This window comes from Sphingobium sp. MP9-4 (genome assembly GCF_005281675.1).
In the GTDB taxonomy this organism is placed as follows: domain Bacteria; phylum Pseudomonadota; class Alphaproteobacteria; order Sphingomonadales; family Sphingomonadaceae; genus Sphingobium; species Sphingobium yanoikuyae.
Genome location: NZ_LUFI01000051.1, coordinates 1 through 40,385, shown reverse-complemented (window position 1 = coordinate 40,385; position 40,385 = coordinate 1). Strand labels below are relative to the sequence as shown.

Here is a 40,385-nt window from a genome sequence, read left to right as displayed (position 1 = left end):
CGGCCTTGGCCGGCGCGGCAGCGGCGCCGTCCAGATCGGCCTTGACGATGCGGCCGTTCGGGCCCGAACCGGCGACAGCGGCCAGATCGACGCCCTTGGCTTCCGCCAGGCGACGGGCCAGCGGGCTCGCCTTCACGCGGCCTTCCGCCGGAGCGGCGGCGGGAGCAGCCGCCTTCGCCGGCACCGGATCAGCCTTGGCGGCGGGGGCGGCGGCTTCGGCCTTGGCGGGGACCGCATCGGCCTTGGGGGCGGGCGCAGCGCCACCGCTGGCGGCGGCTTCGGCGACATCCTCGCCCTCTTCGGCGATGATCGCGATGACGGTGCCGACCTTCACGCCCTCGGCACCTTCCGACACCAGGATCTTGGCGACGGTGCCTTCATCGACGGCCTCGAATTCCATGGTCGCCTTGTCGGTTTCGATCTCGGCGAGAAGGTCGCCGGACGATACCTTGTCCCCTTCCTTGACCAGCCACTTGGCCAGCGTGCCCTCCTCCATGGTGGGGGACAGGGCAGGCATCTGGATCGTCTTGCTCATGCGTTCGGGGCCTCTTCTTGATTATCTGGCACGCGCCGTTTCGGAGCCCGTTTTCACCCTTTGGCCGGAACGGTCAAGGCCACGCCTTGCGCAAGGGCCCATAATGCCCCACATTTCACCTCGTTGGTTCGTCGGGGCTGTTTTGACGGGCCGGCAAGGCGGATTTTTGTTTCTCGGGGATATCGAGCAATGCGGACATATCTGGTGGTCGTGGACGAATCGCCCGAAGCGGAAACCGCGCTGCGCTTCGCCGCCCGCCGCGCCGCCAAGACGGCCGGGACGATCCGCATCCTGGCCCTCATCCCACCGTCCGAATTCGTCCAGTGGGGCGGCGTCCAGGCGACGATGGAGGATGAAGCGCTGCAACGGGCCGAAGCGCTGGTGACCAGCGCCGCCGGCACGCTGACCGACGAATCCGGCATCCGCCCCAGCATCACCGTGCGCCAGGGCGATCCCGTCGCTGTGGTGCGCAAGACGCTGGAGGAAATGGACGATGTCGCCGCCTTGGTCCTGGGCGCCGCCGCCAGCGGCCCGCCCGGCGCCCTGGTATCCTACTTCACCGGATCGGACGCGGGCAAGATGCCCTGCCCGATCATGATCATCCCCGGCGGCCTCGACAGCGACGCGATCGACCGGCTGAGTTGAACCAGAGCCTCAAGGCTTCTCCACGGCGAAATGCGTCGTGCCGGCGCGTGCGTCCCCGGCGCCCCATCAAGCGCAGACCTCTCGCCGCTGCCGGCAATATCATGATGCCGCACGGTTGCCGCCAGCGCGGCATCCGACAATCGCGCAAGGGGAGAATGGCGCGCATCTAAGACCAGGCACGATCGAAACACCGCATTACGATCTTCTTCATCGCATCAACGCGGAAACAGATCAGAAATCATTGCCGCAACCATTTTTCATCCAAAATTATATTTCCGCATCACCATTTCAACTCAGCCCAAACAGAAACTGAACTTCTTATGGCCTGAAAATATACTGGAATACGCGCATCGTGTTTAACGCGATCTTCAACCTTGCATGACAAGTTTGCGGCAATTGATCTCGTCATAGCGGAAGAACTTCCTCCATGAGCTTTGTTGCGCCGTCCAGTCTCGGTCCTTTCGCCAGCGCCTATCCGCTGTCACCGACCATGCTGCAGCATAGCCTGACGGACCATCCGCTGCTCTCGTTCGAAGCCCTGGCAAAAGCCAGCATCGACCTGCCACCGCAATTTGTCGAACGCCGGATCGGCAACGCCCCCAATGGCGGCGAATTCGCGATGGACCGCTCCGACGACGCCGATGTCGCCACCGTCATTCGCTCGATCCAGACCAGCGGCAACTGGATCATGCTCCGCTTCGTCGAGCAACTGCCCGCCTATCGCGAGTTGCTGGCCAGGCTGATGGACCAGATCGGCCCCGCAATTTCTCCAGCGACCGGTCCGGGGCTGACGGTGCGGGGGTTCATCTTCATTTCCGCGCCGGGAACGCTCACCCCGTTTCACTTCGATTGCGAATATAATATCCTCTTCCAGATCGCGGGCGACAAACAGTTCGCGACCTATCGCCCGATGGCACCATGGCTGCCGATCGACCGGCACGAAGCCTATTATGGTGGTGGCGACAATATGCTGCCCTGGAACGACGCCTATGAGGCGGATGCCGACATCCACCCCATGCAGCCGGGCGACGGCCTGTTCATCCCCTATGCCTCGCCCCATTGGGTCAGGGCGGGCTCGGAGCCGTCCATTTCGCTGTCGATCACTTGGCAGAGCCAGTGGAGCCAGACGCTGGGCGACGCCATGCAGATCAATCCGCTGCTGCGGCGATGGGGCCTGCCCACCGGCGACGTGCCGATATGGCCCAAGGCCGCCAAATGGCGCTCGATCGGGTGCCGCGTGGCGCGCAAGGCCGGGCTGTTATGAGCCACCTTCCCGCCTCCGGCAGCTTCCAACCGGACGCCAGCCATGCCTGGCCGCTGTCGGATGCCGACCAACCCGCCGTCCGCATCCTGCGCCATGCCGATCTGACGGCCGATGATCGCGCGCAGTGGGCGGCCCTGTCGGCACTGGCCGGGGCCGCCAATGTCTTCGCGCAGGACTGGTTCATGGACGCCGCCCTGAGCCACGCGCCTGATGGCGCTGACGTGTTTCTGGCCGTCGTCGCCCCCATCAATGGACCATGGCTGGGCGTCATGCCGCTGATCGCCGTACCACGCTTCGGCCGATGGCCAGTGCGCATCTGGCGCAACTGGGCGGCGACCAACCAATTCCTGGGTACGCCGCTGGTCATCGCGCAGTCCGCTGATCTGTTCTGGAAGAGCCTGTTCGCCTTCCTGGACCAGCGCTCAGGCGGGGAGATCATGCTGCATGTCTCCGGACTGGATGCCGACGATCCGGTCAGTATCGCCCTGTTCGACCGCTGCGAACGGGAAAGGCGAGCATTCCACACCATCCATTGCCATGATCGTCCAGCCTATCGCGCCGGCAAGCAAGGGGAAGGCCGCGGCGACGCGAAAATGCGGAGCCGACTGCGCAGCCTGTCGAAGCGGCTGGAACAGGAACATGGCCCGGTCACGATCGACATTCTGGCGCCGGACGCGCCATGCACAGCCTGGATCGACGCGTTTCTGGACCTTGAGGCATCGGGCTGGAAAGGCCGTAGCGGCAGCGCATTGGCAAGCGACAGCGCGACCCAGGCCCTGTTTTGCGAAGTGATTGAGCGCGGTCATTCGAACGGCAGCGCCCGCCTCGCCACCCTGTCGGTCGGGGGCCGCGCGATCGCCATGTCGAGCTGGTTTGAAGCCGCCATCTGGGGCCATGGCTTCAAGATGGCTTTCGACGAGGATTATCGCGCTTATGCGCCGGGCCAGCTTCTGATGCGCGACATCAGGGATCGCATCGGGGGCCGCCCCGACATGTCCTTCGACAGCTGCGTCCCACGCGGCGCCGGGCACTGCCATCGACTTTGGGGCAGCAACCGGAAGATTGTCGATGGTGCCGTCGCGATCGGCTCGCCCTGGCACCATGTCCAGTTCGACGCCCTGATGAAGGCGAGAGCCGCCTATGCGGCGATCAAGGCCCGTTTTCCCGACCGACCGGCGACCTGACGCCAGGTCGCAGCCATATGCCGCCTAGCTGCGATCCAGTCCTAGCGCCCGGTCATCGGCCGTTGCCGCCGCCATTTCGGCCTGGGCCGCGGCGATGCGCGCCTGCGCCTCGATCAGCTTGACCGCAGCATCGGTGGCCGCCTCCTCGCGACTATTGACCAGGAAGAAGTCGCTCGACCCCAGATCGAAGCGGCGCCGCTCGGCCTGGGCCAGTCGTTCGGCCAGGTCGCGCTGCCGGCGGGTTGTATCGACCAGCACGCGCGCGGCGTCGACCTCGATGCCGATGCCGGCCACTTCGGTGCGGATCTTTTCCGCCAGATAGCGCTGCTTGACGGTAAGTTCGTCGATCTTCGCCTGGCTCTCGGCCACCTTGCCCCTCGCCTTGCGGTTCTGCAGCGGCACCTTGAAGGTGACGCCGACGATCACCTCCAGCGGCGTGCGGCTATAGCCCCCCAGCCCCTGGGCACCGACATCCTTGGCGACCTGCCCCTCGAAATCCAGCTTGGGCCGGGTGTCGTTCTCGGCCAGCGCCAGCTTGACCGAGGCGTTATCGATTTCCTCCAGCAGGATGCCGAAGTCGGGACGATCCTCGATCGCGAACAATGGGTTGATCCGCAGGCCGTCGAACGCGGCGGCGGATGCGGGCAGGCGCGCGGCATCGACGAGGATCGGCAGTCCGTCCGCATCGCGATAATAGAGCGAGAAGCTGTTGGCCGCCGCCATGAACTCCTGCCGCGCCTGCACCACCAGCGCCTCGCGCTTGACCATGTTGGCTTCGTTTTCGGTCAGCAATATCGCGGACTTGGCGCCCAGTTGCACCTGGCGCGCAATGCCCTGGCTACGGCTTTCCGCCAGATCATAGAGCGCCTCATAGACCTTGAGCTTGAGGCCGCTCGCTACCCATTTCTGATAGGCGGCTATGGCGCGCGCCTGCACGCCGATCGCGGTCGCACGCGTCTCAAAGCGCGCGATGTCGATATCGTTGCCGGCGATTTGCGAGGCCGACCGTCGCGCGTCGATCAGGCGATCGCGCATCAGGGCATAGAGCGCGCCGATCTTCAACTCGCCCGCGCGATTGGTATAGGCCTTGTCCTCATAGACCGGGAAATCCCCGCGCGAATTGCGATATTGGCCATAGACATAGCCGCCGTTGCCGGTGAGCGGGCGTTCGACCTTGCTGTCGATCAGCGTGCCGTCATAATAGCCCTCGACCCGGCTGCGGGCATCCACGGAAAACACCGTGTCGAAGGCACCCTGTGCGCTGATCGCGCGCCCTTCGGCCTGACGCGCGCGCGCCAGGGCGGCAATGATATCGGGCGCCGAGCGGGCCGAGGATTGCAGCACCTCGTCCAGCGTCAGCGGCGTCAAGGGCTGTCCTGCGGTCGGCGCGGGCGTCGCATCGACCGACAGGGCCTCACCAGCCGCGCACGGCAGGGTGCCCGCGCCCATGGCCGCGACCAGCATGGGCAGCGACATCGCGCGCCACATCGTCACTTCTTCTTCTCGATCGAACTCTTGTCGTCCTTGGGCGCTTTCGCCTCGCCCTTGCCGGCCACCTGATCCTGGCCAAAGTTGAGCGGGAAATCGTTGAGCTGGCGCCACAATTCATACCAGACCGGCACCGTGTCGCCCTGCACCCAGCCCAGCACCTGGCTGCCCTGACGGACGAAGCGTCGCTCCGGCCAGGCGGTCTTGCCCGGCGCCTGTTCCACCAAGATCCGGAACAACCCGTCGGTGCGCGGCGTGGGATCGACCGACCGCACCTGGCCGTCATAGATGCCAACAGCAAAAGCCGGCCAGCCGCTGAACTGGAAGGCCGGAAAGCCCTCAAATTCGAGCCGCACTTGGCGCCCCGGCTCGACCAGCGGCACGTCTCGCCCGTCGACATACAGTTCGACCGCGCGGGTGATATTCTCGGGCGCGATCGTCGCCAGCACCGTTCCCGACGAGATCAGCGCGCCGCCCGCTGCGGCGTTCAGATCCTGCACCCGGCCTTCGCGCGGTGCCGAGACGATCTGCGCCGAACTTTGCGCGAGCTTGATCTCGATCTGCTTGAGCTTCGCGCGCGCTTCGGCCAGCTTCGCATCGACATCGGCAACCTTGATCTGGGTCTGCTCATAGTCGCGGCGGGCGGCCAGCCCTTCGGCATAGAGCTGGCTGGTGCGATTGACGTCTATCATCGCGGTCGCCCGCGCCTGCTGGACCGCCGCGATCTGTGCCTCGACCTGTGCCTTTTCGCCCGCCAGCCGGGCGAGGAAATCGGGATCGACATCGACCACCCGGACGATCGGATCACCGGCCCTGACATGATCGCCGTCCCTGACGTAGAACTCGGCGACGCGGCCGCTCACCAGCGAGGATACGTCGCGGGCGCGGTCCTGCGCACTCAGCGTCGTGACCTGACCACCGCCCTGCGCCGTCTGCTGCCAGGGCACGAACAGGATCGCCAGCACGAGCAGGACGCCCAGCAGGATGAGCCAGGCGACGGTCGTCACCAGTCGGGGCGGCCGCAACTGGGCGAGCGACGGGAAATGTTCGGCCTGGGCGCGGTCGAGCGTCATGCCTGCGCCTCCCGTGCCGCAACGAAGCGGGCAAATTCATCCTTGTCGGTGAACCGTTGCTGCGTGCGTGCGCCGACCCAATACCAGGCGTCGAGGTCGAGCGCTTCGGGGCGCCCGCTGCTGAGCAGCACGGTCGTGCCCGCTGCCCGCAACTCGGCCAATGTCGCCTTGAGGCTGGCAATCGGCATCATGTCGTAAAGTTGCGACAACAGCAGCACGCGCGGACGGCTGAGCAGAGCATTGGCAAGCTTGAGCTGCATCACTTCGACGATCGACAGCGGCGAGCCGGAGCTGGCGAGTTGGGTATCCAGCCCGTGCGGCAGCCTGGCGAGCCGCGCGCCCAGGCCCACCCGTTCCAGCGCGTTCATGATCCGCGCCCCATCCATGTCGCGACCTTCGGCGAACGAGAGATATTCGCGCAGGGTGACATCGATGATGGTCGGGCGATTGAGCACCATCACCGCCGATCGCAGCAGATACATGTCGAAACTGCCCAGTTCGCTGCCGCCGATCAGGACGATGCCGCTGTCGGGCGCGGCGTGGCGCTTGAGCAGCAGCGCCAGAGCGCTCTCCATGCCCGGTTCGGCCAGGATCACCGCCTGCTCGCCACTCGCAATCTCGAAATTGATCTGGGCCTTGTCGATCTCGACATCGCGGAAGCGCACCGATCCGTCGCGTGGCGCCTCCCCGCGCTGGCCCAGCCGCTCCTGCGGGATGGCCAGGATCTGCGACAATTCCTCGCTGCTCGCGACCAGATCATAGAAGGTGTCGAGATAGGAACCGAGCTGGTAGATGCCGTAGAAGACGCCGGACAGGATCAGTTCCGCCGCGACCAGCTGCCCGATCGAAAGCTGACCGGCGAGGATCAGATTGCCGCCGAGCGCGAGCAAGGCAGCCGCCGCAAAGGCATAGACCAGGAAATAACCGAGCGTCTGCGCGAAACTATAGCGGAAATAGCGGCGATGCGCGGCAATATAGTCGGCAATGACCGTTTCGGAGCGGTCCATCGCGAAATTGAGATGGCGGGCCGACTTGTAGAAGCCGTTAGAACCGCCGACGCTTTCCAGCCAGTGCGCGGCATTATGCTTGGCATGGCTGACACCCACCGCGCCGGTGATCGCGCCATGCCGCCAGGCCAGCCAGATCATCAGGCACACCGTCACCAGCACCAGGTTGAAGGCCAGGAAAAAGGGATGGTAGAAGCTGGTCACCACCAGGCCCACCGCCCCCTGCAGCACGATGGTGAAGGCGCCGATCACCAGGCTGGGCACCGATTTCTGGACGATCACCATGTCGAAATAGCGATTGAACAGGCTGCCCCGGCTTTCATCGACGAAGAAGGGGTTTTGCGCATGCACCGCGCGCACGGTGATTTCCGCGACCACCCGCGCAAAGATGCGGCGTTCGAAGATCGCCAGCAGATAGACGCGCAGCGCGCTCAGCCCCGCCACGACCAGCAGCAGCGCCAGCAGCACGCCGGACAGGATCCACAAGGGCGCGACCAAAGCGGTACGCGCCACCGAGTTGATCAGCAGTTGCACGGAGATGGGGGTAGCCAGCGACAACAGGCTGATCGCCACCGTATAGACGATCCCGACATTCACATAGCTGCGGTCAGGCCCGACGACCTCCGACAGCCACGCGGCCGCCTGCCGCAAGCCGAAACGCTCACTCGCCAACTCGACACCTGTTCCCTGCCAGCCTCATCGAAAGCGCCCCTAACCGCGGCGATTACGGCCCACAATGGCTTATGCTGCACAGCAACATAAACTTATGAAGCGTTCGCAGAATGGTGCAGGCATCGGGGCAAATGCTGCCCTCCCGGCCAGAAGTCCCCCGCTCTGGAGGGGACAGATCGGTCCTTCAGCCAAATTGCGCGAGGAAATCCCGCCCGGTCATTGGCAGCGAGAACATCGGGAAATCCTTGGCGATCGCCACGCGCTGTTCCTCCTCGCCGATGGTGGCGCAGCAGTCGATCAGCGTCGCGACATGATAGCCCCGTTCATAGGCGGAGCGCATGGTGGATTCGACACAGCAATTGGTGAGAAAGCCGGCAATGGCCAGGTGCGTCATGCCATGCTGGCGCAGGATGAAGTCGATATTGGTGCTGGCGAAGCAGTCCAGGCCACGCTTGCCCTCCACCACGATCTCGCCATCGGTCGGCGCCATCGCATCGGCAATCTGCGCGCCCCAGCTACCCCGGCGAAAGGCCCTGGCGGCGATCACGCCGGCAAGGATGCCATAGGGCCGGGGCGACAGTTCGGGATAGCCCTCCGCAAAGCTGATCGGCACATGAAGGATGGTGAGCCCCGCCTGGCGCGCGCCATCCAGCAGCGCGACGCTGTTCGCCAGCATGCTGGTGGCGCGCATCACATCCCGCACCGCCTCATGCTGGGCACCGCCCTCGCTGACGAAATCATTCTGATATTCGATCAGGACGATAGCGGTCTTGTCCGGCTTCATGGTCTTGCTCCGGTTAAGGGTCAGGCGATGTCGGGCATCTGGTCGAGATATTTGTCCAGCGTCAGGGGATAGTCACGCACACGGATGCCGGTGGCGTTGTAGATGGCGTTGGCGATCGCCGATCCGGGACCGCATATGCCCAATTCCCCCACCCCCTTCGCCTTCAACGGCGAAACCACCGGGTCGAGCGTGTCGAGGAAGATGCATTCCTGATGCGGGATGTCGGCGTGGACCGGCACTTCATAGCCGGCAAGATCGTGATTGACGAAGAAGCCGAAGCGGGTGTCGACCGCCAGTTCTTCCATCAGGGCAGAGCCGGCCGACATGACCATGGCACCGATCACCTGGCTGCGCGCCGACAGCGGATTGAGGATGCGGCCGGCATCGCACACGGCCAGCATGCGGCGGATGCGGGTTTCGCCGGTATAGGCGTTTACCGCGACTTCGGCGAAATGGCCGGCATAGGTGCCGACATCATACCCCTTCTTGAAATCGCCGAAGCTGATTTCATCCTCCGCCGTGAGGGCGCCGGCATCGGTCAGCGCCAGGCGGCGACCGCCCGCGTCGATCCGGCCGTCGGCGAAGGTCGCGCTATCGGCGTCGAACCCCAGTTTCTGGCCGATCGCCCGGCGCAGCGCCACGCAGGCGGCATAGACGCCGGCGGTCGAACTGGCCGCGCCCCATTGGCCGCCCGAACCCGATGAAGCGGGGAAATCGGAATCGCCCAGCACCACCTGGATCCGATCGAGCGGCACGCCCATGGTTTCCGCCGCGGTCTGGGCGATGATCGTGTAGCTGCCGGTACCGATGTCGGTCATGTCGGTTTCGATGGTGATCCGGCCATCCGTGCCGAGCCGCGCGCGCGCACCGGATGTCGCCGTCGGCCCGCCGCGATAGCCCGCCGCGACGCCCATGCCGATCAGCCAGGCGCCCTCGCGGCGCTGCCCCGGCCTGGCGCTACGCTGCGCCCAGCCGAACCGCTCCGCCCCTTCGCGCAGGCAGCGGACCAGATTGCGGTCGGAAATGCGCTGGGTCGCGTTGGCAGGCACTGTCCCCTCGGGCTCATTGCGGATGCGCAGTTCGATCGGGTCCATGCCGAGCTTTTCAGCCAGTTCGTCGATCGCCACTTCCAGCGCCAGATGCCCTGGCGCCTCGCCGGGCGCGCGCATCGCATTGCCTTCCGGCAGGTCGAGCATGGCGACATGATTGGCGGTCATGCGATTGGCGCCGGCATAGACTTTGGGCGTCTGGGCCGTGCCATCCTCGCCATCGGTGCCGTTGATGTTGCTCGACCAGTTTTCATGACCGATCGCGGTGATCCGCCCGTCACGCTCCGCGCCGATACGGATGCGCTGGATCGTCGCCTGGCGATGGGTCGCGTTATTGGCCATCAGCGGGCGCTGCACGGCAATCTTGACCGGCCGTCCGGCTGCCTTGGCGCCCAGCGCCGCCAGCACGGCATCCGCCCGCACGAACAGCTTGCCGCCGAAACCGCCGCCAATATAGGGCGAATCCACCCGCACATTGGCAGGGTCGATGCCCAGGATCTTGCTCATGCTCTGCTTGGCCCAGGCGATCATCTGGTTGGACGTCCAGAGCGTCAGCCTGTCGCCGTCCCAGGCGGCGATGGTGGCGAACGGTTCCATCATCGAATGGCTTTCGTTCGCGGTGCTGTAGCGCGCGTCGAGCTTCACCGGCGCCGCGGCGAAGGCGGCGGCGAAATCGCCCTGACTGCTCGTGTCAGGCTTGCCCCCCTGCCCCTTGGCCAGCGGCGCGGCCGGGGCGACGGCAGGAAAATCGAACACGCCCTTGTCCCGCACATAATCAGTGCGGATGAGCGCCGCGGCGGCGCGCGCCTGTTCGAAGCTTTCGGCCACCACACAGGCGATCGCCTGATGATAATGATGGATGTCGCTGCCGCCGAACAGCGGGGCATAATTCATCATGCCCTTGCCGACCGGCTTGGTATCAGGGGCGGTGACGATCGCGATCACGCCCGGCGCGGCGCGGGCCAGGCTTGTGTCCATCGCGGCGATCCGCCCCTTGGCGATGGCCGATCCGACAACGAATCCATAGGCCTGGTTGGCGATGACATCATGGCGTTCGGCGGCATAGGGCGCCTGGCCGGTGGTCTTGAGCGGGCCGTCGATCCGGGGCGTCGACTTGCCGACGATCTTGGCCTGATCGAACAGATTGGCCTTGGCGGGGGCATCGAATTTCATGGGATCAACTCCTCGCCTGGGCCATGAGCGACGCCAGCGTCCGCTCGGCCAGTTTCAGCTTGAACCTGTTGTCCTCGGTCGGACGGGCATCGGCAAAGACCTTCTCCGTCACGGCGCGCGCGCCGCCTGGAAAGGCGGCTTCGGCCGCTTCCACCCGCCAGGGCCGATGGGCGACGCCGCCAAATGCCACGCGTCCGCTACCGTCCTTCTGGATGACGGTCGCGACCGAAACCAAAGCGAAGGCATAGGAGGCCCGATCGCGCACCTTGTAATAAAGCTGGGTGCCGCCGATCGGCTTGGGCAGGGTGATGGCGGTGATCAGTTCGCCAGCCTCCAGCACATTGTCGCGCTGCGGCTCATTGCCGGGCAGGCGATGAAAGTCGGCAAAGTCGATTGCGCGCTTTGCGCCATCGGCCTTCACCGTCTCGACCTTCGCATCGAGAAGGCGCAGCGCCACACCCATGTCGCCGGGATAGGTGGCGATGCACTGGTCCGACGAACCGATGACGGCCAGCTGCCGGGAAAAGCCGCCGATCGCCGCACAGCCAGTGCCGGGCCGACGTTTGTTGCAGGGCATGTTGGTGTCGTAGAAATAGGGGCAGCGGGTTCGCTGCAGCAGGTTCCCCGCTGTCGTCGCCTTGTTGCGCAGCTGGCCGCTGGCGCCGGCGACGATCGCACGGGCAAGGACGCCATAGTCGCGGCGGACTGCCATGTCCGACGCCAGCGCCGTGTTGGTGACGAGCGCGCCGATCCGCAGCCCGCCCTCCGCCGTCTTCTCGATCCGGTCGAGCTTCAGATCCTGGACATCGACCAGATGAGTGGGCGTCTCGATCTCCAGCTTCATCAGGTCGAGCAAATTGGTGCCGCCAGCCAGATATTTGGCGCCTGGCCGGCCGGCCACGGCCGCGGCGGCCTGCTCGGGCGTCTTCGCCCGTTCATAGGTGAAGCTCTTCATGCCTTTGCTCCCGCGACCTGCGCCATGGCCTCGGCAATGTTGGAATAGGCGCCGCAACGGCAGAGATTGCCGCTCATCCGCTCGCGCATCTCGATATTGGAATAGTCCGGGGCGCGGGTGATGTCCGCCTGGACATGGCTTGGCACACCCTGTTCGATTTCCTTGAGCACGGCGACGGCAGAGCAGATCTGCCCCGGCGTGCAATAACCGCACTGATAGCCATCATGGGCGATGAAGGCCGCCTGCATCGGATGGAGGTTGTCGGGCATGCCCAGCCCTTCGATCGTGGTGATCTCGTCGCCCTGATGCTGCAGCGCCAGGCTTAGGCAGCTGTTGATGCGGGTGCCGTTGACCATCACGGTGCAGGCGCCGCACTGGCCATGATCGCAGCCCTTCTTAGTGCCGGTCAGCTTGAGATGTTCGCGCAGCGCGTCGAGCAATGTCGTGCGGGTGTCGAGCTTCAACTGCTGCCGCTTGCCATTCACGATGAAATCGACCGCCATCATCGGCGGCGGCGCAGCGGGAGACGGCTGTGCCTGCACTGGTGCTGAAATGACGGCAACCGTCGCGGAGGCGGCACCGCCCGCCAATATGCCACGTCGCGACACGCCCATATCCGGAAAATCGGCCATGAAAATCTCCCCTGCAGACGCTGGTTGCGCACTCTATCGAAGAAAAACTGGCGGCCGTCTTCCGGCCTGCCATCTACCCAGATGGAGGATAACACAGGAGAGGCCGTTCAGGTTCATGCGATGATCGGCATGATGTCATGATCAGGGATCATGAATGCTATGGCGGCCGACGCTGATCGCCAAATAAATACCGCGGGGCCTTCCACACGAGACCTTCCACGCAAACCAGCATGGCGCTGCAACGACCGTTCCACGCGGCCCGTAGCTGTGCCATGGTGGTCGATCCTGTATAGAGGCCCCATGACCGACATCGACCAATTTATCGCCGGACTGCCCAAGGCAGAGTTGCACCTCCATATCGAAGGGACGCTGGAGCCCGAACTGATGTTCGCGCTGGCCCGGCGCAACGACGTGACCTTGCCTTATGGCTCGATCGACGAGATCCGTCAGGCCTATGATTTCGGCAATCTCCAGGATTTCCTCGACATCTATTATGCCGGCACCAATGTGCTGCGCACGCTGCAGGATTTCCACGATCTCGCCGCCGCCTATTTCGATCGCGCAGCGCAGGACCATATCGTCCATGCCGAAATCATGTTCGATCCGCAGGCGCACACATCACGCGGCGTGCCCTTCGACCATGTGATCGAGGGGCTGCTGTCGGCCATGCGGGACGCGGAAGAACGCCATGGCATCACCAGCGACCTGATCCTCAGCTTCCTGCGCCATCTGAGCGAGGAAGAGGCCTTTGACACACTGCACGCCGCCACCCCCTGGCTGTCGCAGATCAAGGCGGTGGGGCTGGACTCGTCGGAAGTCGGCCACCCGCCCGAGAAATTCGCCCGCGTCTTCGCCGCTGCAGCCGAAGCCGGCCTCAAGCTGTGCGCCCATGCCGGCGAGGAAGGCCCGCCCGCCTATGTCTGGGAAGCGCTCGACCTGCTCAAGGTCGACCGGATCGACCATGGCAATCGCGCGCTGGAGGACGATGCCCTGGTAGAGCGCTTGGTGGACGAGCAGTTGGTGCTGACCGTCTGCCCGCTCTCCAACCTCAAATTATGCGTGATCGACGATATCGCCAGCCATCCGCTCGACCGGATGCTGGACATGGGCCTGCGCGCCACGGTCAATTCCGACGATCCGGCCTATTTCGGCGGCTATCTCAACGACAATTATCGCGCCGTTGCCGCAGCCCGAAACCTGACCCGCGAGCAGATCGCCCTGCTCGCGCGCAACAGCATCACCGGCTCCTTCCTGCCGCAGCAGGCCAAGGACACCCATCTGGCGACCATCGACGCCTATCTCGAACAGGCGCATTGACGCCCTGATTTACCGGCCCCTTCCCCGATGATATAGTCTGTCTCACAGGATGGCGGGCTTTTGGGGAAGGGCCGGACGCATGGCTGACTGGATAAGGGCAGCGACCGCGCTGGGCATCGGCCTGTCGCTCGCTTCCATATCGATCGAACCTGCCTTCTCGCCCGCGACGCTCGCCGCGCTCGATCCCGTTCGCCTTACTCGCAGCCTGTGCAGCGGCCCACAGGTCGGCTCCGCCCTCGCCCGCGAATTGCTGATCGCGGCCGCCGCCGCCCAGCCGATCGCCGACGCGCCGCCGATCCCGCTGTTCGACGATCTCACCCATTCGCGCTTTCCGCTGACCACCAGCAATCCGCAGGCGCGCCGCTATTTCAGCCAGGGCCTGTTCCTCATGTACGGCTTCAACCATGCCGGCGCGGTCCGCTCCTTCCGTGCGGCACAGCGGCTCGATCCGGCCTGCGCGCTCTGCTGGTGGGGCGAGGCGGTGGCGCTCGGCCCCAATATCAACGCACCGATGGATGCCGGCGACCGGGACGCGGCTCTTGCCGCGATGGACCGGGCGATGACGCTGCGCGATCGGGCGTCACCGATGGAGCGCGGCCTGATCGAGGCGGCGGCGCTACGCTATGCCCGTGATCCCGATGCCGACCGCGCCGCGCTCGACGGCGCCTATGCCGATGCAATGCTGGCGCTCGCGGCGCGCTTCCCGGCCGATGACGATGTCGCCCTGCTGGCCGCCGAAGCGGCGATGGACACCAGCCCGTGGAATTATTGGGAGGCCGACCGCAAGACCGCGATCGGGCGCGCCGGCGCTGCCATCCGCCTGGTCGAAACGGTGCAGGCCCGCAATCCCGCCCATGTCCAGGCGGCGCATCTTATGATCCACCTGCTCGAAGCGAGCGATGCAAAACGCGCCGAATCTGCCGCCGACCGCCTCTCCGCCGATGGCATGCCCAGCGCCGCCCATCTCGTCCATATGCCCAGCCACATCTATCAGGTCGTCGGCCGCTATCGCGACTCGATCCGCGTCAACATCGCCGCCGCCCGCGCCGACGAAGCCTTCATCCGCGCCACCGACGACCACAGCCTGGTGCGCTACGGCTATTATCCGCACAATGTCCATTTCATCGTCGCCTCCGCGCAGATGGCGGGCGACATGGATGGCGCGATGCGGGAGGCGCGGCGCCTGCGCACCATCCTCGATCCCGAAACCTCGGCCGCCATCGCCTGGATCCAGGCGATCGACGCCGCCCCCTATCTGGCCATGGCGCAGTTCGCCGCGCCCGCCGACATCCTCGCCCTGCCCGCGCCCGATCCGCGCCTGCCCTATGCCATCGCCATGCGCCATTATGCCCGCGCCGTCGCCCGTGCCCAGCAGCGCGACCAGCGCGGCTTCGATGCGGAGGTCGCGGCAATGAGCGCGCTCGCCCGCTCCGATGCACTGGCCCCGATGATTGCGCAGGGCGTCCCAGCCCCGGACCTGATCGCGCTCGCCACCGCGGTCGCGCGCGGCCGTCTCGCCACCGCCCAGCGCCGCTATGCGCAGGCCGCCGATCATTATCGCGCCGCGATCGCGCTGGAGCGGAAGATCCCCTATCAGGAACCGGCCTACTGGTATTATCCGGTGCATCAGTCGCTCGGCGCCGCCCTCTTCCTCGCCGGCCGCCACGACGAAGCCAGCGCCGCCTTCCGCCAGGCACTGATCCAGGCTCCCAATAATGGCTGGGCGCTGTACGGCCTCGCCCGCGCAGAGGCAGCCCAGGGGCACAAGGCAGAGGCTGCCGCCGCCCGCAAGGCCCTGACCAGCGCCTGGTCCGGCGATCCCGACTGGCTGCGGATGGAGCGGCTCTGAGGAGCGATCCGCTTGTCGATCGGGAAAATGGACAAATAGCCGGAAAATACTGGCCATCATCCATTTTGCTGGTAGGGAGGGCGCGTCCAGCCCACCGGGATCGATTTTTGCGCCATGGCATCCGTGCCGCCCCCTTTCCGCGTCCTGCGTCAATCGCGCCCCGGCGCGCAACGTCCGTCATGAGCCGCCCCGGCCAGCGCTGGAGCCGCCGCCGCGCCCGCGCGCTGCTGCGCCATAGCGGGCCGACATCCCTGCTGTTTCGCCGTCGCCTCGCCCTGATCGGCGGCGCCGTGCTGGTCGGCCTCGCCGCGCTCGCCTTCGCCTGGGCCGCGGACGAAGCGACCGAGGCTTTCCATCGCCTGGCCACCGCCAATCGCTGGCTACCGCTGCTGCTGACCCCGCTCGGCTTTGCCGCCCTCGCCTGGATCACCCGCAGCGTCGCGCCCTTTGCCGGCGGATCGGGCATCCCGCAGGTGATCGCCGCCACCCAATTGCCGGAAAAGGTCGGCCGCTGCCTGGTTGACCTGCGCATGGCCCTGCTGAAGGTCGTGCTGACCATCGCCGGCCTGCTGGTCGGCGCTTCGGTCGGCAGAGAAGGCCCCACCGTCCAGATTTCCGCTGCCATCCTTGCCCGCGTCCACGCTTTGCTGAACGTGCCGCTGCGCGCGTCCGTCATGGTCGCTGGCGGCGCGGCCGGCGTCGCCGCCGCCTTCAACACGCCGCTTGCCGGCATTGCCTTCGCGATCGAGGAACTGGCCTCCGCCTATGAGCAGCGCATGACCCTGCTGGTCATCACCGCAGTCATCATCTCGGGCATGGTCAGCCTCGGCGTCGCTGGCGACTATGTCTATTTCGGCGCGGTCGCGGCCCATCTGCCGCTGCAATCGGCGGTGCCGGTCGCGCTGCTGGCCGGGCTGCTGGGCGGCATGTCCGGCGGCCTGTTCGCGCGGCTGGCGCTCGATGCCGCCACTGCGCGCAATCGCATGACCGACTGGATGCGCGCCCATCCGGTGCTGTTCGCCGGCGGCTGTGGCCTGCTGGTGGCGGCGATCGGCGTGGCCACCGGCCTCACCTGGGGCACCAGCTATGCCCCGGCCCGTACCATGATCGCGGGCGGCGACCAGCCGCTCTGGTTCGCCCCCGCCAAATTCCTCAGCACCCTCGCCACCAGCGTCTCGGGCATTCCCGGCGGCATCTTCGCCCCCTCGCTCGCCACCGGCGCCGGCTTCGGCAATCTGCTGCGCTGGATCTTCCCCGGCGAACCGGCGAGCGCCGTCGTGCTGCTGGGCATGGTCGCCTATTTCACCGGCGTGGTGCGCGCGCCATTGACCGCCGTCATCATCATTTCGGAAACCACCGGCAGCCGCGGCTTCATGCTGCCGCTGCTGGGCGCCGCGCTGGTCGCCGACGCATCGGCGCAGATATTCTGTCGCGAGCGCCTCTATCATGGCCTGTCCCGCAACTTCCTGGAGCGGGCCAAGGCCGCCGAAGCAAGCCGCTGACATGGCGGCGCTCGGCTGCCTGTTGCTGATGATATTGCCGATTATCGGCTTTCTCGCCGGCCAGTTGCTGGCCGGCATGGACGGCGCCTGGATCGGCGCCGCCATCGGCCTCACCGGCGCGATCGGCTTTTCGGCGGTGACCTTCTACGCCCTGATCCAGGCCGGCCGCCGCCGCTAGCTCAGCCCTCGGCGCGCAGCTTGTCCGCCAGTTGCTGGATTTCATCGGGATTGAGCAGCCAGGTCCGGGTCTTCTGCCCCTCGCGATGCACCGGCTGGGTCAACAGCACCCGCGCCTGTTCCTTGGCGAAGGGCTTGAACAGGCCATAATGAATAACGCAATCGCGCACCGTCGCGATCAGCGGCGCCTTGCCATCCAGGTCGATCATGGTGGCAGGCTGGTCCCAGGGGATGGTCGAGATAATCATGGATATCCCATCACCACCCACCGCGCGCGAAATCAAGGGAAAGCTTTCGCCGCCATCCGCGCGGAACCGCCCCGCCCCTTACAGCGCCCGCATCCAGAATTGCATCGGGTGGCTGACCTTTTCGCTGCCGCCAATTTCCTTCCAGCTCATGTCGCACAGCGCGCCCTCGATCGGCGCATAGCCGCGCTTGCGCCAGAAGGGGGCCAGGTCGCGGGCGTCGGCCGGGCGGCGCGGATCGTCCTCGCCGCGCACCACGCCGCAGAAGATCGCATAATCGGCGCCGGCCTCCCGCGCCGCCCCCTCGCGCGCGTCGAAGAAGAGATGGCCGATGCCGCGGCCATGATAGGCCGGCAGCAGCACGGACTCGCCGAAATAGAAGCTGCGCGCGACATCGACGCCAGCCGCCGCCAGCGGCGCGACCAGGCTGTCGGGCTGGCCGGCCAGCGGCGAGGCTGTGGCGATCCCGACCGGCTCCTCGCCGATCCGCGCCCGCACCAAAGTCGCATGCTCGCTCGCCAGGAAATCGCGGAGATATTCCTCCTCATGCGCGGCATCGCCCTCATAGAGATAGGGCCACTCACGGAAGATGCGGATGCGCAGCGTCGCCAGCGCCTCAAGTCCCTGCGCATCGCTGGTCACGCGGTCGACGATGATCGACGGCTCGGTCATTCTGCAATCTCCTGATCTTCGATTTGCGGCGCGGCCGGCGCATCGTCGCGCGCGGCATCGCTGGCCATCTGCGCGATCACGTCCGATCCCGCGCCATTCTGGATGATGTGGAAGGGCACATGCTGTTCGGGCCAGTGTCGGAAGGGCAGCACCGTGCCATCCGCACGCAACTGGTCGACCATGGCCAGGTCGATGTCCGCCACGACCCAGGCCGGGCCGTTCGCCTGCCCCAGCGCGATCACGCCATCGTCGGGCATCGCGCCATCGGGCGGACCAAAGGCGCCGGCGGCGCCGAAATTCTCGTCCATGCAGGGCAGCCAGGGGGCCATGCCGACGCTGGGCGACTGGACGACGAAGCATTGATTTTCCATCGCCCGCGCCTGCGCGCCGATCCGCACCCGCCAATAGCCCTGCATCGTGTCGGTGGCCGATGGCGTCAGGATCAGCTTGGCGCCCGCCTCCGCCTGCGCCCGCGCGATCATCGGAAATTCGACATCATAGCAGATGGATATGCCGACCGGCCCGATCGGCGTGTGGATGAGGTTGATGCTGTCGCCGCCGCTGATGCCCCAGCGCTCGCGCTCGAACCGGGTCATCATGATCTTGTCCTGATGGCCGGTGGTGCCGTCGGGGCAGAAGAGCCGGGCGCGATTGACGATCCGGCCGTCGCTTTCCCGTACCGGCCGGCTGCCCGCCAGGATCATGATGTCCAGCCGCGCCGCAAGCTCGGCATGGAGGCGGTCATAGGCCTCGCCAAACTGCATCACCAGATCGAGCGAGGCGGTCAGGTCGGCCGCCCGCTCGGGATCGATCCCGGCCAGTTCCATCGCCGCATATTCGGGAAAGATCGCCAGCGTCGCGCCCAGCGCAGCGGCTTCCTCCACCCAGCGGGTCAGCTTTTCCTGCCAGGCGGCAAAGCTCTGCACCTGCTCGATCGGATATTGGGCGGCGGCAACGCGGATGTGGGTCAAGGATACCTCAGGATGGAACGGCAACGGGACAGGCGGCGGTTTTTAACGCCCTTCGACCTGCGCGATCCAGTCGGCCAGATTATAATGGTTGGAAATCCGCGTTATCTGCCCCTCGACGATGTCGAAGAAGGCGCCAACCCGCAGATGATAGGTCTGGCCAGCGGCTGGCGGTAGCCCTTCGTCCGTCACCAGATAGCGGCCGTCCAGCATGAACTCGGCCGCCGCCCGCGTCCCTTCCGCATTGGCCAGCACGATCGGATCGATCACCGTCTCGGCATAGCAAATGTTCATATGGGCCAGGAAATCGGCAAAGGCCGCCTTGCCGATGCGGGCCGCGCCTTGGCTCGGCTCGTGCCGCACATCGTCGGCCAGCAGCGCCAGCATCCCCTCGGCATCCTGCCGGTTGAAGGCATCATAATAGGCATGGACCAGAGCCAGGGTCGCTTCGGACACAGATTTCTCCTCGGATTGGGAAAATGGGCGGGATCAGCCGACCAGCCGCATGGCCGATCGGCGATGGCGGGTGCGATAGCCGTCCGACTTCGCCTCCATCCGCGCCAGATTATGGACGGTCAGCCCGGCAATGCCACTGATCGCGTCGACCTGATCGGCGCCCAGCGTGAAGTCGTCGCCCAGGAAGACGCGGGCCGCCTTACCATCGCCGATCGGCGCCCGCACGAACACCTCACACCGCCCGCCCCGGCTGCCGGACAGGATCGCGGCCAGCTTGGCCACGGCCTCGACCATCTCGATGTCCAGCACCAGTTCCATGCGCGACACGTTGGCAATCTCGCGGAACGGCTCCATCCGGCGCACGGTGACGCGCGGCGTTTCCTCGCCCGGCAGGCGATCCAGCTCGACATGCAGCAGCGCGCAATCGCCCTCGCGCGCCAGTTCCTCGATCTGCTTGCAGGCATCCTCGTCGAAACAGCTCGCCTGGAACTGACCGCTCTGGTCGGAGAAGGTGGCGTTGGCATAGCGCGCGCCCCGCCGCGTCTCGCGCCAGCGCACATCCTCGACCATCGCCGCCATGATGCCCATCACCCGGCCTTCGGCATTGGGCATGCCCATCGGCTGCGAACAGATTTCGCCATAGCTTTTCGCGCCGCGCGCATCGGCCAGATGACGGAAACGGTCGACCGGATGGGCCGAGAAATAGAAGCCGAACGCCTCCTTTTCCTGCGCCATCCGGTCCGACACGGTCCAGGCCTGATGCGGCGGGATGCGGACGTCGGCATGGGCCGTCTCGACATCGCCGAACAGGCCGCCCTGCCCGCTCTCGCGCGCCTGCGCCGCGCTTGCCGCGACGCTCAACAGGGTTTCGGCCGCCGCATGCACCCCGGCCCGATCGGCATGGATGGTGTCGAACGCACCGGCCGCCGCCAGGCTTTCGAGCTGGCGCCGGTTGAGCAGGCGCGGCTCGATCCGGTCGGCCAGATCGTCCAGATGCTTGAACGGACCATTGGCTTCGCGCTCGGCAACCAGCTGCTCCATCGCCTTCTCGCCCACGCCCTTGAGGCCGCCCAGCGCATAGCGCACGGCAAAGCCCAGGCGCGGGTCATCCCCCTCGAACGGCACCGCCTCGACGGTGAAGTCGGCCTCGCTCTGGTTGAGGTCTGGCGGCAGGCAGGTCATGCCCATGCGCCGCATGTCGTCGACGAAGACGGTCAGCTTTTCGGTCAGATGGATATCGAAGGCCATCGACCCGGCATAGAATTCCGCCGGATAATGGGCCTTCAGCCAGGCGGTCTGATAGGCAAGCAGCGCGTAGGCGGCGGCGTGCGACTTGTTGAAGCCATAGCCGGCGAACTTGTCGATCAAGTCGAACAGCTCGTTCGCCTTGGCCGGCTTGATGTCGCTCTTGGCGCAGCCCTCGACGAAGCGCAGGCGCTGGGCGTCCATTTCCGCCTTGATCTTCTTGCCCATGGCGCGGCGCAGAAGGTCGGCGTCGCCAAGGCTGTAGCCGGCCAGGATCTGCGCGGCCTGCATCACCTGTTCCTGATAGACGAAGATGCCATAGGTTTCCTCGAGGATCGGTTTCAGCAGGATGTGCGGATATTCAATCTCTTCCTGGCCGTTCTTGCGGCGCCCGAACATCGGGATATTGTCCATCGGGCCGGGACGATAGAGCGACACCAGCGCGATGATGTCGCCGAAATTGGTCGGACGCACGGCGGCCAGCGTCTTGCGCATGCCTTCGGATTCCAGCTGGAACACGCCGACCGTGTCGCCGCGCTGGAGCAGTTCATAGACCTTGGCATCGTCCCAGGCGAGCGTGTCGAGATCGACCGTGACACCGCGTCCCTTGAGCAGCTGCACCGCCTTTTGCAGCACCGACAGCGTCTTGAGGCCGAGAAAGTCGAACTTCACCAGCCCCGCGCCCTCGACGAACTTCATGTCGAACTGGGTCACCGGCATGTCGGATCGCGGATCGCGATAGAGCGGCACCAGCTGGCTCAGCGGCCGGTCGCCGATCACCACGCCAGCCGCGTGGGTGGAGCTGTGGCGCGGGAAGCCCTCCAGCTTCATCGCATAGTCGATCAGGCGCTTGACCTGATTGTCATTGTCATATTCCGCCTTGAACTCGGCGACGCCGTTCAGCGATCGCTCCAGCGTCCAGGGATCGGTCGGATGGTTGGGCACCAGCTTGGCAAGGCGGTCGACCTGGCCATAGCTCATCTGCATCACGCGGCCGGTATCCTTCAGCACGGCGCGCGCCTTGAGCTTACCGAAGGTGATGATCTGGGCGACATGATCGCTGCCATATTTCTGCTGCACATAGCGGATCACCTCGCCGCGCCGCGTTTCGCAGAAGTCGATATCGAAGTCGGGCATGGAGACGCGTTCCGGGTTCAGGAAGCGCTCGAACAGCAGGCCCAGTTGCAACGGATCGAGATCGGTGATGGTCAGCGCCCAGGCGACCAGCGATCCGGCACCCGAACCACGGCCCGGCCCCACCGGAATATCATGATCCTTGGCCCATTTGATGAAGTCGGCCACGATCAGGAAGTAGCCGGGGAAGCCCATCTGGATGATGATGTCCATTTCGAACTTCAGCCGCTCGAAATAGGGTTGGCGCGCCTCGTCCGCGATGATCCCGGCCTTTTCCAGCCGGGCCTCCAGCCCCGCGATCGACTGGTCGCGCAGCATGACGCCCTCGCCCTCGATATCACCGGCAAGGCTTGGCAGGATCGGCTTGCGCTTGGGCGCCATCACCGCGCAGCGCTGCGCCACGACCAGCGTGTTGGCCAGCGCCTCGGGCATATCCTCGAACAGCCGCTTCATCTCCGCCGCCGGCTTCATCCAGGCGTCGGGCGAACTGGTGCGGCGATCGGGCGTCTCGACATAGGCGCCGTCGGCAATGCACAGCATCACGTCATGCGCCGCGTGAAATTCCGGCTCGGCGAAGCAGGTCGGGTTGGTCGCGACCAGCGGCAGATTGCGGTCATAGGCCAGGTCGAGCAGCTGCGGCTCCGCCTTGCCCTCGACCGGGTCCAGCCGTCGGCAGATCTCGACATAGAGCCGGTCGGGGAACAGCGCCTGCAACCGGTCGGCGTAAGCGAGCGCGGCGTCGGGCTGATCCTCGGCGAACAGGCGGGCGATCGCCCCTTCCCCGCCGGCGGTCAGCGCGATCACGCCATCGGTCCGCCCCTCCAGCATGTCGAGCGTGACATGCGGCACTTCCTCGACCGGCCGGTCGAGATGCGCCATCGACACCAGCGCGCAGATATTGTCATAGCCGCCCGCATCCTGCGCATAGAGGGCGATCCAGTCATGCACCGCCGGCGCATTGGACGGCCGGCCCGGCCGGGCCACGCCCAGCATGGCACCGACGATCGGCTGCACGCCCTCGCCCTTGCAACCATCGGAAAAGGCCATCGAACCATAAAGGCCGTTGCGGTCGGTGATCGCCGCCGCCGGAAAACCCAGGGCCTTGGCCTGCTTGGCGATCTTCTTGGGGTCGATCGCCCCTTCGAGCATGGTGAAGGACGAAAAGATGCGCAGCGGTACGAAGGCGGAATGAGACATCGCGGCAATCTAACGACGCCCGCGCCCGCGCGCCAGTCCCGCCCGGCGAAAAGCTGTGGACAAGATCACCACTTGTCGCTTGCCAAGGGCTGCGCTTGCTGATCCTATCGCCCCCAAAGAACAGGGAGAACGGTCATGTCGGACAGCAACCCGGTTTCCACCCCGCCCGGCATCGCCGATCGGGCCAAGGCGATCATCCTGCGCCCCAGGGACGAATGGCCGGTGATCGAGGCCGAACCGGCCAGCATCGGCAGCATCTATACCGGCTATGCCATGATCCTGGCGGCAATCCCGCCGCTCGCGACCCTGATCGGCGGACAGGTCTTTGGCCATGGCCTGTTCGGCATCACCTGGCGCCCGCCGCTGATCGGCGCGATCGGCATGGCGATCGCCCATTATGTCCTGTCGCTGATCGGGCTGGCCGTGCTTGCGATCATCATCAACTTCCTCGCCCCCAGTTTCGGCGGCCAGCGCGACAAGCTGAAGGCGTTCAAGATTTCCGCCTATTCGGCGACCGCCGGCTGGCTGGCCGGCATCTTCTCGCTGCTGCCGGGCCTCGGCATGCTCGGCCTGCTCGGACTTTACAGCCTCTACCTCCTCTATCTCGGCCTGCCGCGCCTGATGAAGGTGCCAGAGCAGAAGGCGCTGCCCTACACCATCGTCACCATGGTCGCGGGCGCGCTGCTTTTCATCCTCGCCAGCCTGCTCGCCATGCCGTTCAGCGGCCTGTCCGGCAGCCATGCCGGGCCGGACGAGATCGGCGGTGAGATCACCGTGCCGGGCATCGGCAAGATCGACGTCGACAAGATGGACGCCGCGACAAAGCAGATGGAACAGGCCGCCAAGCGAATGGAGGAAGCGACCAACAATGGCCGCTCCGCCGCGATCGCGCCGGATGTGCTGCAGGCGCTGCTGCCCGAGAAGATCGGCCGCTTCACCCGCACCGAGATGGAAAGCAGCGGCATGTCCGCCGGTGCCCATGCCTCCGCCCGCTACCGGGCCGGCGACGACGAGATCGAGCTGGAGGTGAACGACATCGCGGTGGCCGGCGCCTTTGCCGGGATCGGCGCGGCGCTCAACGTCCAGTCGAACCGCCAGACCGCCAGCGGCTATGAGCGCACCCAGACGATCGACGGCCGCATCGTGACCGAAGAATGGGACAAGGACAGCCGGCACGGCAAATATGCCACCACGCTGGCCGACCGCTTCATGGTCGAGGCGGAGGGCACCGTCGCCGATATCGGGGAGTTGAAGGCCGCGGTGAACGCGCTCGATCTCGACCGACTGAGCGCACTCGCCGCAAAATAGGCAAAGTCATGAAGTCGCCCGCGTAACGAATTGCCAAGCTATCGGGCCTAGGTTAGGCGCCACCATGCGTTTATCCACGATCACCAACTGGGCCTATGGGGCCACCGTCCTGCTCACCTTGGCGTCGGGCACGACGATGCTGTTCGCGTCCGGCGCGGAACAGCGCGAGCGCGCCGCGGTCGCCCAGCGCGCCAGTTTCGACCAGTTGACCTCCACCCTGGAGGAGGATGTCTATCGCCTGACCGAACAGGCGCGCGGCTATGTGATTTCGGGCGATCCCAGCCATCTGGTCGTCTATCGCCGCGAGAAGGAAGCGCTGCGTTCCGTCGAGGATCGGATCCAGCATCTCAAGGATGCCGGCGCCAACGAAAATGAGCTGAACGCGCTGCGCCAGGCGATCCAGTGGGCCGACGCCCTGTCCGACGAGCAGGATGTCGCGATCAAGGCGGCGCAGGCGGGCGACGACAAGACCGCCCGCACCATCCTCTTCGGCGACGAATATGGCCGCGAACTGGACCGGGTGGCGGCGCAGGTCGGCCGCTTCCAATATATGCTGGATCATCGCACCGACACGGCAGTGCAGGGCGCGACCGATAGCGCGCGCCAGTGGCGGACCATGTCGGAAATCATGCTGGGCGTCACCGCCCTGCTGTTCCTGTGCGTCCTCTATTTCGTGCTGAAGCAGCGCATCCTGCATCCGGTCGTGCGGCTGAGCGATGTCGTCACCCGCCTTGCCGCGCAGGATTTTGCCGCGATCCCGCCCGATTTCCCGCAGGTGGACGAGATTGGCGACATGGCGCAGGCGATCCGTATTTTCCGTGAAAATGGGCTGGAGCGGCAGCGGCTGGAGCAGGAGCGCGATGTCGATCGCACCATGCGCGACCTCTTGTCGCGCATGACCCAGCGCCTGCAGGGCTGCGACAGCACCGCCGATCTGGTCGAGGTGGTGCGCCGCTTCACCCCGGAAATCACGCCCGACTTCCCCGGCCGCCTCTATATCCACGACATTCGCCGCAACATGATGCTGCAGGCCTGCGACTGGCTCGATCCCAAACAGTCGCGCAATGATTTCCCGGCCTCGGCCTGCTGGGCACTGCGGCGCGGCCAGGTCCACAAGCCGCGCGGCGGGATGGTCGACATTGCCTGCGAGCATCTGGAAGGCGAAACCGCCGTCCCGACCATCTGCATCCCGCTGGCGGCGCAGGGCGAAAGCATCGGCCTGCTCTATTTCGAACAAACCCGCGAGATGGATGCCGAACATCTCGACCGGGCGGAAAAGTATCTGGAGATGCTGGCGGAGAATATCGGTCTGGCGCTCGCCAATCTGCGCCTGCGCGACGCGCTGCGTGAAATGGCGATGGCCGATGCGCTGACCGGCCTGCCCAACCGCCGCCATTTCGACGCCATGTTCGAAGCGCTGGTGGACGAGGCGGAACGCAACCATGCCCCGCTCGCCTGCCTGATGGTCGACATCGACCATTTCAAGCGGTTCAACGACAGCTATGGCCATGACGCCGGCGACGCGGTGCTGCGCGCGGTCGGCGCGGTGCTGGGCGACTCGCTGCGCGAACAAGGCTTTGCCTTCCGCCTGGGCGGCGAGGAATTTGTCCTCCTGATGCCCGGCTTCACGCTGGAGCAGGCGCTCACCCGGTCCGCCCAGATCCAGCAGCGCATCCGCGACCTGCGGGTCGAGCATCGCGGTCAGGAACTGGGGCCGATCACCGCCTCCTTTGGCCTCGCCGCCTGGCCCGACCATGGCGCCGCCGTCCGACTGGTCACCACCGCCGACGCCGCGCTGCTGCGTGCCAAGGGCGAGGGCCGCGACCAGATCATGGTCGCGACCGCGCGCGAGGGACTGTTACCGGGCTGACGCCTCTTCCAGCCGCCCTTCGTGCAGGCGGACCACCCGGTCCATCTTTTCCGCCAGCCGCTCATTATGGGTGGCGACCAAAGCCGCCGATCCTTCGCCGCGCACCAGGCGCAGGAATTCGGCCAGCACCACGTCGGCGGTGCGCTCGTCCAGATTGCCGGTCGGCTCGTCCGCCAGCACCAGCGCCGGGCGATTGGCCAGCGCGCGGGCGACCGCGACGCGCTGCTGCTCGCCGCCCGACAACTGGCTCGGCCGATGGTCGAGCCGATGGCCCAGCCCCAGCGCCGTCAGCAGCGATTCCGCGCGGGTCCGCGCCGCGTCCATGGTCGCGTCCTTGATCACCTGCGGCAGCACGACATTCTCGGTCGCGTTGAAATCGGGCAACAGGTGGTGGAACTGATAGACGAAGCCCAGCGCATCGCGGCGCAGGCGGGTACGCCCGTCATTGTCCAGCTTCGCCGCTTCCTCGCCGGCGATGCGGATCGACCCGTCGAACCCGCCTTCCAGCAGGCCGACCGCCTGCAACAGCGTCGACTTGCCCGAGCCCGATGGGCCGAGCAGCGCGACGATCTCGCCCGGCCCAACCGTCAGGTCGACGCCGCGCAGCACGTCGATCGTGACGCCGCCCTGGGTGAAGCTGCGGGACAGGCCGCTGACCTTGAGGACATCATTCATAGCGCAGCACCTGGACAGGATCGGTATTGGCAGCCTTGAAGGCCGGATAGAGGGTGGCGAGGAAGCTGAAGACCAGCGCCATCAGACAGATGATCACGATCTCGACCGGATCGGGCTTGGACGGCAATTCGGTCAGGAAGCGGATCGAGGGATCCCACAGATTCTGCCCTGTCACGAACTGGATCACATTTACCACGCTCTGGCGGAAGAAGAGGAAGGTGAAGCCCAAAATCATGCCGGCAACCATGCCCAGCGTGCCGATGGTCACGCCCACCGTCATGAAGATCTTCACCAGCCCGCTCCGGCTCGCCCCCATGGTGCGCAGGATCGCGATATCGCGAGTCTTGGCGCGCACCAGCATGATCAGCGAGGAGAGGATATTGAACACCGCGACCAGCACGATGATCGACAGCACGACGAACATCGCCACCCGCTCGACCGCCAGCGCCTCGAACAGGCTGGCATTCATCTGGCGCCAGTCCTGCACCACGGCGCGGCCCGCGACCTTGGCCGCCAGCGGTTCCAATATCTGGCCAACCTTGTCGGCATTGACCGTCTCGACCTCGATCATGCTGACGACATCGCCCAGCAGCAGCAGCGTCTGCGCATCCTCGATCGGCATGACCACGAAGGCCTTGTCATAATCATAGACGCCGACCTCGAAGATCGCCGCCACCTGATAGGAAATCTGGCGGGGAACGGTGCCGAACGGCGTCGACCGGCCCGCCGGGTTCATGATGCTGATATGGTCGCCGACCTGGATACCCAGATTTTCGGCCAATCGCACGCCGATGCCGACCTTCTCGCTATTGGCGGTCAGCGCATTGAGATCGCCCGCCACGATCTTGCCCTTGAGCGTCGTGTTGCTGCGAATGTCGGGCACGGTCATGCCGCGCACCAGCACGCCTTCCACCCGACCCTGATAGCTGCCGAGCAGGGGCTGTTCGATCAGCGGGGTCGCGCTGGTGACGCCCGGCGTCGCCTTCGCTTCCTTCAGCACATCGCGCCAGTCGGGCAGGCGCCCGCCATAGCCCTGCACCACGGCATGGCCGTTGAGGCCGACGATCTTGTCGAACAGCTCCGCGCGGAACCCGTTCATGACGCTCATGACGATGATGAGCGCGGCGACTCCGAGCATGACCGCGGCCAGGCTGATGCCGGCGACGAGGAAGATGAAGCCTTCCCCCTTGCCCGGCAGCAAATAGCGCTTGGCGATCATGCGTTCGTAGCGGGATAGAATCATGGTGGCGCGAATGGCCCTTCTGGTAGTGACGCGGCCGGTCTAGCAGGCTGAGCCTTAACGGCAAGGATTGCGGAATTGTTGCACGCGGGACACAGGCCGATACAGAAAATCACAAAGCCCGGATTTTGCCCGTGACAGCAGGCTGCGCCAGTCATAGCAAGGCTCCCGAGGCACAGGCAAAAGGCCGTGGTTCAGGGATACTGCTTCCCACTTCAAGCTTAGGGGGCTGAGAAGTCGGTAGAGGCAGGCCAAGGGGGAGACGAGCAATCGTCCATTAAGTGCCCGGATCGCGAAAGCGGTCCGGGCACTTTTTTGTTCGGAGACTCTTGGGCGCCCTTCCCGCTTAACTTCGTACATGTCCCGCACATCTTGGCATTTTCGGATTCAAGACGGAAATTTTGTTACGCTTCCGTCCATTTACCGCGCCCTCTTCTCGCCAGTCTATCGCCTGCGGGCGCTGTAGGACAGGCGGCACGATGCTTCGCCCCTGCCCCCTCTTGAACAACGCAAAGAGCCAACCATATCAATCCCGTCCGGCCGCCACATGGGGCTGGGCACAAGCATAGGCCGGACGCCGAAGACCGGGTCCGGCAGGATCATTTTGCTCTATTGGAGATTATGAGCATGCGTGGTTTCGACCTTACCCCCTATCGCCGCTCGACCGTCGGCTTCGATCGTCTGTTCGACCTGATCGAGAATAATGCCCGTCTGGCGCAGGGCGACAATTACCCGCCCTTCAACATCGAACGCCTGGCCGAGGACCGCTATCGCGTGACCCTGGCCGTCGCCGGCTTCCGTCCCGAGGAAATCGACATCACCGCCCAGCAGAATCTGCTCCAGGTGATCGGCCGCAAGGACGAGACCAACGCCGACCGTTCCAAGTTCCTGCATGTCGGCATCGCCAATCGCAGCTTCGAACGCCGCTTCGAACTGGCCGATTTCGTCCGCGTCGAAAAGGCGGACCTGGCCGACGGCCTGCTGGTGATCGAACTGGTGCGCGAAGTGCCCGAAGCGATGAAGCCCAAGAAGATCGCCGTGAATGGCGGCCATCTGGTCGACATCAACAAGGATCGCGACGCCGCCTGATCCGGCCACTCGAAACAAGCACAGGGCGCGACCGCAAGGTTGCGCCCTTCTTGCTGCCCGCCGTTCAGCGCGCCTGCTGCGGTGGCGGCATCGGTATCGCGCTGATCGCGACATTGCCGAACATCACCAGCCCCGCGACGATCATCAGCACCCCGCGCTTGCGGTCGCCGCGCTTCACGATCGCGTAAATTCCCCCACCGGTCAGCAGGATACCCGCCAGCATCAATATCGAAAGGATCATACCCGCCATGGGCCAGTCCATAGGCGCCTAGCTGGACTGTGGCAATTGGCGGCCCATGCCCCTATGAGGCGCGCAGAAACGAATCACCCCAAGCCGCAGGGGAACGCACCCATGAAAATCGCCATCGCTTCCGATCATGCCGCCGTCGACCTGAAGGCCGAACTTGCGCAATGGTTGCGCGACGAGGGCCATGAGGTCGCCGACCTCGGCCCGGCCACCGCCGACCGCGTCGATTATCCCGATTTTGGTTACAAGCTCGCGACCGCCGTCGCATCGGGCGCAGCGGAACGCGGCATCGCGCTCTGCGGTTCGGGCATCGGCATCTCGATCGCCGTCAATCGCAACCCGGCCTGCCGCTGCGCCCTGGTCGGCGAACCGCTGTCGGCCGCGCTGTCGCGCGAGCATAATGACGCCAATGTCCTGGCCATGGGTGCGCGCCTGACCGGCGTCGACATGGCCAAGGCCTGCGTCACCGCCTTCCTCACCACCGAGTTCGGCGGTGGCCGCCATGCCGGCCGCGTCGAGAAACTGTCCCAGCCCGCGCTCTGAAAGGACTTGAGATGAGCACCGAAACCCTCACCCAGCCCAACCTGTCCGACATTCGTTCGGAAGGCTATTTCACCGCAGGCCTGGCCGCTGCCGATCCGGCCGTGTTCGCCGGCGTCGCCCAGGAACTGAAGCGCGAGCAGACCCAGATCGAGCTGATCGCGTCGGAAAATATCGTGTCGCAGGCCGTGCTCGAAGCGCAGGGCAGCGTCTTCACGAACAAATATGCCGAAGGCTATCCGGGCAAGCGCTATTATCAGGGCTGCGCCCCGTCGGACGTGGTGGAACAGCTCGCCATCGACCGCGCCAAGCAACTGTTCGGCTGCCAGTTCGCCAACGTCCAGCCCCATTCGGGCGCGCAGGCCAATGGCGGCGTGATGCTGGCGCTGGTCAAGCCCGGCGAAACCATCATGGGCCTGTCGCTCGACGCCGGCGGTCACCTGACCCACGGTTCCAAGCCCAGCATGTCGGGCAAGTGGTTCAACGCCGTGCAATATGGCGTGCGCGAAGACACCCATCTGATCGACTATGACGCGGTCGAGGCCCAGGCGATCGAATGCCAGCCCAAGCTGATCATCGCCGGCGGCAGCGCCTATCCGCGCCAGATCGACTTCGCCCGCTTCCGTAGCATCGCGGACAAGGTCGGCGCACTGTTCATGGTCGACATGGCCCACTTCGCCGGTCTGGTCGCCGGTGGCGCCCATCCCTCACCCTTCGGCCATGCCCATGTCGTGACCACCACCACGCACAAGACGCTGCGTGGCCCGCGTGGCGGCATGATCATGACCGACGACGAAGCGATCGCGAAGAAGATCAATTCGGCGATCTTCCCCGGCCTTCAGGGCGGCCCGCTGATGCATGTCATCGCCGCCAAGGCTGTCGCTTTCGGCGAAGCGCTGCAGCCCGAATTCAAGACCTATGCCCAGGCGATCGTCACCAATGCGAAGGCGCTGGCCGGCAAGCTGGAGCAGCGCGGCCTGGCCGTGGTCTCGGGCGGCACCGACACCCACCTCGCCCTGATCGACCTGCGCCCCTATGGCATTTCGGGCAAGGATGCGGACGAGGCGCTGGAGCGCAGCTTCATCACCTGCAACAAGAATGGCGTGCCGGGCGACCCGCTGCCGCCGACCAAGACCAGCGGCATCCGCGTCGGTTCGCCGGCCGGCACCACCCGCGGCTTCGGCGTCGCCGAGTTCGAGGATATCGGTGACATGATCGCCGACGTTCTGGAAGGGCTGCGCGACAATGGCGAACATGGCGATGCCGCCGTCGAAGCCAGCGTCCGCGAGCGTGTCGCCGCGCTCTGCGCCCGCTTCCCCATCTATCAGGGGTAAGCCCGCTTGCGCTGCCCTTTCTGCGCCCATGAGGACAGCCAGGTGAAGGACAGCCGGCCGACGGAGGATGGCAATGCCATTCGCCGTCGCCGGCAGTGCGAAGCCTGCGGCGCGCGCTTCACCACCTTCGAGCGCATCCAGTTGCGCGACATCTGGGTGGTGAAGAGCGAAGGCCGCAAGGAAGCGTTCGAGCGCGACAAGCTGGCCCGCTCCATCGGCATCGCCTGCCGCAAGCGGCCGATCGACCCGAGCCGGATCGAGAAGCTGATTTCGGGCATCCAGCGCCAGCTGGAAACCAGCGGCGAAAGCGAGATCCCGGCGCGATCGATCGGCGAGATGGTGATGGAGGGGCTCAAACGCCTCGACAGCGTCGCCTATATCCGCTTCGCCAGCGTCTACAAGGACTTCACCGACGCCCGCGACTTCGAGGATTTCGCGAGCACGGTGAAGGAGGTCGGGAGTGAGTAAAATCACTCTCGCCCGCAGGACCAAGGTCCGTTCGGTTCGAGCTTGTCGAGAACCGCGCGCGCAATGAGTTTCTGGGTCTATATCCTGCGCTGCTCCGACGGGAGCTATTATACCGGTCACACCGATGACCTGGAGCGCCGGATAGCCCAGCATCAAAGCGGCGCCATTGCCGGCTACACGCACGACCGACGTCCGGTCGAATTGGTTTTCAGCGAGACATTTCCTGATCGGATTGACGCCCTGGAGCGCGAACATCAGATCAAGGACTGGTCCCGCAAGAAAAAGGAAGCCCTGATAAGGGGAGATTGGAAAGCGGTCTCGGATGCTGCGCGTTCTCGACCACGGGTCTCGGCTTCGCTCGACCCTGGCTCGAACCGAACGGAAGCGGAGGCGGCTCAGCCCCTACTCAGGACGAACGGAAATATGACTGACACCTCCCCCCTCCCCCCTGTCATCGTCCTGGTTCGCCCGCAACTGGGCGAGAATATTGGCAAGACGGCGCGCGCGATGCTGAATTTCGGGCTGACCGAGATGCGGCTTGTTTCCCCGCGCGACGGCTGGCCCAATCCCGATGCCGGTCCGGCGGCCGCTGGCGCGGACTTCATCCTGGACAAGGCGCAGGTCTATGAGACGCTGGCCGATGCGGTCGCCGACTGCGCCCATGTCTATGCCACCACCGTGCGCAAGCGCGGCGTCACCAAGCCGGTGGTCACGCCGGAGGAGGCCGCGCAGGAAATCCATGCCGCACAGGGCCGCTGCGCCTATGTGTTCGGGCCGGAACGGTCAGGGCTGGAGACGGAAGATGTGGCGCTTGCCCGCAAGATCCTGACCGTGCCGATCAATCCGGAATTCGGCTCGCTGAACCTCGCCCAGGCGGTGATCCTGTGCGCCTATGAATGGTCCAAGCAGGCCAATCTGGCCCAGCCGACCGTGACCGAGCTGGGCGAGCCCGCACCGCAGGAGGAACTGGAAGGCATGATCCTGCAGCTCAACACGCTGCTGGAGAAGGTCGGCTATTTCTTCCCGCCCGACCGCGCGCCCGCAACCAAGCTGACGCTGCGCAACCTGCTGACCAAGCCGGGCTGGAACCATCTGGAGGTGCGCACGCTCCGCGGCGTGCTGTCGCACCTCAACCGACCGCGCGAGCGTTAACCCCGCGTGCGGTCATACTCGGCCATTTCATAGGCGATCGAGGCTTCGACCAGCTGCTCCCACAGCTCCGCGATGACGTCGCCGGGCGCACCCAGCCGCTCGGCCTCCGCGCGGGCATTGTCGATCACCTGGCGCTTGCGCGCCTCGTCCCGCACGGCGCCGCGATCCGGCTTGATCCGGGCGGCGGCGCGCATATGGGCGAAACGCTGGTCAAGCAGGGCGACGAGCTGGCGGTCGAGGGCGTCGACACCGGCGCGCACCTCGGTCATGCTGGTATAGTCTTCGGGCTTCATGGCCGCCGGATTAGGCCGCGCTCCGCCGGCTGTCGAGGCCAGACTCTGCGCTTGACATAATATCCGACCTTCTCCATAGGCGCGCCTTCGCGATTGGCCCCGCATCCCGGTGAAGCGGCGGCCCTGTCCCTGAAATATGGAAACAGGCGATGACCGGGAAGCCTTCGTCCTCCGCAATGCGCGGACCTCGGTTCATCGGATCCGGAGGGCGGATAACGTAGTATGCAGTTGTAAGGAATTAGGTATGTCGAAGCGCTCTAGCGCCAAGTACAAGCTCGACCGTCGCATGGGCGAGAACATCTGGGGTCGCCCGAAGAGCCCGGTCAACAAGCGCGAATACGGCCCCGGTCAGCACGGCCAGCGCCGCAAGGGCAAGATGTCGGACTACGGCATCCAGCTGCGCGCCAAGCAGAAGCTGAAGGGCTATTACGGCGACATCACCGAAAAGCAGTTCAAGAAGAACTATTTCGAAGCCAGCCGCATGAAGGGCGACACCGGCCAGAACCTGATCGGTCTGCTGGAGCGCCGCCTGGACGCCGTCGTGTACCGCGCCAAGTTCGCGCCGACCATCTTCTCGGCCCGCCAGATCGTTTCGCACGGCCACATCTATGTGAACGGCGTGAAGTGCAACATCGCCTCGCGTCTGGTGAAGCCGGGCGACGAAATCACTCTGGGCAAAAAGGCGCAGGAAATGGCGCTGGTTCTCGAAGCGCAGAGCCTGCCCGAGCGTGACATCCCCGACTATGTCGCCCCCGACGGCGCCACCAAGGTCACCTATGTCCGCGTTCCGACGCTGGACGAAGTGCCCTACCCGGTGAAGATGGAACCGAATCTGGTCGTCGAATTCTATTCGCGCTAATCGGTCCTTCCGGACAGAAATTGGAGAAGGGCGGCCCCGCAAGGGACCGCCCTTTTCTTTTGGCCTTTTTCCTTGGCCATTTTCCTGCCCCTCGCCTCGCATGGCCACAGGCCAAAAAAAGGGAGGCTCGAAGCCTCCCTTTTCCTCTACCTATTTCCCCGCCTGCAACAGGAAATCTGCACTCTGCTGAAGCATGTCGGCCCGCGCATCGCTGTCGTTCAGCCCGTGGGTCAGGCCGTCATAGACGACCAGCCGGCTGCGCTTGCCCGCACCTTCCAGCTTGGACTGCATCGCACGCGCCTGGCTGATGTCGACATTGCCATCGTCGGTCCCATGGAACATCAATACCGGCGCACGGAATTCAGCGGCATGGTTGATCGGCGATGCGTCCGCTGCATCGCTGCCGGTGCCCATGCGCTGCTGCTGCAACAGATAATCGGCGTTATATTGCGACCGGCGGATACGATCGGCAAAGCCGGTCACCGGCGCGATCGCTACCACCGCCTTGAACAATTGGGGATCGATCGCCTGCGCCTGCAGCGCCGCATAGCCAACATAGGACCAGCCCGCGATGGTCAGCTTCACGGGATCGGCGATCCCCTCCGCCACCAGCCAACGCCCAGCATCGACGATATCGCCGATCGCCGTCCGCCAGGACCGATAGCCATTTTGCATAAGCCATTGCTCGCCGAAACCGGCCGACCCGCGAAACTGCGGCTGGATCACGGCAAAGCCACGCGCGGCATAATATTGCGAGAGCCAGTCGAAGCCCCATTCATCACGCGATTCCGGCCCGCCATGCGGCATCACGATCGCCGGCAGCCCTTTCGCGCTATCCTTGCCCGGCGGCAGGGTCAGATAGGCGGGGATGACCGTGCCGTCCGACGCCTTGTAGGAAATCGACTTCATCTGAGCCAAGGTCTGCCCTGCCAGTTCCGGGCGATCGGGCATCACCGGCGACAATTTCTTGGCGGTGCGATCGAACAGATAATATTGGCCCGGATCAGTATCGCTGCCGGCCCAGACCAGAACGCGCTGCCGATCCTGGCTCATGTCGCCAATATAGACCGCCTTGCCGCCCAGCGCCTTGCCGAGCGACGCCACCAGAGCCTTCACCTGCTCGTCGAAATAGACGACCTCGCCATGATCCTCACTGAACCCCGCCCCAACCACGTGGCGATCGCGGCCGACCTGCACCAGACTGGTAACATCGACGTTCGGATGGGCATATACGACCTTTTTCTCGAGGCCTGGGTTGAGCGCGATACTGACGAGCGCCTGCCGACCATCAACCTGCTCCAGGCCATAGGCAATATCCTTGTCCGCATCGACGGCGAAGGGGACAAAACCGGTGCGATCGCGCATGTCATAAACACTCAGGCTACTCCAATCATTCTTGCCCTTGGAACGATAGAGATAACGGAATGTGCCCTTGGCATAACCCGACCCCTTATTCTCCTGGAGGCCAATGACCCGAACGGCGCCACGACCGTCCGATATATAATCAAAGGCCAACGGCTGAGGCTGTTCGATGCGCTTGGTTCCACCGGTGCGGGTATCGACACGATCGACGCCAAGCCCCTGCAGCTTCTGATCAATCAGGCTGCCAACCTTTGCTTCGGGGACATAGGATCGGGTCATCAGCACCGATCCTTCCTCACCCGCCGTCAGGTCGATGATCTCGCCGCCGCGCAGGTCGAAATCTAAGGCATTTTCACCATGCCGCTTGCTGAGCGGGCGAACATTGCCGCCGGCTGCATCGACCGCGAAGATGCTGCTGAAGCCATAGACATCGTCGCCGACTCGGCTTTCTCCGCCGATGGTGCAGGCCAGCCGATCGTTCGAAGCCCAGTTGCAACGATACAGATATTCCGGCTTCCCGCTCGCGCCGGCGACCACCTTGGGTTCCGCACCTTCCTGCGCATTGAGCACATAGGTGCGGGTCGTTCGCCCTGCGCCAGCCGTGACCAGCGCAATCTTCTGCCCGTCCGGCGACAGGCTGGCCGAAATCACAGTTTCGCGCGCGCCAAAGGCCTTGGCCAGCGCATCCGGCTCGGCATGGGCGATGGCCGACAGCGAACAGAAACCCATCAGCGCGCCCAGGCGCACCGTGCTTGCAACATAATTCATTCTGGAAAAACGCTCCCCCAAAATTCCCCGGCCCGATTGCTAACCAAGTGCGACAAATGTGACAATCGGCATTTCTTGCCCTCGGCCCATCGCAGTGGCATCAGGCGCATTCCATAAAGACAAGGGTTCCTTCCATGCGCAGCTCCGTCGCGGCGATCGCCGCCGTTCTCGCCCTTTCCGCTCCCGCCCTGACGCCCGCCGTCGCGCTGGCCGCCCCGGCCGCCAAGAGCGACGCCGCCCCCTCGATCGACATGATGAAGCGGCTGGTGAAGGAGCTTTCGTCCGACGCTTACGAGGGCCGCGCGCCCGGCACCGTGGGCGAGGAGAAGACGCTGGCGCTGCTGACCGCCGAGTTCGAGAAGCTGGGCCTCAAGCCCGGTAACAAGGGCAGCTGGTTCCAGGACGTGCCGCTGGTCGAGATCACCGCCAAGAACGTCTCCGCCTTGAGCTTCACCGGTGGCAAGGCCCCGATCACCGCCGCCTATGGTCCCGAGATGGTGATCGGCACCTATCGCACCACCCAGCCCCGGATCGAGGTAAAGGACAGCCCGGTCGTGTTCGTGGGCTATGGCATCAACGCCCCGGAAAAGGGGTGGAACGACTATGCCGGCCTGGACGTGAAGGGCAAGACGGTGCTGATCCTGGTCAATGACCCGGATTATCAGACGCCGGGCCTGACCGGTCCGTTCAATGGCCGCGCCATGACCTATTATGGCCGCTGGACCTATAAGTTCGAGGAAGCCGCGCGCCAGGGCGCCGCCGCCGCGATCATCATCCACGACACCGAACCGGCCGCCTATGGCTGGAACGTCGTCCAGTCGAGCTGGACCGGGTCACAGCATGTCGCCGACAATCCGGGCGGCAATGCCGACCAGTCGGCCGCGATCGGCTGGATCCAGAAGGACAAGGCCGCCGCCCTGTTCGCCGACGCCGGCCTCAACCTCGATCAGCAGATGGCCGCCGCCAAGCAGAAGGGCTTCAAGGCCGTGCCGCTGGGCGCGATCAAGGCCAATGTCTCGTTCGACAATGACCTGCGCAAGCATGCGTCGAAGAATGTCGTCGCCCTGCTGCCGGGCAAGACCAGGCCCGACGAATATGTGCTTTACAGCGCCCATTGGGATCATCTGGGCCATTGCCAGGCCGCGCCCGACGGCGACGATATCTGCAACGGCGCGGTCGACAATGCCACTGGCACCGCCGCGCTGGTCGCGCTGGCCCAGGCCAATGTGAAGGCCGGCCCGTCCGACCGCAGCCAGGTGTTCCTGGCCGTCACCGGTGAGGAATCGGGCCTGCTGGGTTCGGCCTATTATGGCGACAACCCGGTCTTCCCGTTCAGCAAGACCGTCGGCGGCGTCAACATGGATGCCTTGAGCGTCGCGGGCCTCGCCAAGAATGTCGTCGTCATCGGCAAGGGCAAGTCGCAGCTCGACGCCTATCTCGACCGCGCGCTGGGTGCGCAGGGCCGCGTCGCGACGCTCGAACCGACCCCGGAAAAGGGCTATTATTACCGTTCCGACCATTTCAGCTTCGCCAAGCATGGCCTGCCGATGCTCTATTTCGAGGGCGGCGAGGATCTGGTGAAGGGCGGCACCGCCGCCGGCATGGCCGCAGCCGAGGATTATACCGAGCACCGTTATCACGGCCCCAAGGACGAATATGATCCCAACTGGGACTGGACCGGCGTCGCCGCCGACCTGAAGCTCTATTATGATGTCGGCCGCGCGCTCGCCAACACCACCGACTGGCCCAACTGGGTCGATGGCGACGAATTCCGCGCCATCCGCGACAAGGACCGCGCGGGCAAATAAGCATCGTCAAGGCCGGCGACAGCATGGGGACGCTGTCGCCGGCCTTTCATCTTCGGGGCTATAAGGGGGATCATGACCCAGAAATTCGACCGGCGCATGTTGCCGATCACATCGGCCATGGCGGCGGCCCTGCTCGCCACCGGCTGCTCGCGCAGCCCCGACACGGCCGACCGCGACGTGCGTGTGTGCCGCGACGCGCAGGAGCGCCGGGTCGAGGACCGCAATTGCAGCTGGGGCGGCAGCGGTGGCGGTCATGGCTGGTATTATCTGGGCCGGGGCAGCGCAGTCGCGCGCGTGGGCGAACGGGTGAGCGGCGGATCGATCGCGCCTTCCTATGGCCATAGCTACAGCCCGGCATCCTCGGCCAATGTGACGCGCGGCGGCCTTGGCCTGTCGGGGCGCAGCGGCCACAGCTGATGGAACGGATCGCCTGCACGCCGCGCCCGCACTGGCAGGCCCGCGTCGAGCATCTGGGCCTGGTCTGGCATGGCGCCGATGCCCAGCCCTATTGGGATGAAAGCGCCTGCTATCGCTTCAGCCCGGACGAGATCGCGGAGATCGAGCAGGCGACCGCCGAACTCTATCGCCTGTTCCTCGCCGCCGGCCAGCATGTGCTGGATCAGGATCTGCTCGGCAGCTTCGGCATTCCCGATTTCTGTCATCAGGCGATCCGCGAGGCGTGGGACGGCGAGCCGGCCGCGCTCAACTATGGCCGCTTTGACCTCGGCTATGACGGCAGCGGTCCGCCCAAATTGTTCGAGTTTAACTGCGACACGCCGACCAGCCTACTGGAAGCATCGGTGATCCAGTGGGACTGGAAGGAGGCCGTCTTTCCCGCCGCCGACCAGTTTAACAGCCTGCACGAGCGGCTGGTCGACCGCTGGCGCGCCATCGCCCCGCCGCGTGGCACGTCGATGCTGCACCTCACCTATGTCGACGGCAATATGGGCGAGGATGCCGTGACCGTCGCCTATATGGCCGACACGGCGCGCGAAGCGGGCATCGACACCCAGTTGATCCAGACCCCGCAACTGGGATGGGACCATCAGCGCCGCCGCTTCGTCGATCTCGACAATCGGCCGATCGACGCCCTGTTCCACCTCTATCCCTGGGAATGGATCGTCCACGAACCCTTTGGCCGGGAAGTGGTGGAAAGCCTGTCCTCCACCCTGTGGATCGAGCCGATCTGGAAGATGATCTGGAGCAACAAGGCGATCCTGCCGATCCTGTGGGATCTGTTCCCCGGCCACCCCAATTTGCTGGAGGCCAGCCGCGTCGCCATGACGGGCGACCATGTGGTGAAACCGCTGCTGTCGCGCGAGGGCGCCAATATCCGCCTCGTCCAAGATGGCGAAACGGTCGCCCAGAGCGGCGGCGACTATGGCGAGGAAGGCTTCATCTACCAGCGGCTCGATACCCTGCCCGGCGCGGGCGACCGGCGGCCGGTGCTGGGCAGTTGGGTGGTGGATGGCGACCCGGCCGGCATGGGCATTCGCGAGGATGGGCCGATCACCGGCAATGCCGCGCGCTTCGTGCCGCACATCATCGGCTGAAGGTTCAGCGCGGGTTCAGCGCCGGGAACCGACCGTGCCCCGTCCTGTAGGAGCAACGCCATGCGCATCCCCCTTGCCCTGCCCAGCCTGTTTCTGACCGCCCTCGCCCTGCCCGCCGCGCTGCCCGCGCAAATCGCGCCCAAGACAGAGCCGACCGCACCGCCCGGCCCGGTCAATGTCCGGGTCGAGCCTCGCCCCTCGGGCGACTATGAACTGGATCGCGCGCGTCAGGACATACGCGACGGACGCAAGAGCGGCACGCTCAGCAAGAAACAGGCCCGCGCGCTCCGCCGCGAGGCCGACCGCGCCGACGCCCAGGCCGATCGCAGCGCCCGCGATGGCCTCAGCTATTCCGAACAGCGCCAAATCGACATGCAAGGCCGCGCTCTCCAGAGCCTGACCGAAGCCCAGCGCAGCCAGCCGGGCGGAAAACGGCCTTAGAGGATTTTGATGTATGGGTTGGCGACGGCTTGAAGTAGTTAGGCCGTAAACTCATAAAAGCCTTGAGGATTGGCGATTGACGTGATTCAGAGGCCTCGAGAGTTGGAGGGCTTGATGGCACGGCGGCGGTACGAACTGACAGATCGGGAATGGGC

At 65.2% G+C, this 40,385-nt stretch carries 37 protein-coding genes; 19 read left to right on the top strand and 18 right to left on the bottom strand.

Annotated elements, in window-relative coordinates; all coding sequences use genetic code 11:
• On the bottom strand, positions 1 to 535 hold a 535-nt coding region (locus tag A0U87_RS17105; protein WP_137405788.1), incomplete at its 3' end, for a biotin/lipoyl-containing protein.
• A 189-nt stretch (positions 536 to 724) separates the two neighbouring features.
• On the opposite strand from A0U87_RS17105, the gene A0U87_RS17100 reads away from it, so the two are divergent.
• The 3 genes from A0U87_RS17100 to A0U87_RS17090 all read left to right on the top strand — a co-directional run bounded on the left by A0U87_RS17100 (position 725) and on the right by A0U87_RS17090 (position 3,628).
• Entirely contained in the window at positions 725 to 1,180 is a 456-nt protein-coding gene (locus tag A0U87_RS17100; protein WP_048939168.1) for a universal stress protein, read from the top strand.
• Between the two features lie 427 nt (positions 1,181 to 1,607).
• On the top strand, positions 1,608 to 2,444 hold the full coding sequence (locus A0U87_RS17095; protein ID WP_048939169.1) for a transcription factor jumonji, JmjC: 837 nt from the start codon (positions 1,608 to 1,610) through the stop codon (positions 2,442 to 2,444).
• A complete protein-coding gene (locus tag A0U87_RS17090) occupies positions 2,441 to 3,628 on the top strand; it encodes a GNAT family N-acetyltransferase (protein ID WP_048939188.1) in 1,188 nt (395 codons plus the stop codon). Before A0U87_RS17095 ends, A0U87_RS17090 begins: the two co-directional genes overlap by 4 nt.
• A gap of 24 nt (positions 3,629 to 3,652) precedes the next feature.
• Here the strand turns inward: A0U87_RS17090 and A0U87_RS17085 are convergent, their stop codons facing one another.
• The 7 genes from A0U87_RS17085 to paoA form a co-directional block, all read right to left on the bottom strand.
• Entirely contained in the window at positions 3,653 to 5,116 is a 1,464-nt protein-coding gene (locus tag A0U87_RS17085) for a TolC family protein (RefSeq protein WP_053094355.1), read from the bottom strand.
• A gap of 2 nt (positions 5,117 to 5,118) precedes the next feature.
• Positions 5,119 to 6,189 (bottom strand): HlyD family efflux transporter periplasmic adaptor subunit, encoded by a 1,071-nt coding sequence (locus A0U87_RS17080; RefSeq protein ID WP_137405787.1) that lies wholly within the window; start codon positions 6,187 to 6,189, stop codon positions 5,119 to 5,121.
• The gene (locus tag A0U87_RS17075; protein ID WP_010336015.1) at positions 6,186 to 7,868 is read right to left on the bottom strand and encodes an ABC transporter ATP-binding protein; all 1,683 of its coding nucleotides are present in this window, start codon (positions 7,866 to 7,868) and stop codon (positions 6,186 to 6,188) included. The genes A0U87_RS17080 and A0U87_RS17075 overlap by 4 nt, the downstream gene beginning before the upstream one ends.
• Before the next feature lie 184 nt (positions 7,869 to 8,052).
• Positions 8,053 to 8,652, bottom strand: coding sequence for a cysteine hydrolase (locus tag A0U87_RS17070; RefSeq protein ID WP_048939170.1), 600 nt, complete (start codon positions 8,650 to 8,652; stop codon positions 8,053 to 8,055).
• 20 nt (positions 8,653 to 8,672) lie between these two features.
• Positions 8,673 to 10,874, bottom strand: coding sequence for an aldehyde oxidoreductase molybdenum-binding subunit PaoC (gene paoC, locus A0U87_RS17065; RefSeq protein WP_048939171.1), 2,202 nt, complete (start codon positions 10,872 to 10,874; stop codon positions 8,673 to 8,675).
• A 4-nt stretch (positions 10,875 to 10,878) separates the two neighbouring features.
• Positions 10,879 to 11,829 (bottom strand): xanthine dehydrogenase family protein subunit M, encoded by a 951-nt coding sequence (locus tag A0U87_RS17060; protein WP_137405786.1) that lies wholly within the window; start codon positions 11,827 to 11,829, stop codon positions 10,879 to 10,881.
• A complete protein-coding gene (paoA, locus tag A0U87_RS17055; protein WP_048939172.1) occupies positions 11,826 to 12,461 on the bottom strand; it encodes an aldehyde dehydrogenase iron-sulfur subunit PaoA in 636 nt (211 codons plus the stop codon). Before paoA ends, A0U87_RS17060 begins: the two co-directional genes overlap by 4 nt.
• 300 nt (positions 12,462 to 12,761) lie before the next feature.
• Here paoA and A0U87_RS17050 point away from each other — a divergent pair, with 300 nt between their 5' ends.
• The 4 genes from A0U87_RS17050 to A0U87_RS26245 all read left to right on the top strand — a co-directional run bounded on the left by A0U87_RS17050 (position 12,762) and on the right by A0U87_RS26245 (position 17,307).
• Entirely contained in the window at positions 12,762 to 13,778 is a 1,017-nt protein-coding gene (locus A0U87_RS17050; RefSeq protein ID WP_048939173.1) for an adenosine deaminase, read from the top strand.
• 79 nt (positions 13,779 to 13,857) lie between these two features.
• The gene (locus tag A0U87_RS17045; protein WP_107917576.1) at positions 13,858 to 15,627 is read left to right on the top strand and encodes a tetratricopeptide repeat protein; all 1,770 of its coding nucleotides are present in this window, start codon (positions 13,858 to 13,860) and stop codon (positions 15,625 to 15,627) included.
• A 179-nt stretch (positions 15,628 to 15,806) separates the two neighbouring features.
• Complete coding sequence (locus A0U87_RS17040; protein WP_010337357.1) at positions 15,807 to 17,129, top strand: chloride channel protein; 1,323 nt, start codon at positions 15,807 to 15,809, stop codon at positions 17,127 to 17,129.
• A gap of 1 nt (position 17,130) precedes the next feature.
• Positions 17,131 to 17,307, top strand: coding sequence for a hypothetical protein (locus tag A0U87_RS26245; protein ID WP_164488875.1), 177 nt, complete (start codon positions 17,131 to 17,133; stop codon positions 17,305 to 17,307).
• A 1-nt stretch (position 17,308) separates the two neighbouring features.
• On the opposite strand, the gene A0U87_RS17035 is transcribed toward A0U87_RS26245, so the two are convergent.
• The 5 genes from A0U87_RS17035 to dnaE all read right to left on the bottom strand — a co-directional run bounded on the left by A0U87_RS17035 (position 17,309) and on the right by dnaE (position 23,223).
• Complete coding sequence (locus A0U87_RS17035; RefSeq protein ID WP_010337356.1) at positions 17,309 to 17,554, bottom strand: hypothetical protein; 246 nt, start codon at positions 17,552 to 17,554, stop codon at positions 17,309 to 17,311.
• 78 nt (positions 17,555 to 17,632) lie between these two features.
• Entirely contained in the window at positions 17,633 to 18,223 is a 591-nt protein-coding gene (locus tag A0U87_RS17030; RefSeq protein WP_048939175.1) for a GNAT family N-acetyltransferase, read from the bottom strand.
• The gene (locus tag A0U87_RS17025) at positions 18,220 to 19,194 is read right to left on the bottom strand and encodes a carbon-nitrogen hydrolase family protein (protein WP_048939176.1); all 975 of its coding nucleotides are present in this window, start codon (positions 19,192 to 19,194) and stop codon (positions 18,220 to 18,222) included. The genes A0U87_RS17030 and A0U87_RS17025 overlap by 4 nt, the downstream gene beginning before the upstream one ends.
• A gap of 42 nt (positions 19,195 to 19,236) precedes the next feature.
• On the bottom strand, positions 19,237 to 19,647 hold the full coding sequence (locus A0U87_RS17020) for a ketosteroid isomerase-related protein (protein ID WP_048939177.1): 411 nt from the start codon (positions 19,645 to 19,647) through the stop codon (positions 19,237 to 19,239).
• Between the two features lie 33 nt (positions 19,648 to 19,680).
• Positions 19,681 to 23,223, bottom strand: a complete 3,543-nt coding sequence (gene dnaE, locus A0U87_RS17015) for a DNA polymerase III subunit alpha (RefSeq protein WP_137405785.1) — start codon at positions 23,221 to 23,223, stop codon at positions 19,681 to 19,683.
• Positions 23,224 to 23,358: 135 nt separating this feature from the next.
• Between dnaE and A0U87_RS17010 the strand changes: the two genes are divergently transcribed.
• Positions 23,359 to 24,531, top strand: a complete 1,173-nt coding sequence (locus A0U87_RS17010; protein WP_048939179.1) for a Yip1 family protein — start codon at positions 23,359 to 23,361, stop codon at positions 24,529 to 24,531.
• A 64-nt stretch (positions 24,532 to 24,595) separates the two neighbouring features.
• On the top strand, positions 24,596 to 26,401 hold the full coding sequence (locus tag A0U87_RS17005) for a diguanylate cyclase (RefSeq protein WP_048939180.1): 1,806 nt from the start codon (positions 24,596 to 24,598) through the stop codon (positions 26,399 to 26,401).
• Here A0U87_RS17005 and A0U87_RS17000 read toward each other — a convergent pair.
• Together A0U87_RS17000 and A0U87_RS16995 are read right to left on the bottom strand one after the other, a co-directional pair.
• Complete coding sequence (locus A0U87_RS17000) at positions 26,390 to 27,076, bottom strand: ABC transporter ATP-binding protein (RefSeq protein ID WP_004211993.1); 687 nt, start codon at positions 27,074 to 27,076, stop codon at positions 26,390 to 26,392. The two genes, A0U87_RS17005 and A0U87_RS17000, sit on opposite strands and share 12 nt — an antisense overlap.
• A complete protein-coding gene (locus tag A0U87_RS16995; protein WP_048939181.1) occupies positions 27,069 to 28,319 on the bottom strand; it encodes a lipoprotein-releasing ABC transporter permease subunit in 1,251 nt (416 codons plus the stop codon). Before A0U87_RS16995 ends, A0U87_RS17000 begins: the two co-directional genes overlap by 8 nt.
• Positions 28,320 to 28,937: 618 nt before the next feature.
• Between A0U87_RS16995 and A0U87_RS16990 the strand changes: the two genes are divergently transcribed.
• Positions 28,938 to 29,405 carry an Hsp20 family protein gene (locus tag A0U87_RS16990; RefSeq protein ID WP_010337347.1) on the top strand — a complete coding sequence of 156 codons (468 nt, stop codon included), beginning with the start codon at positions 28,938 to 28,940 and terminating at the stop codon, positions 29,403 to 29,405.
• Between the two features lie 64 nt (positions 29,406 to 29,469).
• Here the strand turns inward: A0U87_RS16990 and A0U87_RS16985 are convergent, their stop codons facing one another.
• Positions 29,470 to 29,655: a hypothetical protein gene (locus tag A0U87_RS16985; protein ID WP_026109318.1), complete on the bottom strand. Its 186-nt coding sequence runs from the start codon at positions 29,653 to 29,655 to the stop codon at positions 29,470 to 29,472.
• Between the two features lie 102 nt (positions 29,656 to 29,757).
• Between A0U87_RS16985 and rpiB the strand changes: the two genes are divergently transcribed.
• From rpiB to A0U87_RS16965, 4 genes are all read left to right on the top strand, one after another.
• Positions 29,758 to 30,195: a ribose 5-phosphate isomerase B gene (gene rpiB / locus A0U87_RS16980; RefSeq protein WP_048939182.1), complete on the top strand. Its 438-nt coding sequence runs from the start codon at positions 29,758 to 29,760 to the stop codon at positions 30,193 to 30,195.
• Between the two features lie 11 nt (positions 30,196 to 30,206).
• Entirely contained in the window at positions 30,207 to 31,526 is a 1,320-nt protein-coding gene (gene glyA / locus A0U87_RS16975) for a serine hydroxymethyltransferase (RefSeq protein WP_048939183.1), read from the top strand.
• 6 nt (positions 31,527 to 31,532) lie between these two features.
• A complete protein-coding gene (gene nrdR / locus A0U87_RS16970; protein ID WP_010337343.1) occupies positions 31,533 to 31,994 on the top strand; it encodes a transcriptional regulator NrdR in 462 nt (153 codons plus the stop codon).
• A 63-nt stretch (positions 31,995 to 32,057) separates the two neighbouring features.
• On the top strand, positions 32,058 to 33,146 hold the full coding sequence (locus A0U87_RS16965) for a TrmJ/YjtD family RNA methyltransferase (RefSeq protein WP_122928144.1): 1,089 nt from the start codon (positions 32,058 to 32,060) through the stop codon (positions 33,144 to 33,146).
• Here A0U87_RS16965 and A0U87_RS16960 read toward each other — a convergent pair.
• Positions 33,143 to 33,439, bottom strand: coding sequence for a chorismate mutase (locus A0U87_RS16960; RefSeq protein WP_017501829.1), 297 nt, complete (start codon positions 33,437 to 33,439; stop codon positions 33,143 to 33,145). The genes A0U87_RS16965 and A0U87_RS16960 overlap by 4 nt on opposite strands.
• 244 nt (positions 33,440 to 33,683) lie before the next feature.
• Here A0U87_RS16960 and rpsD point away from each other — a divergent pair, with 244 nt between their 5' ends.
• Entirely contained in the window at positions 33,684 to 34,298 is a 615-nt protein-coding gene (gene rpsD, locus A0U87_RS16955; protein WP_004211980.1) for a 30S ribosomal protein S4, read from the top strand.
• A gap of 150 nt (positions 34,299 to 34,448) precedes the next feature.
• Here rpsD and A0U87_RS16950 read toward each other — a convergent pair whose 3' ends face one another.
• Positions 34,449 to 36,428, bottom strand: a complete 1,980-nt coding sequence (locus A0U87_RS16950) for a prolyl oligopeptidase family serine peptidase (protein ID WP_170978416.1) — start codon at positions 36,426 to 36,428, stop codon at positions 34,449 to 34,451.
• 134 nt (positions 36,429 to 36,562) lie between these two features.
• On the opposite strand from A0U87_RS16950, the gene A0U87_RS16945 reads away from it, so the two are divergent.
• The 4 genes from A0U87_RS16945 (at position 36,563) to A0U87_RS16930 (ending at position 40,230) form a co-directional block, all read left to right on the top strand.
• A complete protein-coding gene (locus A0U87_RS16945; protein ID WP_048939184.1) occupies positions 36,563 to 38,236 on the top strand; it encodes a M28 family metallopeptidase in 1,674 nt (557 codons plus the stop codon).
• A gap of 72 nt (positions 38,237 to 38,308) precedes the next feature.
• Complete coding sequence (locus A0U87_RS16940) at positions 38,309 to 38,653, top strand: hypothetical protein (protein ID WP_048939185.1); 345 nt, start codon at positions 38,309 to 38,311, stop codon at positions 38,651 to 38,653.
• The gene (locus A0U87_RS16935; protein ID WP_137405784.1) at positions 38,653 to 39,789 is read left to right on the top strand and encodes a glutathionylspermidine synthase family protein; all 1,137 of its coding nucleotides are present in this window, start codon (positions 38,653 to 38,655) and stop codon (positions 39,787 to 39,789) included. Before A0U87_RS16940 ends, A0U87_RS16935 begins: the two co-directional genes overlap by 1 nt.
• Before the next feature lie 60 nt (positions 39,790 to 39,849).
• On the top strand, positions 39,850 to 40,230 hold the full coding sequence (locus tag A0U87_RS16930; RefSeq protein WP_048939187.1) for a hypothetical protein: 381 nt from the start codon (positions 39,850 to 39,852) through the stop codon (positions 40,228 to 40,230).
• The last annotated feature ends 155 nt before the right edge of the window (positions 40,231 to 40,385 follow it).

Coding starts and splice junctions, on each gene's coding strand:
- A0U87_RS17090 (WP_048939188.1), top strand. CDS start 2,441: ATGAGCCACCTTCCCGCCTCCGGCAGCTTCCAACCGGACGCCAGCCAT.
- A0U87_RS16985 (WP_026109318.1), bottom strand. CDS start 29,655: ATGGCGGGTATGATCCTTTCGATATTGATGCTGGCGGGTATCCTGCTG.
- A0U87_RS17005 (WP_048939180.1), top strand. CDS start 24,596: ATGCGTTTATCCACGATCACCAACTGGGCCTATGGGGCCACCGTCCTG.
- A0U87_RS17095 (WP_048939169.1), top strand. CDS start 1,608: ATGAGCTTTGTTGCGCCGTCCAGTCTCGGTCCTTTCGCCAGCGCCTAT.
- A0U87_RS17010 (WP_048939179.1), top strand. CDS start 23,359: ATGTCGGACAGCAACCCGGTTTCCACCCCGCCCGGCATCGCCGATCGG.
- glyA (WP_048939183.1), top strand. CDS start 30,207: ATGAGCACCGAAACCCTCACCCAGCCCAACCTGTCCGACATTCGTTCG.
- A0U87_RS17060 (WP_137405786.1), bottom strand. CDS start 11,829: ATGAAGAGCTTCACCTATGAACGGGCGAAGACGCCCGAGCAGGCCGCC.
- A0U87_RS26245 (WP_164488875.1), top strand. CDS start 17,131: ATGGCGGCGCTCGGCTGCCTGTTGCTGATGATATTGCCGATTATCGGC.
- A0U87_RS17030 (WP_048939175.1), bottom strand. CDS start 18,223: ATGACCGAGCCGTCGATCATCGTCGACCGCGTGACCAGCGATGCGCAG.
- A0U87_RS17000 (WP_004211993.1), bottom strand. CDS start 27,076: ATGAATGATGTCCTCAAGGTCAGCGGCCTGTCCCGCAGCTTCACCCAG.
- A0U87_RS17040 (WP_010337357.1), top strand. CDS start 15,807: ATGAGCCGCCCCGGCCAGCGCTGGAGCCGCCGCCGCGCCCGCGCGCTG.
- A0U87_RS16950 (WP_170978416.1), bottom strand. CDS start 36,428: ATGAATTATGTTGCAAGCACGGTGCGCCTGGGCGCGCTGATGGGTTTC.
- dnaE (WP_137405785.1), bottom strand. CDS start 23,223: ATGTCTCATTCCGCCTTCGTACCGCTGCGCATCTTTTCGTCCTTCACC.
- A0U87_RS17085 (WP_053094355.1), bottom strand. CDS start 5,116: ATGTGGCGCGCGATGTCGCTGCCCATGCTGGTCGCGGCCATGGGCGCG.
- paoC (WP_048939171.1), bottom strand. CDS start 10,874: ATGAAATTCGATGCCCCCGCCAAGGCCAATCTGTTCGATCAGGCCAAG.
- A0U87_RS17100 (WP_048939168.1), top strand. CDS start 725: ATGCGGACATATCTGGTGGTCGTGGACGAATCGCCCGAAGCGGAAACC.
- A0U87_RS17050 (WP_048939173.1), top strand. CDS start 12,762: ATGACCGACATCGACCAATTTATCGCCGGACTGCCCAAGGCAGAGTTG.
- A0U87_RS17035 (WP_010337356.1), bottom strand. CDS start 17,554: ATGATTATCTCGACCATCCCCTGGGACCAGCCTGCCACCATGATCGAC.
- A0U87_RS16945 (WP_048939184.1), top strand. CDS start 36,563: ATGCGCAGCTCCGTCGCGGCGATCGCCGCCGTTCTCGCCCTTTCCGCT.
- paoA (WP_048939172.1), bottom strand. CDS start 12,461: ATGGCCGATTTTCCGGATATGGGCGTGTCGCGACGTGGCATATTGGCG.
- A0U87_RS16965 (WP_122928144.1), top strand. CDS start 32,058: ATGAGTTTCTGGGTCTATATCCTGCGCTGCTCCGACGGGAGCTATTAT.
- A0U87_RS17080 (WP_137405787.1), bottom strand. CDS start 6,189: ATGACGCTCGACCGCGCCCAGGCCGAACATTTCCCGTCGCTCGCCCAG.
- rpiB (WP_048939182.1), top strand. CDS start 29,758: ATGAAAATCGCCATCGCTTCCGATCATGCCGCCGTCGACCTGAAGGCC.
- A0U87_RS16930 (WP_048939187.1), top strand. CDS start 39,850: ATGCGCATCCCCCTTGCCCTGCCCAGCCTGTTTCTGACCGCCCTCGCC.
- A0U87_RS16940 (WP_048939185.1), top strand. CDS start 38,309: ATGACCCAGAAATTCGACCGGCGCATGTTGCCGATCACATCGGCCATG.
- A0U87_RS16995 (WP_048939181.1), bottom strand. CDS start 28,319: ATGATTCTATCCCGCTACGAACGCATGATCGCCAAGCGCTATTTGCTG.
- A0U87_RS17070 (WP_048939170.1), bottom strand. CDS start 8,652: ATGAAGCCGGACAAGACCGCTATCGTCCTGATCGAATATCAGAATGAT.
- A0U87_RS16960 (WP_017501829.1), bottom strand. CDS start 33,439: ATGAAGCCCGAAGACTATACCAGCATGACCGAGGTGCGCGCCGGTGTC.
- A0U87_RS17045 (WP_107917576.1), top strand. CDS start 13,858: ATGGCTGACTGGATAAGGGCAGCGACCGCGCTGGGCATCGGCCTGTCG.
- A0U87_RS16990 (WP_010337347.1), top strand. CDS start 28,938: ATGAGCATGCGTGGTTTCGACCTTACCCCCTATCGCCGCTCGACCGTC.
- A0U87_RS16935 (WP_137405784.1), top strand. CDS start 38,653: ATGGAACGGATCGCCTGCACGCCGCGCCCGCACTGGCAGGCCCGCGTC.
- rpsD (WP_004211980.1), top strand. CDS start 33,684: ATGTCGAAGCGCTCTAGCGCCAAGTACAAGCTCGACCGTCGCATGGGC.